Here is a 57671-nt window from a genome sequence, read left to right on the forward strand (position 1 = left end):
CAGGCGGGTCGAAGGTTCTCGTCGACGCTGTCAGCTTCATGCACGAGCAGTCGGAAACGCTGATGGAACTGGATGTGGAACTGGCCGAGCACGCCCACGCTCTGGGCCTCGAGTTTCGCCGCGTCGAGGTGCCGCATGACGACGAAGCGTTCGCCGAAGTGCTCGCCGATCTCACGCTGGGGGCGCTGGGGGCGGAAGTTCCTGCCCTTCCCGGCCGGACCTCGTGCCTCTGTCGGCCCGGCGCCGACCTGTGCTTCAACGGCGAGCCAGCCGGTTGACCTCCTCGTAGCGGAAACACGACGTCGTGTGGTCGTTGACGATGCCGGCTCCCTGCATGTACGCGTAGCAGATCGTCGGTCCGACGAAACGGAAGCCCCGCGCGCGCAGCGCCTTCGACATCAGCTCCGACTCTCGGGTGTAGGCCGGCACTTCGCCCAGCCTGCGCCACCGGTTCCGGACCGTGCGTCCCCCCGTGAACGACCAAATGAAGGCATCGAACGTCCCGAACTCCTCCTGAATCTCCCGGAAGCGAGCCGCGTTCGAGACCGTGGCTTCGATCTTCTGACGGTTGCGAACGATGGATGCGTCACCTTGAAGTCGCTTTATATCATCTTCATTAAACGACGATACGACAACAGGATCAAGCTCACAGAACGCCTGTCGAAACGCTTCTCGCTTGCGGAGGATGACGGCCCAGGAAAGACCCGCCTGAAACGAGTCGAGGACGAGGAATTCGAAGTGGATGCGGTCATCCGACACCGGCACGCCCCATTCCGTGTCGTGGTACGCGATCATGCCCGCCTCGCGGCCCGCCCAGCCGCAGCGTGACCGACCGTCCGGCACCTGGCGGCTCAGCCTTCCGGGGTGGCGGTAAGGTCCTCGATCAGCCGCCCGCCGACGCTGGCGACGCGTCCCCGGATCACGCAGGCGAGCATGTCGGCCGCCTCGCGGAGCATGGACTTCGGCTCCCGCCGGTCCGTCTCGAAGCGCACGACCTCGCCGAGGAAGATCCCCGCGAGATGGGTGGACGAGGAGTCGCCGTCGCCCGAGTCGGACGCGGCATCGTAACCGGCCCCGGGCACGCTCGTCTTCCACGGCTCGTCCGGCTCACGGTTGCCGCGCGTGGCCTGGTCCATCGGTACGAGCGCGAGCAGGCTGCCCTCCATCCCCGGTCCGCCCTTCCGCACGTTGAGCGCGAGCGCGACCGGATCGTCGAACAGATCCATCTCGAGGAAATCCTTCACACTTTCCCTCGGGATGGCACAGCGTCCGATCGCCCGGTCCTCGTGGAAGGTGCCGATGCAGACAGTGCCTTGAGGCGTGAGATGGTGTTCGATCGGACGAACGTCGAGCTGGATGGGCGTGGCGGTGCCGACGAGCACATGTTCGCGGCGACTCTCGGCGTCCGTCGAGGGCGGCAGCATGTCTCCGAAGTAGAGTGTCGTGACGGTCGTCATCCCATCGCCCTCCAATCGCGCGTCACTCATCGGACCCCCCTGTGAAGGGGTACGCATCACCACCCGCAGGGTTCCGTAACGTCGCCGTTCCAGGGCTCGTACGATAGTCTGGTTCGCGCCGCCGGTTCGACCACCCAAGGAAGGAAGAAGGGGAGGAGAATTGACCCTGAGGTTCCTGGACACCATCGAGCCGTGGGACGGTGAGTCGGTCGTCACCGCGTTCGACGTCGCCAGTGGTGCCTGGATCTTCATCGCCATGCACGACACGCGGTTGGGGCCGGCAGCGGGCGGAACCCGCATGACCTCGTACGCGACGCCCACGGACGCGCTCCTGGACGCCGTGCGCCTGGCCGAGGGCATGACGTACAAATGGGCGGGCGTCGGCATGCCGTTCGGTGGCGGCAAGGCGGTCCTCGCAGTCCCCCGCGACCTGGGTACGGAAGCCCGCACCGGCCTCATCGAACGCTACGCCGCGCGGCTCGCCTCGGCGGCGCGCGGAGGCGTTCCTCGCCGGCCATGCCGCTAGCGGCGGGAGGTGATGCGGTCCAGCGGCTTCTTCGTGATGTCGGGGACGAGCGCGTCCGCCGCCGGATAGCCGACGACGAGGAGCAGGAAGGGCCGCTCGTTCGAGGGCCGGTCGAGGATCTCGTTCAGGAAACCCATCGGGCTCGGCGTGTGCGTGAGCGTGGCGAGCCCCGCGTGGTGGAGCGCCGTGATCAGAATGCCCGTCGCGATGCCGACGGACTCCGTCACGTAGTAGTTCTTGAGCTTCTCTTGCCCGCGCAGTTCGTACTTCTCGGCGAAGATGACGATGAGCACGGGCGCGGTCTCGAGAAACGGCTTGTGCTCGTCCGTCCCCAGGTGAGCGAGCGCCTCGAGCCACTCGGGCGGGGCGCGGTGCTCGTAGAAGTCCAGCTCCTCGTGCTCGGCCGCTTCCCGGATGCGGCGCTTCACCGCCGGATCTCGCACCACGACGAAGTGCCAGGGCTGGCGGTTGGCCCCATTGGGAGCCGTGCCCGCCGCCTCGATGCAGGCGTCGATCACCGCCTGGGGGACCGGCTCCGGGGAGTATTCGCGAACGGTTCGCCGACGCCGCATTTCGTCGCGGAATGCCCGGGCGCGCCGCGCCATCTCGACCTCGTCGCGCCGCGTGAAGGTCGAGAGCGGGACCGGACGGTACGAGCCGCCGTCCGTCATCGCGCTAACAGGAAGGTCAGCGAATCCCCACCAGGCCGCGGGTCGCCTCGATCAGCTCCGGGGAGTCGTACCCGACGCCGTCCTTGAACACCCAGCGAACCGCGCGAATCGTGTAAGGGTCGCTCTCCAGGTTGCCGGCCAGCACGACGAGGTCCGCCACCTTCCCCGCCTCGATCGTGCCCACGTCCTCGTGGACGCCGAGGATCTTCGCGCCGTTGGCGCTCACGACCTGGACCGCCTGCGCCGTGGACAGCCCGGCCTCCATCAGGAGCTCGAAGTTCCGCTGGTTCCCGAAACCGGGCAGGGCCCCGCCGTTGCCCGTGGGATCGACCCCGGCAGCGAGCAGCCCGCCCGCGTCGACGAACGCCTTCTCGAAACGCAGCTCGTTCTGGAAGTTGGACGGATCCGGCCCGACCTCCTGGATCCGCCCACGCTCGTCGAGGTACGCCTCTCTCAGATCCGGGGTCATCAGCTCGAGCGTGCGCTCGTCGACCACATCGCGGTCGGGGAAGAACGCCTCGTACACCGCGAGCGTCGCGGTCAGCCCCACGCCGGCCTCCACCATAGCTTCGATCGTCTCCATCGCGACCGCTCCGGTGGGGTCCGAGCCGCCGGCGCGCTGCATGATGTTGCCGGGGCAGCGGTCCGGTTCTTTCTCGGCGACGAAATCGGAGGCCGTGAGCATCCCGTGCTCGAGGTTGTCGATGCCGAGTTCGACCGCCTCCTGGAAGCTGACGGAGCACAGGTGACCGGTAACCCGGAGTCCCAGCCGATGGGCCTCTTCGATCGCGGCCCCGAGTTCGGCGCTCCTGATGGAGGTGTACGCCTTCACCCACGTGGCCCCCTCGCCCGCCCAGTATTCGACGAAGCGGCGCGCCTGCTCGGGAGACGTCATGCGGGCCTGGTGGGGGGCGCCGGACGATCCGGTGATGTACGGCGCGGTGAGGTGGATCCGCGGACCGGGCGAGTCGCCCCGGTCGATCGCGTCCTTGAGGTGAATGTCCGCGAACGGAGTGATGCTCCCGGTGGTCCGGATCGTGGTGACGCCGGACCCCAGGTACAGGCGCGGCGCGCTGTAGCCGAGCTGGACGCGGCGCCCTCCCACGGCGGTATAGAAGAGATGGTCGTGCATGCCGACCATGCCCGGGATCACGGTGTGTCCGCTCAGGTCGTGGCGCTCCGCGCCGGCCGGCACGCTGACGGACGAAGACGGGCCCACGGCGGCGATACGGCCGTCTCGCAGGAGTACCGTCTGACCATCGAGGATCGGACCGCCGGTGCCGTCGACCACGCGCACGTTTTCGAGCGCCACGGTGGCGCCGCGGACCGCCACATAGCCGCGCGTCTCCTCGGACAACTGGCCGTAGCTCTGTGACGCAAGCGGTCCCGCGAGCCCGCCCGCCATCGACGCCGCGGTCAGGGCCGCGAAGATCCTGGACATCGTCATTTCCTCTCTCCCCGGTCTGGCGTCAGCGAATCCCTACCATCCCCTTCACGGAATCGATCAGCTTCTCCGAGTCGTAGCCCACGCCATCCTTGAACACGACGGTGACGTTGCGGATGATCGCGGAGTCCGCCTCGAGGTCGCCCTGGAGCACGACGAGGTCGGCAAGTTTCCCGGGTTCGATCGTCCCCAGCTCGTCCTCGATCCCCATGATGCGGGCGCCGTTCGCGCTCATGATCCGGATGACGGTGGGCGCGTCGAACCCCGCCTCGATCAGGAGTTCGTAGTTGCGCTGGTCGCCGAAGCCGGCGATCGCACCCCCGATCCCGGTCGGGTCCACGCCGGCCGCGAGCACGCCGCCCGCCTCGACGAAGCCGCGCTCGAACGTCATGTGCTTCTGGAGGTGCGCTTCGGTCATGGCCCAGTCGGGGTTGGCCTGGATCGCATCCACTGTCTCCAGGTAGTCCTCGCGAACCTCCGGCGCCATCGCCTCCAGCGTCCGCTCGTCGAGCACGGCCCGGCCCTTCGTCATCGGCTCGATCACTGCCATCGTCGACGTCATCCCCACCCCGGCTTCGACCATGGAGAGGACCAGGGCCCGGGCGATCTCGCCCGACGGGTCCCCCTGCTCTCCGACCATGACCATCGAGTTCGGCGGACACTCGTCGGGGCGCTTGCGCGGGTCGAAGTCCGTCGCGGTCCCGAAACCGTGTTCGATGTTGTCCATTCCGAGATCGACGGCTTCCTGGAAGGTGATCGAGCAGATGTGTCCCGTGACGCGCAGCCCGTGCGCGTGCGCTTCCTCGATGATGGCGGCGAGTTCCGCCCGACGGATCGTCGTGTACGCCTTGATCCAGGAGGCGCCTTCGCCGGCCCAGTAGCGGACGAAGCGGCGCGCTTCCTCGGGCGTCGTCACCTGCGCCATGTCTCCGAGCGCCGGATTCGGTCCGGTCACATAGGGCGCGGTCACGTGCATCCGCGGCCCCGGGGCGAGCCCTCGCTCGATGTTGGACTTGACGTTCAGGTCGGCGTAGGGCGAGACACTGCCCGTGGTCCGGATCGTGGTGACCCCCGCGGCCAGATACAGGCGCGGGGAGGAGACCACGCCCTGGGACATGCGGCCCCCGGCCCCCATGTAGAACATGTGGTTGTGCAACCCGATCATGCCGGGGATCACCGTGTGCCCCGCCAGGTCCCGGACCTCGGCCCCCGCGGGCACATCTACGGCGCCCGCCGGGCCGACCGCGGCGATGCGGTTCCCCTCGATCACGACCGTCTGGTTGGGTCGGGCTCCCGCCCCTGTACCGTCGAGCACGGTGACGCCGGTGAGGGCGACGGTCGGGCCGGTGATCGCCACGAACTGGGTCGTCTCGGGGCCGAGTTCGGCAGCGGACTGGGCCGGCAGCCGGACCGGCGCGAGCAGGACGATGATTGCGACGGGCGTCGCGATGAACTTCCTCATGGGGAGACTCCTCGGGCGAAACCGCACGATCCGATTTCCAAAACCTACCGCGGGGCGCGCTACGGCTCCACCGTGAACACCATCTTCATGCCCGCTTCGAGATGCTCGGCGATGTGGCAGTGCAGCATCCACCGCCCCGGGTTCGAGAGTTCCAGCAGGATGTCGAGCGCGCCGCCGACGGGCACCACCGCCGTATCCTTCCAGGCGAGGTTCTCGTTCTTCACCCCGTTGGCCGCGAGTACGAGAAACCGTTGTCCGTGGATGTGAATCGGGTGCTGCATCTGGTGCAGCGTTTCGCGGCGGCTCCGGATCCGAAGCTTGACGACATCACCGACGCGGAAGGTCCACCGGATCGCCTCGTTCTCGAGCCCCGTCGAGGGTTCGCGAAGCGTCCACGACACGTTCCCGGGCGTCGACATGAGATTCATCATCGGCATCGTCCCCGACCACTCGATCGGGTGGAAGTATGCCGAGTCCACCTGCATCAGACGTTCGACGACGAGGGGGAGGCCGCGCGTCGTCATATCGAGTTCCAGCGTCCTCTCAATCGGACGGTCGAAGAGGGGGCGGTAGGGCGCGATCTCGTCCCGGGCGCGGGCGTTTTCCCGCAATGTCGCGAACGCCTGGCTCAAGTCCCGCGTCACGGGCTCGGAGCCGACGCGGACGACGCCCAGCGTGTCCCGTTCGGGGAAGAAGCTGCCGCCGACGTGATCGATGCCCTGGACCCCGTTCAGGAGCCGGTATTCTCCGCTCTCGGGGAACCGGACGTGCATGATGTAGCGCTCGGCCGGCGCGATGATCATGCTCTCGACCCATTCCTCCCGTTCGAAGTTCCCCACATCCGCGCCGACGAGCTTCATCGGTGCCCCGTCGAAGGAGAGGTTGAAGGTCCTCGTGTTCGAGACGTTCGTGAAGTAGAAACGGATGACCTCGCCGCGCCGCGCCTCCAGCGCATAGTCGGGCTCGCCGTTCACCAGCATCGTGTTCCCGAAGCGACCCATCAGCGCGTGCGTGGCCCGCTCCAGTCCGTAGGGGACGATCCCGTGTTCGCCCAGGAGGAGGTCATCGAGCATCACGATCTCTTCGCGGTGGACGGGACCGTAGTAGTCGGGATCCTCCGAACGGACCATGAGGTTTCCCGCCAGACCCAGGTCCTGCTGCACGTCTTCCCGGTGGTGAGGGTGGTACCAGTAGAGGCCGGGATCCGGGAAGTGGACGGTGTAGCGGAAGGTTTCGCCGGGTGCGACCGGATCCTGCGTGACGCCCGGCACTCCGTCGAAGCGGTTGTCGAGTCGGAGTCCGTGCCAGTGGATCGCGGTCGGCCAGTCGATCCGGTTCGTGAAGTCGATTGTGACCGTGGCGTCCTCGGGGACCCACAGCAGGGGTCCGGGGATCTGTCCGTTGAAGCCGTAGCCGAGGAGTTCTCGACCGCCGATGCGCCGCCGCACGTAAACCGCGTCCAGCGCGAGCGAGTCGCCGTCCTGGAGTTCCACCAGTTCGCGGGGTCGCGCGTCGACGATCTCGCCCTCCCACCCGTCGCCCGGACGCCAGGCCTCCACGGCCGGCCGAAGCTGCATGAGCGACGGCAGCATCATGACGCCGTCGGGCATCGGTACGTCGCTCCATGGGTCGTCGGGGGACATCCCGTGCCCGGCGTGGGCCGCCCCGACCGTATCGCCGGGCAGCGGCACGTCCGGATCGATCCTCGAGGCTCCGAGCGCGAACTCGAGGAAGTCGGCGGGCTGCATCCGGCTCGAGGGTGACTGGGCCCGCAGCACGTACGGTCCGGCCGGCTCGCCGCCCGGCCCGCTCCCTCCGCCTGCCGCCGCCTCCGCCGTGATCAGGATCAGGAACTTGTTGAAGCCGACCCGGCCCACCGCGGTGCGGCCGTTCGCGGGGACTTCCCCAAGTCGTTCGATCGGCGACAGGACCTGTGTGGACGCCCAGACGACATACCGGTCGTACGGGCCGAGGGTGGAGGGCGGCGGCAGGTCCGTCGAGATCACCGCATCGTAGAGGAGCCGCCCGTCCGGGGTTACGGCCATCGAGAACGGACCCGGCGGGCGGCGCAGTTCGACCGTGCCAGCCGCGCCGGGCACCCGTGGGGTCGGGATCAGGGCCATGCAATACAGGTCGGGGCTTGCCGCCGCCCCCTCCGCTTCGTCGGGCACGCACGGCGTCGCTTCCTGCCCCGGCGCCGCCGGGGCCGCCGCTGTCCCCGCCCAGAGCCACAGCGCGCCAGCGACGCCGAGCGACGCCGTCGCAGCCGCGACGGCCCTCAATACAGGGCCCGGGTGCGCCCCCCGTCGACGGCGATGGACACACCCGTCACGTAGCTGGCGCGCTCCGATGCCAGGAAAGCCACGACCGCGGCGAACTCGCGCGGGTCGCCCAGACGGTTCGCGGGGATCACCGCTCTCCACCCCACTTCCACCTCTTCGCGCGAGGCGCCACCGGCCCTCGCGACCGCCTCCGCCAACTCCTCGAGCCGGGCGGTACGCGTGAACCCGGGGAGCACGTTGTTGACCGTCACGCCGAACGCCGCGACTTCGTTGGATAGCGTCTTGGCGAACCCGGTGACCGCGGCCCGCACGCTGTTGGAGAGTATCAACCCGTCCACGGGTTCCCTCACCGCAATGGAGGTGATGTTCAGGATCCGCCCCCACCCGCGTTCCTTCATGCCGGGCAGGACCGCGCGGGTGAGCTCGAGGGCGCTCTCCAGATTGAGGCGGACGGCACGCTGCCAGGCCGCGGCGTCGTGATCCTCGAACTTCCCGGTCGGCGGCCCACCCGCGTTGTTGACCAGGATGTCGACGCGTCCGAACCGTTCCAGCGCGGCGTCCGTGAGCGCGGCCACGCCGCCGGGGTCGGAGAGGTCGGTCGGCACGCTCAACACATCTCCCGGTCCGCAGACGTCCGCGGAGGCGACGGCTTCCGCCAGCGCCTCTTCTCCCCGCGCGCACATCACCAGATGGGCCCCCTCCGCGGCGAGTTCCTCCGCCACGGCCCGTCCCAGACCCTTGGAGGAAGCGGCGACCAGGGCGACACGGCCCGCGAGCCCGAAGTCCATCAGTCGTCCGTGTCGTGGAAGTAGTTGTCCGTCCCGTCGAGCCAGTCCGTCCGGGGGGGACAGAAGATGTCGAGGTCCAGCGTCTTCTCGAGCGCCAGGGCTTTGTGCGGGACGTGCGACGGAATATGGAGGACCTCTCCGGCGCTCACGACAACTTCCTCGCTCCCATCTTCCCCGAGCCAGAAATGCAGCGCCCCTTCCAGGATATACGTGAACTGTTCGTTCTCATGGGAGTGCGTCGGGACGACCGCGCCCTCCTCGAGCAGGACCTGTGCGATCATGGCCCGGTCCCCGGTCACCATGCGCCGTCCCAACTGTCCGGTGACTGGTTCCCACGGCAAGTCGTTCCAGCGGAACAGCCGGGGCTTCGCTTCACTCATGACGAGTCCTCCCTGCGTGGTTGTGTCCCGGACCCAGTGTCCGGACCGGTCGCGAGGTCAACCCCGCGAGTCGCTGTTGAACATCTCCGCCACGGCCTTCCAGTCACCCTCTGCTCCGGCACGATAGACGACCAGATACTTCCCATGCTCCTGAAACGGGGCCCCGTGATCCGGGCGCAGGGTCCGGTTGAAGTGGCCCACCTCGTAGGCGATGTCTCCGGATACTTCCACGTCCAACAGTTCGAGTGTGAGGGCGACAAGTCCGTCCTTCGGCGTCGCGCGCCAGAACTCGCGGATCGCGTCGATGCCTCGCACCGTCTCTCCGCCCGAAGGCATCAGCGTCGCGTCGTGCGCGTAGAAAACGGTCGCCATCTCGTCGAACTCGAGACGGTGGATCCTCGCTGCGCGTTCACTGGACAGCTGCCGGATACTGGCTTCGCTCACAAGCATGGCTCCCGAAGATGGCCGCGAACGGACGATGACTCGGCTAGGGATTCCCGGCAAGCAGCAGGGCGGCGCCCGCACGCAGGTTCCAGTCTCCGCTCATCTCCGTAACTCCGCGCCCGACACCCGCGTCGACCGCGACGGGACCGCGCCGCCATTCGATCGTTGCGCGAACTTCGCCCAGGTCGCCGGCGCCGAGGGGTGAGATCCTTCTGGTACTGGTCCGCCCGCGGGCTCCCATGGAGAACCGCCAGTCCCCGCCCGGAGTCCACCAGGATTCGAATGCGTACGCGAAGACGTCGTTCTGCTCGAACGATTGGAGGGGCGCCTCAAGAATGCCGACCCCGAACCAGCCCGTAGCGCCCCAGCGGGTGGAAATCCAGGAGAAAAGGGCCGCGACCGTCACATCCGTCGTATTGGGGCCGATCCCCTTCGTTTCATCGGAGTTCGGCAGCTTCACGGCGAGGTGCCCCCCGGCCGAGAAGCCTTTCGGTCCGCCGAGGGGCGCGAAGGAGACGGACAGCTCGAAGTCGCCCACGTCGCGGGTCGTTTCGCCTAAGACAGCCGGATCGAGCGCGACCGGCGGCGTTCGATCGCGCGCGTCGATGGCGAGGATCTGCCGGGCAGCCCCCTTCATCTCGAACACAACCCGTGGCCCGATGGCCCAGGCGGCGTGGATCACGGGAGCGGAAGTCAGGTCTCCCGTGAGCCCGCTCAGGGGGAACGCGGCGTTCGCGACGCGCGCCACGCCGATTCCGATCAGCGCATCGCCGGATCGTGCCGTGCCGACGTGCTGCACGAGACCGTCACGCCTCAGCTGGGCCGTCGCCGGAGCGACGCCCGCGACCCCGATCGCCACCGCCAGAAAAAACGAGAGCCCGACACACGCGCGCCGGGCCCTCGGAGGCTTCGATGAAACGGGCCGGCGGCTGTCGGCCGGCCGGCCGACAAGGTTCAGTTGCGGGCCGCCTTCATGATGTCGTCCACATACGCATCCAGCCTGGCCAGGACTTCGATCGTCTCGGCCTGGGTCCCCGCGTGGGCCAGGTCTCGAGCGAAGTCCATCAGCAGGCCGCGCACGCCGGCCGCATCTCCGTCGCCCATCGACGGCGCTTCCACAGGGGCGGCCGCCTCCGCCGCGGGGGCCGCCTTCGGCTTCCTGGCCCGCTTCGGCGCCGCGGGCTTCGCCGGGGCCTGGTCGGCCGCAGCCATCGCCATGCGACGCTTCACCTGAAGTGGGTACTTTGCATGGAACTGTCGGGGAGACAATTGCGCGACGGATGCGTCGATCTTACAGGCGCCTGCGAGCAGCACCGCGTTCTTGACGTCGGGGTTCTCCCCCAGCGTGCGCTTCACGAAGGCCAGAACGTCTTCGCTGGACCCGCTGCCGGACGCCGCGGCCGGCGCGGCCTTGGGCCTGGGGGCAGGTCTCCGCACCGCGGGTGAAGCGCTCCCCAGCCGCCGTTTGACCTGCAGCGGGTATTTTGCGTGGAACTGCCTCGCGTTGAGGTTCGCGATGGCGCCGTCAATCTCCTTCGCCCCCTCAAACAGCGTGGCATTGTTCACGCCAGGGTTCTTCCTGAGCTCCCGTTCTATGAACTGCATCACGGTCTCATTCGGGCTATTCATGCTGTCTCCTTGTGGATAGACTCTCGCTCGGGGACGGAACTGGCCGGCGCGAAGTACGCGGGGATCTCCAGAATAATCTCGCCTTCGAACTGCTACGTCAACTGTCGTGCTCCATAGATGCGTCCGGGACGCCGACAGAGGCGTGGAGCACCCCCTTTGGCTCAGCCGGGGCTCGACATTGGTGCATGCGCCCGCCGAACCGGACACCGTTCCATCGCGCTTCGCTTTTTCGGGCCGCGCCGTGCGCGTAGCTTCACGCTCCATGCAAGAGCGAGTGACGTATGCCCTGATCGTCGTAGTGACCCTGAGCCTTCTGCCGACCTTCGCGCACGCGCAGGGGTCGCGACTGCCGGGCGCGATCGAAGCCGGGCTCATCCTCCGTCAACTCGACGGGGTGAAGAGGGTGCTCGTCGTCGCGGCGCACCCCGATGACGAGGATACCGCCCTCCTGACGACGCTCGCGCGCGGCTGGGGTGCCGAGGCCGCCTATTTCTCGTTCACGCGGGGCGAGGGCGGCCAGAACCTCATCGGCACGGAGCTTGGAGAGGGTCTCGGCATCATCCGCTCCGGCGAACTCCTGGCGGCCCGGTCCATTGACGGGGCGACTCAGTATTTCGGTCGCGCGTTCGACTTCGGCTACTCCAAATCCGCGGAGGAGACCTTCGCCAAATGGCCGCGTGAACGCATCCTGGGCGACCTCCTGTGGGCGATCCGGCGCTTCCGGCCCCATGTACTCGTTACGATGTGGGGCGGAACGGCGCGCGATGGCCACGGGCATCACCAGGTGGCCGGGATCCTGGCACACGAGGCCTTCGACGCGGCGGGCGACGCGACCCGCTTTCCGGAGCAACTGGCGGCGGGCGCCGATCCGTGGGCGCCGCTGAAGCTGTACCGCCGGCCGCTCTTCGACCCGGACGCCGCATCGATCGCGATCGAGACGGGGAATCTGGACCCCCTTCTGGGGCTCACGCACCACCAGGTCGCGATGGACAGCCGCAGCCAGCACCAATCGCAGGACTTCGGGACGGCCCTGCCGCCCGGGCCGCGCGTCACGCGCCTGTCTCTCGTGGCATCGCGCGTGGAGGCCGCGGCGACGGCGCCGTTGCTCGCGGGGGTCGACACGACGCTGGCCGGCCTGGCCGCCGACCTCGGACCGCCCGGGCAAGCGCAGATCCGGCGGTACCGGGAGGCGATCGGGCACGCCGCCGGGGCGCTGGTCGCGACCCGTCCCGAGGCCGCCCTGCCCTCTCTGGCGGAGGCGCTGCGAGGGCTGGAGCAGTTGCGTGACATGGCTCCGGCGGACCCTGGGCTCCAACTGCGCCGCGAACTCGACCGCCGCGCCCGTCTGCTGAATCGAGCGGTCCTCGCCGTGGCGGGGGTGCGCCTCGAGCTGCGGGCACGAGACGATGTCGTCGTGCCGGGGCAGACCGTCCTCGTCGAGGCGCGGGTGTGGAGCGGGGCGGGCACCGCCGTCGAACTCGACCCGCCGGTCATCGAGGGGCCACCCGGCTGGACGGTGGAGGGGCTCGGTCCGGAAGACGAAGCGGAGCCGGACGATCTCGGGCCTTTTTCGCGCTTCTTCCAGCGTGAGGACCCCGTCTCCGACCCGTCAACCGGCGTCCACATCGAGCCGGGCGAACTTGCACTGTGGCGCTACGCCGTGACCGTGCCGGACGACGCCCGGCCGACCTCGCCGTGGTTCCTCGAACTCCCGAGAGATGGTGACCTGTACCGCTGGCCTGATGCGCCAGCGATCCGGACACTTCCCTTCCGTCCCCCGCCACTTCACGGCCGCATCGCCCTGACCCTGTCGGCCGGCGAGCGGCTGCGGGTCGAGATCGAGGACCCGGTGCGATTCCGGGGCGTGGACGGCGTGGCCGGAGAGTTCTGGCGGCCTCTGCTTGTGGCCCCGCGCGTGTCGGTCGCCCCCGCGTCGCCCACGATGATCTGGCCGACCGGGCGGCCGGGCTCGCACGAGATCGCGTTCCGCCTCTCGAACCATGCCCCGGAACCGGTGTCCGGCGACGTCGAACTCGACCTCCCTCCGGGGTGGCGCGCGAGCCCGCCACGGGCGCCGTTCGAGTTGTCCGGCCAGGGAGCTGTTCAGGCGGTCAGCTTCGTGGTCGAGCCGCCGGCCGACGCGCCGGAGGGCGAGTTCTTCGCCCGCCCGCGCTTCCGGACCGATCGGGGCGGAGATGGAACTGAGGCGGTCCAAACGACGGTCATCGACTATCCGCATATCGAACCGAGGCTGGTGACCTCCGATCCGGCGGTGAGGATCGTGCGCTTCCCCGTTCGGGTCGCGGACCGCCGCATAGGGTACGTGATGGGATCGGGCGATGACGGGCCCGAAGCGATCCGCCAGCTCGGGCTCGAAGTCGAACTCATCGAGCCCGGCGACTGGGAGGCCGAACGGCTCGACCGGTTCGACACGATCGTGCTCGGCGTCCGCGCGTACGAGGTGCGCGACGACCTTGTCGCAGGGAACTCCGAACTGCTGGACTGGGTGGAGCGGGGCGGCACCGCGGTCGTGCAGTACAACCGCTACGAGTTCAACCAGGGCGACTACGCGCCGTTTCCGATCGCGATTGGGAGACCCGCTCCGCGCGTGACGAACGAGAACGCGCCCGTGACCCTTCTCGAAGAGACTGCGCCCCTCCTGGTCGAACCCAACCGACTGGGCCCGGCCGACTTCGATGGCTGGATCCAGGAGCGCGGTCTCTATTTCCCCACTGAATGGGACGGCCAGTATCAGACGCTGCTGGAGATGGCCGATCCGGGCGAACCCCCGCAACGCGGCAGTCTGCTCGCCGCTCCATTCGGCCGCGGCCTGTATATCCACACGTCACTGTCATTCTTCCGACAGTTGCGGGCCGGGGTCCCCGGCGCCTTCCGCCTGTGGGCGAACCTGATCTCCCTCGACGGACGCCGCTGGCGGGAAATCACGGCGCCGTGAGCGATCGGGAGGGACCGGGCGGCCGCATCGGCATCTTCCGAAGCTGGCGTGCTCTCTACGTGTCCGTCATCGCCTATACGCTCGCGCTCATCGTCATCCTCTATCTCATCACGCGCCTGCTCGACTACAGCGTCCCGTGAACGCCTTCGACTGGCTGGTCTTCGCAGTCTACTTCGGGGCGGTGGTCGCGTTCGCGTGGCATCAGAGCCGCAAGAACCAGGGTGTCGAGGGGTTCTTCCTGGCCAACCGCCGACTGGGCTGGGGGGCGATCGGACTTTCCGTGATGGCGACGCAGGCGAGCGCCATCACGTACATCGGCACGACCGGACAGGCGTTCGACGACGGCATGGAGTTTGTCCAGTTCTATCTGGGCCAGCCGATCGCCATGGTTATCCTCTGCGTTGTATTCGTCCCCTTCTTCTACCGTTCGAAGGTCTTTACGGCCTACGAATACCTGGAACGGCGCTTCGACGCGAAGACCCGGTCGCTGACCAGTTTCCTGTTCCTCGTGTCCCGCGGACTTGCGGCGGGCATCGTCCTCTATGCGCCGGCGATCGTGCTCTCCGCGATCATGGGATGGGACGAACGCGTGACGATTCTCGTCATGGGACTGATTACCGTCGCCTATACGATCATGGGCGGGATCACCGCCGTCATCTGGACCGATGTCCTGCAGATGATTGTCATGTTGGCGGGCATCGCGATCGCAATCGCCGTGCTGTTCGCGACGTTGCCGGACGGGGTGGGCGTCGGCGACGTGGCGTATATCGGGGGGATCCACGAGATGTGGAGGAGTATCGACCTCTCGTGGGACCCGACGAACCGCTACACGCTATGGTCGGGACTGATCGGCGGACTCTTTCTCGCCCTCGGGTACTTCGGCACGGACCAGAGTCAGGTTCAGCGATATCTCACGGCCCGTTCGCTCCGCGAGAGCCGGCTCTCACTGATCTTCAACGCCTTCGTCAAGGTCCCGATGCAGGTTTTCATCCTCGCCATCGGTGTCCTGCTTTATGTCTTCTATCACTTCGAACGGCCCCCGCTCGTCTTCAATTCGGCCGAGGCCGCTCTGGTGCGGGAGAGTCCCCGCGCAAGCGACTTCTCCGCGCTCGAGGCCGAGCACGGAAGGACACACGAACTTCGCCGGGAGGCCACGCTGGACCTGCTCGCCGCCCGACGCGCGGGCGACGACCCCCGGGGACTGCAGGGCCGGATTGCCGGGTACGATGACGAACTGGAACAATTGCGGGACGCGTCGAAGGCGCTCGTATCCGAAGTTCGCGGGTCGTCATCGAATGACGTGAACTACGTCTTTCCTTCGTACCTGATCGCATATGTGCCCGCCGGAATCCTCGGCCTTCTCATCGCTGTCATCTTCGCGGCTGCCATGTCTTCGCTCGACTCGGAGCTCACGGCCCTCTCGAGTGCGACGGTGATCGACTTCTACAGGCGACACGTCAAACCCGAGGGGACGGACGCTCACTACCTGCTTGTGTCGAGGCTCGCGACGCTCGCCTGGGGTGGCTTCGCCGTCCTGTTCGCACTCTACGCCGGCCAACTCGGCTCACTGGTGGAAGCGGTGAATGAAATCGGGTCGATCTTCTATGGAGCCTTGCTGGGCGTCTTCCTCCTCGCCTTCCTGATGAAGCGCGCAACGGCCGCGGGCGCCTTCTACGGACTGATCTTCTCCATGATCACTGTCCTGATCGTGTCACGGGCCACGGAGATCGCCTGGCTGTGGTACAACGTCGTGGGTACGGCGGCCGTTCTCCTTGTCGGCATGGCGCTCCGCGGGCGGGAGCCGCCGGAATCCGCAGCGGCAGCGGGTTGAGCGCACGTCGTTTCAGCCACGTCCGGGGCGGTACGGTTTTCCCGGAGGGGCGGACGCGGTAGAGTCTCCGGTCGAAAAACGTCGGGCGCGGAGACCGGCGCCCCACAACCCTTATCTGGACGGTACGGATGCTCACGGACGTACAGATCGCCGAAGCCGCAACGCCGCGACCGATCGCCGAGATCGGAGCGGAGATCGGGCTGGAGCTCGAGGAACTCGTGCCCTACGGCCACTACAAGGCCAAGGTCCGCCCGGAATCCATCTTCGAGCGCGAACCGGGCTCGGGCCAACTGGTCCTCGTCACCGGGATCACGCCCACGGCGGCCGGTGAGGGGAAGACGACGGTGTCCGTGGGTCTCGCGGACGGCCTGCGCAGAGTGGGGGCCAATTCGGTCCTCTGCATCCGCGAGCCGAGTCTCGGTCCCGTGTTCGGGGTGAAGGGGGGGGCCGCCGGGGGAGGATACTCGCAGGTGATCCCGATGGCGGACATCAACCTCCACTTCACCGGCGACCTCCACGCGATCACGTCGGCGCACGCACTGCTCTCGGCGGCGCTCGACAACCATCTTCAGCAGGGAAACGCACTGGGGATCGACCCGCGCCAGATCACGTGGCGCCGCGCCGTCGACATGAACGATCGGGCGCTGAGAAACATCGTCGTCGGGCTTGGAGGCCGGATCAACGGGGTTCCGCGCGAGGACGGGTTCATGATCACGGCCGCGTCCGAAGTCATGGCGATCTTCTGCCTCGCCGCCAGCCTCGAGGATCTGGAGGAGCGGCTGAGCAGCATCATCGTCGGGTACGACTACGGCGGCGAGCCGGTGCGGGCGCGCAAGCTGAACGTGGCCGGCGCGATGACGCTCCTCCTGCGCGAGGCGATCGGGCCGAATCTCGTCCAGACGCTCGAGGGGACGCCGGCGTTCGTGCACGGCGGGCCCTTCGCGAACATCGCCCATGGCTGCAACTCGCTCATGGCCACCCGGGCCGGGCTGGCGTTCGGCGATGTCGTCATCACCGAGGCCGGGTTCGGCTCGGACCTCGGCGCCGAGAAGTTCTTCGACATCAAGTGCCGGATCGGAGGCCTGAGTCCCGAGGCCACCGTGCTCGTGGCCACGATCCGGGCGCTCAAGCTGCACGGCGGCGGCGACCGGAGCGCCCTCTCGACGCCCGATGCGGGGGCCGTCCGCGAGGGGCTCGCGAACCTGGGCGCGCACGTGGACAACATCCGCGGCTTCGGCCTCGAACCGGTCGTGGCCATCAACGTGTTCGCGACCGACTCCGAGGCCGAGATCGCGGCCGTGGCGGAGGCATGCGAAGCGCTGGGCGTCCGCTACGCCCGCTCGGAGGGCCACGCGCGGGGCGGAGAGGGCTGCGAGGATCTGGCCCGCGCCGTGCTCTCCGCGCTGGACGCTGGATCGGGCGCGTACCGGCCCAGGTACGACGCTTCGGCCCCGATCGCGGACAAGATCGAGGCCATCGCCAGCAAGGTGTACGGGGCGGACGGCGTCGACTACACGGCCCGGGCCGCGAAGGACATACGCCAACTCGAATCGGCGGGGCTCGGGAACACACCGGTCTGTATCGCGAAGACGCCCAACAGCTTGAGCGACAATCCGGGCCGGCTCGGGCGCCCGACCGGCTTCCGTATCACGGTGCAGGATGTCCGTCCCTCGGCGGGCGCCGGCTTCGTCGTGGCCCGGGCGGGCACGGTGATGACCATGCCGGGACTCCCGCGTGTGCCGGCGGCGGAAGGCATCCGGATCGTCGAGGACGGGAGCGTGGTCGGCCTGTTCTGACGCGATGATCGAAATCGAGTTGTCACTGGGCCGTCACGAAGAGGCGGTGGAGCGCCGGCTTCGGGACTGGGCGTCGGGGGACGCGGTCGCACGTCTCTGGCGGCGAGACACGACACTGTGGTCGTCGGACCCGGACACGCCCGAACTCGGCGACCGGCTCGGCTGGCTCGACCTCCCGGAGACATCCCGCTCTCGGCTCGGCCCGCTCGACGAACTGCGGGCGGGCATCCCGTTCTGGTTCACGGATCTGGTGCTACTCGGGATGGGGGGATCCAGTCTTGCGCCCGAAGTGATCGTGCGCACGATGCCGGGCGAGGGGTTGCCGCTCACGCTCGTCGACACGACGCATCCGGGCGCGATCCGCGACCTCGAGTGGCTGCGGCCGGCGAACTCCGTCTTCGTCGTGGCCAGCAAGTCGGGGACCACGCTGGAGACGCTGTCGCTGTTCCGTCACTTCTGGTCGCGGACCGCCGAAGTGGTCGAAGATCCCGGTGGACACTTCATCGCGATCACGGACCCCGGCTCGCCCCTCGCCGAGCTGGCCGTGGCGCGCGGGTTCCGGGCCGTGTTCGAGGCGCCCTCGGATGTGGGGGGACGCTTCTCCGCTCTCGGCCCGTTCGGTCTCGTGCCGGCGGCGCTCGCGGGGGCCGACATCCCTGCGCTCCTCGATGAGGCGGTGGTCGCAGCGGACGCGTGCAAGGACGACGTGAACCATAACCCGGGCTTCCTGCTCGGGGCGGCTCTGGGGGAACTCGCGCGGGCCGGGCGGGACAAGGTCACCTCCGTCACCAGCCCGGACTGGGACGCGTTTCCCGACTGGGCGGAGCAGCTCATCGCCGAGAGCACGGGGAAAGATGGCCGGGGCATCGTGCCGGTTGTCGCCGAGCCCCCCCGAGGGCCGGACGCGTACGGGGAAGACCGGGTCTTCGTCGGCCTGATCCTGGCCGGCGACGCGGCGCGCGAGGCGGAGCAGTGGGGCGAGGCGGACGAGACGCCGGACCTGCTCGACGCGCTCGAGGAGGCCGGCCACCCGGTCATCCGCATCCGACTGGAGCAGCCGGAAGAACTGGGCGCCCTCTTCTTCGTCTGGGAGGTCGGCGTGGCGATGGCCGGGGCCGTCCTCGGCATCCACCCCTTCAACCAGCCGGATGTGCAGCTGGCGAAGCGTCTCGCGCGACGGGCGATGGCGCGCGAGAGCGCGTCGGACGGAGACGCGGACGGCACGGAGGCCCCCGAGGCGGATGAGATCGACCTCGTGTGGGAGTTGCCGCGGTTCGGCCACGCCCCGCCCCGAACGCCTGTGCCGCTGGACTTGGACGGAATCCGCGAGCGTGTGGAGGGCTTTCTGTCTTCGGTTGCCGCGACGGACTACATGGCCGTGCAGGCGTATCTCCCGGGCGGCGAGGCGGAGGAGGAGCTACTTGCGACGCTGCGCGCGGCACTCGCCCGAGCCACCGGGGCGGCGACCACGCTGGGTTACGGCCCTCGCTTCCTCCATTCGACGGGACAGTTGCACAAGGGCGGCGCGGACAACGGAGTCTTCCTGCAACTCGTCGACGACGCCGGCGAGCACGTTCACGTCCCCGAGACGGAGTTCACCTTCCGCCAGCTGATCCGGGCCCAGGCGCTGGGCGACCTCGCGGCCCTGAGTCAACGCGAGCGCCGGACGCTCCGGGTCCGTTTGGGCGGCCCGGAAGGTCTCGGCCTGCGTCGCCTGATCCAACTCGTCGAAGAGCGCGCGTAGCGAGCCTCACCGGGCGCGGGCGACCGCTCGACTTAGTGTGCCAGGCGCACCTGCAGGCCCACGCCTCCGCCGACCCAGGCCACCGCAGGCGCAAGAAGCCGCGGGCGCTGCGCCTTCAGCGCGCTCGGGGTCTCGACCCCGGCTCCGGATGTCGAAGGTTGATCCGGGCGCGGTCGCAAGAGGCTCCACGCCACGTACCCGGACACGAACGCCAACGCGGTGTTGGCGCCGGCCGAGAACTGGGCCTCCTCCATCGACCGCTTATCCAACGCGTCCACCGCAAAGGCCGCGTGCGCTAAGGCAAAGGCCCCGTTGATTGCGCCAAGCACCGGTCTCGCCCACCCCTCGGGTCTCGCCACGTGAGTGACCAGGGCCGAGCCCACGGACAGCGGGGCGACGTATCGCCAGGCGCGGGACGGGGGCTTCACGATGGTGCAGCACAGACGGTCGGCGTAGTTGGGCTGTATCCTCGCCGCTTCCTCCAGCGTGAGACCCGTCTCCTCCAGCCATTCGGAGAAACGTGCGTCACCCGCAAGTTCCCATGCGTACACGTTGTTGTCCGCGCTCGCGATCTCCCTGACGAGACTCTCCCGTCCGGACCGTTGAAGCAGGTAGGCCACCGCGCACGGCGTCCCGTGTTCGTCGACGAAGACGGGTACCCGGCCGCCGGCATGCGTATGGTTGTGCGGGAACCTCCCCCGTTTCCGGTACTCGCGCAGCCAGTTCAGGGCGGTGTTCCGTCTCTCCCGCTGCGCAGCGCTCAGCGCGCCCGTCGCCCTTCCCCTCAGCGCCCGTTCGACGTCCAGCAGGTGCCCCTGAATCCGTCGAGTCTCCATTTGCCCGGGTTCGGTTCGCGGGAACGTGGCCGCAAGCCGCGGCTGCCCTGTCCCAACCTGTCCCGTGGTGTGGCCGGACGAGTCGGCGCCAGGACCTGGGGAGGCGGCGATGAGCATGAACAGACCCCCGACGGTCGCGGCGGCTCTTGCGGAAACGGACATGGCTGTGACTCCTGCGATAAGGTTCCCGACCCCTTTGATCGGGCCGGGATGGCCGGAAGAACGGCACCGCCGCATGCGCGCACTCAACTGCGGACTTCCGGGGGTGGGCAGCCGGTGACCCAATCCTCGGGTCGTACACGCGGTGGCCGGTGGGCGTTCCGCGCGGTACCGGAGAACTACAGTCGAATACCGATCTGGCTCGCCGCGGGAGGTAGAAGGTCGGCCCGACCCTCGATGTCGAGTAGCGCCTTCTTGTAGCGGAGTCCGCCGGTATAGCCGCCCAGCGAACGGTCCGCCCGCAGAACCCGGTGGCACGGCACGACGACGGGGATGGGGTTCCTCCCCAACGCGTTGCCGACCGCACGCGAGGCTCTGGGGCGACCGACGCGGCGTGCGATCTCCGTATACGTCGTGGTCTCGCCGAAACCGAGTCGAGAGGCCGCCCCCAGCACGGCGCGCTGAAAGTCGGTCAATCCGCCGAGATCGATCGCCAGATCGAAACGCCGGCGGCGGCGGACGAAATATTCCCGCAGCTGTTCTTCGGCGGCGGCCAGCTCGCCGCAGTCACAGACCACGGGAGCGGACCCATAGCGACCCTCCAGCGCGGCGACGAACGCGTCGTCGCTCGGCGCCTGCCACGAGAGCGAGACCAGACCGTCCCGGCTCGCGGCGAGGTGCATGGGTCCGAACGGGGAGTCGAAGCCGCGCCAGCGGATGACGGGCCCCTCCCGGCACGCTCCGGCTGAACGGTCCAGGGCCCGATATTCGGTGGCTCGTCCGCGGCAGCAAGGGCACGTGGCGAGGTGTTCGGCCAACTCCTGCGCGGCGGAGCCATCCGAATCCCCCAGCGTCCAGGCGAGGACATCCTCATCACAATAGGTCGCGCAACTCCCGGTCATGTCAGCCCCTCCTCGCTCCAGACACCGGCCAGATCGCGGCGCAGTCTCTTCATCCCCTGGTATACGTTGGCTCGCGCCCCCTCCGGGGTGGAACCCAGCCGCTCGGCGATCGCCCCATAGTCCCGACCCTCGATCCAGCGAAGCCAGACGGCGTTCCTCTGTTTGGGGGGCAACTGGGCGATGCCCTCCCGGACCCGCGCGGCACCGGCGCCGGAGAGGCGCCCGAACATCGCGTCCGGTGCCGGCAAGCGAGCCGGCTCCAGTTCGCCGGACCGGGCCGAGAGAAGCCCTGACCGCCGTCGCCGGGCGGAAATCACATCGAGCGCCCTTCGGGTGGCCACACGATACAGCCACGCGCGGATGTTCGTCCCTTCTCCGGACTCCGGTTCAGCGCGGAGCGCCGTCACCCACAACTCCTGGACGATATCGCGCGCCTCCTCCTCGTTCCCCAGCATCGCCGTCACGTGCCGCTCGAGTTCGGGGCCGTAGCGTTCGGACCACGAATCCACCGGCACGATGCGATCCGCAAGCGTCGTCATCCACCTCCTCTTTCGCGGGCCAGCCGGGCCGTTGCGCGGGCCGACTCGGTACCTTCCCTACCCCGTGAACGTATCCTCTCGAAGAACGTGAAACGGGGGCACGCGGGACGCTGGCCTCTCGGGGGCTCAATCTGTACCGTGTGGGCCCGAACCCGGGCGTTGGGCCAGGCGAGGCGCCCGGGGGTGGTCATTCCACACTCCACCCAAAACCAACAAACCGAGGCTTTCTTGAACTCAAGATACGATGGATCCGCGCCGACCCGCGCCCTGCCGGCGCTCATGGCGGCGCTCGGTGTGGCGGCCTGTGCAGACGAGGGGGGACGGGAACTCGGAGGCATGGCACGGGACCCGCTCCCGGAAGAGCGGCGCTTCGCCAGCCTGTCGCAACTCACGTTCGAGGGGGAGAACGCCGAAGCGTACTTCTCGTCGGACGGCGAGCGGCTGATCTTCCAGCGGCGCCACGAGGGCGAGTACGAGTGCGACCAGATCTTCACCATCGGCACCGAGGGCGGTGAACGGAATCTCGTGTCGACCGGGCTCGGCCGAACCACCTGCGCGTACTTCTTCCCGGATGATTCGCGGATCCTCTACAGCTCGACCCACCACGCGGGCGGGGAGTGTCCCCCGCCGCCGGACATGCGTCGCGGTTACGTGTGGGCGCTGTACGATTTCGACATCTATACGGCGCGACCCGATGGCTCCGACGTCCAGGTCCTGTTCCGCACGCCGGGTTACGATGCGGAAGCGACGATCGCGCCGGATGGTTCGCGCATCGTGTTTACGTCGACGCGCGACGGGGACCTGGACATCTACTCGATGAACCCGGACGGATCGGACGTGGTCAAGCTGACCGACGAGCCCGGCTACGATGGCGGGCCTTTTTTCTCTCCGGACGGATCGAAGATCGTCTACCGGGCACGATATCCCGAGGACCCGGAGGAACTCGCCGATTATCAGGCGCTGCTGGCCGACAATCTCGTCCGCCCCGGAGTGCTCGACATCTACGTGATGGACGCGGACGGATCGAATCGGCTGCGCCTCACGCACAACGCGGCGGCCAACTTCGCCCCCTTCTTCCACCCGAACGGCGAGCAGGTGATCTTCGCGTCGAACCTGCACGACCCCGACAGCCGCAATTTCGACCTCTTCCTCATCAACCTCGATGGGACGGGACTGGAACAGGTCACGTTCAGCGAGGAGTTCGAGAGCTTCCCCATGTTCACCCCGGACGGCCGGTATCTCGTGTTCGCGTCGAACCGCCACGGATCTCACGAGGGGAACACGAACCTCTTCATCGCCGAATGGATCGACGAATTGCCCGAGTGACGGCTCTCCCCCAAGGGTCGTCTACTCCCTGAGAACGGTCCGGCGCGACGCCGCACGGGCCGGGAAACGGAAGAGATGGGAGCCTCGGGATGTGGTTCGTGAAAGCGGTGAGAGATTCCGGCGGTCAGGGGCAGGCGTGGGGCCGGCGACGGGCACGGGTGGCGGGGTTGGTGTGCGGGGTGACGTTCGCCGCGTCCCCAGCCTCCGCCCAGGAGCCGGAGATTCCGGTCGACTACGACGCGGCGATCGCGCAGAGCGGGATGGACGGCAGTTACGGGTACCTGCGGGCGCTGGACGGATCCGCCACGCTGATTCAGGGCGACACTCGTGAACGCGTCCAGATCACGGTAAACGAACCCGTCCTCGCGGGCGACCGCCTGTTCGCCTCGGGCGAGTCCCGGGTCGAAATCGTGCTCGCGGACCGCAATCTCGTCCGCGTGGGCGACCGGGCGGAATTGCTGTTTCGCGCGCTCGCCAACTCGGGGGATACGAGCGACCCGGCCTCCGTGCTTGAATTGACGCGCGGGACGCTGCAACTCCTCGTGTCCGCGGACCAACTGGGATCGGAGTTCCCCGCCGTCGTCACGCCCAATGCGACGATCCGGCCGCGGGTGGCGGGCTCCTACCTGATTATCGTCGACGACGAGAGACGAAGCGAAGTCGTTGTCCGTGACGGTGTGGCGGAGGTGGCGACCGAGACCGAGGTCGCCGAGGTGCGGCGCGGGGAGAGCCTGTCTGTCGAAGGATCGCGCGGAGATCGTCTCGACTTCGCGGCCGCGCCGAGTCTCGATCGACTCGAGTTGTGGGGTCAGGGCGTGGGCGAGTACGCGCGCGGCGAAACCGCGGCCCATGTGGACTCCGATCTCCACTACGCGGCTTCTTCGCTGAGCGGGCACGGCTCGTGGGTGAACGTGGGCGCCAGCTACGCGTGGCGTCCGCGCGTGTCCAGCGGCTGGGCACCGTATCGGGATGGTCGATGGAGGGACACGCCGAGCGGGCTGTTCTGGGTCTCCTACGAACCGTGGGGCTGGGTCCCTTACCACTACGGAACCTGGGATCAGCACTCGGACTGGGGCTGGATCTGGTTCCCCGGGCACCGTTTCGCGGGGGCGCACGTCTACTGGTACTGGGGTCCGAGTTACGCGGGCTGGATCCCGTCGGGCTACTACTGGCGCCACTACCGCAACCATTACGGGAGCCGCTGGGGTTTCCACTTCGGCGTGTACGGACACATCGGGGGCAGCTTCGGGCGTTACCGGCATTGGACCTTCCTGCCGCACGGACGGCTCGGGCATCGGCGACAGTACTTCTACTCGGAGAGCGGCACCGACCTCGGTCGGCGGCGGCGGGCGCTGGAGCGCGGCGTACTGCTGACGGACACCCGCTCACTCGGGCGGGAGGCCTGGCGGCGCCCCGCCGAAACGCTGGCCGGCTTGCGGCGCGCGGTACAGCGCGACGGGCGTACGACGGGCGATGCGAACGCCTTCATCGACCGGGGCACGCGGTTGCCGCAAGAACTCGAACGGGTCGCGCTGCGGGGACGGGACGGTCGATCCGCTGTGGCACGCCAGCCGGAGGCCGGGACGCGTGCCGGCACGGTGCGGGCGAGCGGCGAGCGTCCGGTCCAGGCGACGATCCGCCGGCTCGAGGGCCGGTCTCCCCGGCTGGAGCGGCCCGGCGTCCAGCGGCCGACCCGCACTGCGGCCGGCCCTGGTGCCCGGCCGGCCGTGCGGCGACCCTCGGCTCGCGATGTGCCGAGCCGGACCACCAGGCGACCGGAGCGGCCGGTCCAACGGCCCACGACACGTCCGACTCGGCGCGGAGTCCAGCGACCGCCCCGCCCCACGGTGCAGACGGCCCCGGTTCCGTCAAGACCAGTCGGCAGGCCAGTGGCGCCGAGGTCGTCGCGGCCGACGGTCCGGCCTGCCTCGGCAAGGCCCGCACCCCGCCCGGCCATGGCAAGGCCCGCGGCTCGACCCACCGCGCGGAGACCCGTGGCCAGGCCGACGGCGACCCGGTCCTCGCGGCCATCGGTGAGGCCAATCAGCGTCCGGCCGACGCGCCCAACTGCCGCTCGCCGGAGCGGCTCGGGACGATCAACCCCCAGAGCAGCGCCGCGGCCGGCGCGGCCGGGCGGAAGCTCGGTGCGCCGCCCCGCCGGCGGCTCCCGGTCCAGGGGCACAGCTCGGGCTCGCGGTCGCTCTGGCGGTCGCTCTGGTCGTTAGCTGACCACCGGAGGGTTCAGGGATCCGGCCACACGTCCGGGTCCCGGGACATCTCGGGCTCCGCTTCGACACCGAGGGCCTCGACCATCCGCACGTAGTAGTTGAAGAAGCCGATGACCTCGGTCGCGGTGAGGATCTGCGGGTCCGTCCACCCCACCGCGCGCAGCGCCTCGATATCGCTCGCGCCGGTCGCCGTGGGCTCACGCGTGACCGAGACGGCGAAGTCCATCAACCGGCGGGTCTTCTCATCGAGCCGCGCGGTCCGGTAGTCGGTCCGGATCGCGCGGGCCAGTTCGTCATTTCCCGTAAGCCGACGGAGATCCTCCCCGTGCGCCTCCGTTCAGTAGAAGCACTCGAGTTCGCGCGACGTCACCGTGGCGAGCATCTCCCGCACGTCCCGGCCCAGCGGCCCGGGTCCGAGCATGAGCGCTTCGTACAAGCGGACCGAGGCGCCGAGGACAGCCGGGTTCAGACTCTGGATTCCGATGACGTTGAAGACGCGCCCGGCGCGACGGATGGCCTTCCCGTACTCCTTCGCGAGGAGGCCGGTCGCCTCATCAGGGGCTACGGTCTCGATATGGGGCATTCTTGTAACCTCCCGTGGGGCCCCGTCGGGCGGCAACGAATCAGCGCAGGAGGAAGCCGGCTCCCCACGGATCTTCTGGGTCGATGACGAATTCGTGCCGTCCCGTGACCCAGGCCCGGCCGCCGACCTCGGGCACGATCGCCGTGTGTGCGCCGACGGCACTGGTGCCGACAATCCTCCCGCTGAAACGGCCACCCAGGATACTCTCGATCGCGATCTCTTCGTCCCCCGCGATCTCGTCGCGGGCGTACAGGATGGCCAGGCGCCCGCTGACGGCCGTCCCGGTCGGACTCCGGTCGAGTTCCCCATCGGCGAAGATGCACACGTGACGGGAGTGACGCTCATGATCTTCGGGCGCGCCGATGAATACGGTCCCGTACAGGAATCCCAGATCGGGGTCGCCCGGATGCCGGATGTCGTCGGCGGCTGACGACGACACCGCGCGGGTGATTCGGCGCCCCGCGTCCACGAGATCCTCGGCACCGGCGGGGGTCAGCGGCAACCCGAGCGCGTCCGCGTCGACGAACGCATAGAAGGCTCCGCCGAAAGCCAGATCATACGAGACCGTCCCCAGCCCCTCGACCTCCACGACGTTGCCGAGCGAAGGAGCGAAGGAGGGGACGTTGACGAAGCGGACTTCGCGGACGCGGTCACCCTCGACGATCGCGCGGGCGCGGACCAGGCCCGCGGGGGTGTCGATCGTAACCGATCGTGAATCTCCCGCCCCGTCGATCCAGCCGGCCTCCACCGCGATCTTGGTCACGCCGATGATTCCGTGACCGCACATGGTCGAGAAGCCTTCGTTGTGCATGAACAGAACCGAAAAATCCGCCTCCGTCGTCACCGGAGGCATCACGAGGCAACCGTACATGTCGGCGTGCCCCCGCGGCTCCCACATCAGAGCCCGGCGGACCTCGTCGTAGTCCGAGCGCGCGGCGCGGCGCCGGGCCAGTACCGTGGCTCCGGGGAGGTCGGGAAAGCCCGCCACGATGACGCGCAGCGGCTCGCCCTCCGTGTGAGCATCGACGGTCTCGATGCGAAGCCAGTGTTCGGGGGGTGTCCATGCCATGTGCTGGATCTTACGCTCCGTCGCCGGTGTCCGCTCCAACCACGGAGGAGACATGAGACCGAGGGCTGTCGTCGCCGAACTGCTGGGCACGTTAGCGCTCACGCTGTCCGTTTCGATCTCCGTCCACAACCCCGGTTTTCCCATCCCGGCACCGGCGATGGCGGGGCTCACCCTCGGAGTCCTCGTCCACCTGCTCGGACCGGTCTCGGGATGCCTGCTCAACCCGGCGATCGCACTCGGCATCGGGTCCTTCTCGCTGCCCTACGTCTGGGGACCGGTGCTCGGGGCCGTGGCCGGCGCCCAGCTGTCGCGCTATGCGTGTGACCCCGAGGCGTAGCGTTCCGCGCCCACGTCGATCATCCGGGGTCACCCTCACCGGCCGGCGGGTCCGGTGCTTCATCCACGGCCAGATCGCGATAGAAGGTGAGCCCGTTCATGTCGAGGTCGTAGAAGGCGAACTCCCGCGTTCCCCACGCCGTGCGCCGCAAGGCGGTCCGCTCGTGGAAGAGGCCCCGGTCCCGGTACTCCTCGAACAGCGCCTCCACGTCGGGGACGACGAAGCGGAGCATGGGCCGCTCGACCCGGGACCATTCCTCGGCGTCGTGCCACTGGAGGTGGAGCTCGATCCCGTCCCGTCTCACCCCGGCGTAGCCGGGATCGCGAGTCGAATCGGCGAAGGCGAGCCGGAAACCGAGCCGTCCCACGTAGAAGCCGATCGCGGCGGCGACATCCCGCGACGGGAGCACGGGCTGCACCGCGGCGAAGCGCGCCGCCGACCGCCCCTCCGCTATCGGTAGTTCTCCATCAGGGCGTCGAGCGCGTCCGCGCCCGGGCACAGTTCCTCGAAGGGCAGACTCCACAACGGCCGGTCGACCGTCCCGAGCACGTCGTGCAGATCCCTCGAGTCCGGGTCCAGGTAGAGGAGACCCGTGGGCACCTCGCCCGCCCCCTGCCGCTCGCGCAGATAGCTGTACACCGCGTCGCGGTCCGTGGGATCGTAGTCGTCCCCCGCCTGCCGGAAGCGGACCACGCTCCCGTCGTGCATGCGAACGTCGCGGATCCCCTCGGTTCCCAGGTCCGCGGTGATCTCGTCCGCCGACGGCACGAAGTCACTCGGGGTCACGAACGCGGCTTCGACCGCCTCCCGGAAGTGTTCCCGCGTGTAGGCGTAGCTCTTCGTCGAGCCCACATGGTCGTTGAACGTCACGCAGGGCGAGATCACGTCGACGAGCGCCAGCCCCGGATGCCGGATCCCCGCCTTGATGATGGGGACGAGCTGATTCTTGTCTCCCGAGAAGCCGCGGGCCACGAAAGTGGCGCCGATCGACAGCGCGAGGAGCACGGGATCGATCGGAGGCTGTTCGTTCGGGACGCCGCGCTTGGATTTAGATCCCATGTCGGCCGAGGCCGAGAACTGGCCCTTCGTCAGGCCATACACCCCGTTGTTCTCGATGACGTAGAGGAGGTTGAGATTGCGTCGCACACCGTGGCAAAGCTGCCCGAGCCCGATCGAGAGCGAGTCCCCGTCGCCGGAAACGCCGATATACACGAGGTCCCGGTTCGCCGCGTTCGCCCCGCTTGCCACCGACGGCATCCGCCCGTGTACGCTGTTGAAGCCGTGCGACTCGGACATGAAATAGGCGGTCGTCTTCGACGAGCAGCCGATCCCGCTCATCTTGGCCGCCCCGTGCGTCGGGATCGCGAGTTCCCACGCCGCCTCGGTCAGCGCGGCCGTGACCGAATCGTGGCCGCACCCCGCGCACAGCGTGGACATGACGCCCTCGTAGTCACGGCGCGTGAGGCCGAGTTCGTTCTTCTCCAGACTGGGATGGAAGACCCGCGGCTTGGCGATGTACGTCATGCGCCCACTCCTTCCACAGACTCGGCCCCGAGGCCGAGGCGATCTCTCACGCCCTCCGTGACCTGGTGCGCGCTCAGCGGGAGCCCGCCATATCGAAGCAGCGAGGCGAGCCGGTCCTTCGAAGCCGATGTCTCCAGCGTGAGTAGTGACTTCAACTGCGCGTCCCGGTTCTGTTCTATGACGATGTTGAGATCGTGCGCCTCGACGAAACGGCCGACCTCGGGCGCGAAGGGGAAGCCCCGGATCCGCATGTAGTCGAAGCGAAGCCCCTGCTCCTCGAACTCATCCATGGCCTCGCGCACCGCTCCGTCGCAGGCGCCGACGGTGATGAGCCCGTACCGCGCGCCCGGTCGCGACCGGATTTCCGGGGAAGGAACGGCTTCAGCCGCGTTCTCGATCTTCGTCGCGATGCGGTCGATGACCTCGAGGTATTCCTCTTCATCTTCCGTGTACTTCCCGTACTTGGTGTGGCCCGATCCTCTCGTGAAATAGGCCCCCTTCGGATGCTCGCCCGGAATCGTCCGGTACGGGATCCCGTCACCATCGACGTCGAGGTAACGGTAGAAGGTGTCGATCTCCTCCAGCGCTTCCGCGTCGAGCACCTTTCCGCGATCGGGCCGATACGCGTCATCCCACCGGAACCGGGGCACGACCCAGTCGTTCATCCCGATATCCAGGTCGGAAAGCACGAACACCGGCGTCTGGAAGCGTTCGGCCAGATCGAAGGACTGCACGCCGAACTCGAAGCACTCCGCCGGGTCCTTCGGATAGAGGCAGATGTGCTTCGTATCCCCGTGCGACGCATAGGCGCACAGGAGGATGTCGCCCTGCTGCGTTCGGGTCGGCATCCCCGTTGACGGGCCCACGCGCTCGATGTCGAAGAACACGCACGGGATCTCGGCATAGTAGGCGAGCCCGATAAACTCCGTCATCAGCGAGATGCCCGCTCCGCTCGTCGACGTGAAGGCCCGTGCCCCTGCCCAACCGGCCCCGATCGTGATCCCGGCCGCCGCGAGTTCGTCCTCCGCCTGGAGGATCGCCGCCTTGCTTCGGCCGGAGTCCTCCTCGACGCGCAGATGCCGGCAGTACGCCGTGAAAGCGTCGACCAGCGAAGTAGAGGGAGTGATCGGATACCAGGCCGCGACCGTCGCGCCGGCGTAGACGCAGCCCAGCGCCGCCGCCGAGTTGCCGTCGATCAGGATCGATTCGCGCGTCGCGTCCATCGCCTCGAGCCGGACCGGCAGCGGACAGTCGAAATTCTCGACCGCGTAGTCGTAGCCGAGGCGGATCGCCTTGAAGTTGGCCTCCAGCAGGTGCCGCTTCCTCTCGCCGAACGTCTCCTCGAGGAGTCCCCGGATCACGCCCATATCGAGGTCGAGCAGCGCGGCGAGCGCCCCCGTGTAGGCGATGTTCTTCATGAGGATGCGCGTGCGGCCGCCATCGAAGTGCTTCACGCACATCTCGGCCAGCGGGACGCCGAGGAAAGTCACGTCATCCCGATTCAGCGTATCCGCCATCGGCCAGCTCGAGTCGTACAGCAGCCAGCCTCCGGAAACGAGTTCCTCGATATCGCGCGCGTACGTCTCCGGATTCATCGCGACCATCAGGTCGAAGTCCGGCGGGCGCGCCACGTGCCCGGTGCGGTTCACGCGGATCTCGTACCAGGTGGGAAGTCCCTGAATGTTCGAGGGGAAGACGTTTTTCCCCGACACGGGCACACCCATCCGGAAGATCAACTGCATGATGAGGCCGTTGGCACTGGCGGAACCGGTGCCGTTTACCGTCGCGATCTTGAGCGCGAAATCGTTCACACGCCTGGCCATCATGCCGCCCGTTCGCCGCTCAGGGAGCCGGCGGGACGAGGCCGCCCGGCGACATCTCCTCGATCCCCAGCCCCGAGTAGGGGTGGTCGTCGTCCTGTCCCGCGTAGGGCTTGAGCAGATCGAACGTCCGCATGTCCCACGCCGCGGTCGGACAGCGCTCCGCGCACAACCCGCAATGAATGCACAGGTCCTCGTCCTTCACCATGACGCGAGACGTCTGAGGCAGGGCCTCGGAAACGTAAAGATCCTGCCCCGTGTTCTCGGCCGGCGCGATGAGCCGGGTCCGGAGTTCGGCTTCTTCACCGTTGTGGGTGATCGTCAGACAGTTCAGAGGACAGATGTCGATGCAGGCGTCGCATTCGATGCACAGGCTCCCCGTGAAGTGGGTCTGGAGATCGCAGTTGAGGCAGCGCTCGACCTCGGTCAGCGTCTGCTCGAGGTCGAAGCCCTCCTCGACCTCCGTCTCGATGCTCTTGAGCCGCTCCTCGAGGCGGACGTGACGCATCTTCCGCCGCGCCGCGTACTCGTAGTCGTTCGAGTAGCTCCACTCGTGGAGTCCCATCTTGGCACTGACGAGGTTCATCCGGTCGGGGGGCCGCCGCTCGAGATCCTCGCCGTGGCAGTAGGCGTGGATGGAGATGGCCGCCTGGTGGCCGTGCTCCGCCGCCCAGATGATGTTCTCGGGGCCCCATGCCGCGTCGCCGCCGAAGAACACGCCCTCCCGCGTCGACATGAACGTCTTCCGGTCGACGACCGCCTCGCGCCACTTGTTGAACTCGATCCCCGCGTCGTCCTCGATCCAGGTGAGGGCGGTCTCCTGTCCGATGGCGAGGATCACCGCGTCGGCCGGGAAGAACGCTTCGTCGAGCTTGGTCGCCACGAGGCGTCCGGCGTCGTTCTCGTGCCATTCGACGATGTCGAAGTTCATCCCCTTCAGGACGCCGTCCTCGACCACGAACTCCGTGGGCGAATGGTTCTCGACGATGTCGACCAGCTCTTCCTCGGCATCCTCGAGTTCCCACTGTGACGCCTTGAAGTACGGCTTCGACTTGCGGGCCATGACCTTGACGTTGGTGCCGCCGATGCGCTTCGACGTGCGGCAGCAGTCCATGGCCGTGTTCCCGACGCCGATGACGAGCACTTTCTCTTCGATCGAGTTCGTGTGCCCGAAGGCGACGGATTCGAGCCAGTCGATGCCGATATGGATGTGATCTGTGTCGTACCGCCCCGGCAGATGAAGTTCCTTGCCCCGCGGGGCGCCCGAGCCGACGAAGATCGCGTCGTACCCCTGATCGAGGAGCCACTTCATGCTCTTGACGGGCGCGTTGTACCGGATGTCGACGCCCATGTCGAGGATGTAGTCGATCTCCTCCCATAGCACCTCCGGAGGAAGGCGGAACTGCGGGATGTTTGTCCACATGAGCCCGCCGGGCCGGTCGTTTTTCTCGAAGATCGTGACCTCGTAGCCCAGCGGCATGAGGTCGCGGGCGACCGTCAGTGAAGCGGGGCCCGCGCCCACGCAGGCGATCTTCTTCCCGTTCTTGCGCTCGGGGATGGTCGGGAAGCGCGGGGTGACGTCGCCCCGGAGGTCCGCGGCGACACGCTTCAGGCGGCAGATCGCCACCGGCTTGTCTTCGACGCGTGTGCGGCGGCAGGCGGGCTCGCAGGGGCGGTCGCACGTCCGGCCGAGGATGCCCGGGAAGACATTCGACTCCCAGTTGACCATATAGGCGTCGTCGTACCGTTCCTGCGCGATGAGTCGGATATAACCCGGTACGTTCGTATGGGCCGGGCAGGCCCACTGGCAATCCACGACTTTGTGGTAGTAGTCGGGATGTCCGACGTTTGTTGGCTCCACCGTCTCTCCTCGGGCCGACCCCGCCCGCCAGGCCCCACGGCTCCCCGTCCCGCAAGTCACTTGGTGAGATGAACCGCCCGCAATCCTATGGGACGAGACGACCTGTCGCCAGTTTCCCCGGCGCCGCTCCGCCGCGTTGCTGCAACGCCCCGGGGGCGCGAAAGTTGCACCGATGAGAAAACGACCCCGCCTGTCCCTCTCGGAAGGAGAGATCCTTCGGGCCCTCGGAGGCCTCGAGGCGGCACTCGCCGATCACCATGATCGCTACCCGGGAGTCCCGGAATCGCGGCAGCCCGTCCACACGGTCTCGGGTGGCGCACACCTGTTCCGCCGTGACACGGCCGCGAAGCTCGGGAGAATCGCCCGGGAGTACCTCGACCGGTACGCCGCAGATCCGACCGGCCTTGGCGAGGCGCTCGGCGGCGCCGTGCCGAACGGGATTGCGGAGGCGGTGCATGCGCGCGTGCACGCCAAGCTCGAGCGGGAGCCGGTCGAGAGCTTCCTGATCGACTTCGAGGATGGCTTCGGAGCCCGCGCCGATGAGGACGAAGACGCGGCGGCGGTGGCCGCGGCGGAAGAGACGGCAGCGGGGGTTGTGGCCGGGAGCCTTCCGCCCGCGCTCGGAATCCGCCTCAAACCGCTCTCGGACATCACGGGCGGGCGCGCACTCCGCACCCTCGATCTCTATCTGACCGCGCTCGTCGCGTCCGACGGCCCGCTGCCGGAGGGGTTTTCCGTCCTCCTTCCCAAGATCGTGAGGCCTGAACAGGTAGAGGTGCTCGCGCGCACGCTCGATCGGCTGGAGCAGGGGCTGGGACTGGCCAGGGACGCCGTCGCGATCGACCTCATGATCGAGACGCCGCAGTCGCTGATCGGACCCGGCGGACGGATCGTGGCATCCGATCTTGTCGACGCAGCCGGCGGACGCTGCCGCACCGTGCACCTCGGAGCCTATGACCTCACTGGCGCCGCGGGGGTCGCGGCGGAGGAACAGACGCTGGATCACCCGCTTCTGGAAACGGCGCGACAGATCCTCAAGCTCTCCCTTGCGCAGACCGGCGTGCAACTGTCCGATGGCGCCACGAACGTGCTGCCCGTCGAACCCCACCGCGGACAGGCTGCGCTCTCGGCGTTCGAGCGGGACGAGAACCGGGCCGTCGTACGGGGCGCCTGGCGGCGGCACTACTTCGATGTCCGGCGTTCGTTGAGCCAGGGCTACTACCAGAGCTGGGACCTGCACCCGGCGCAGCTTGTGTCCCGCTACGCCGCCGTCTTCTCCTTCTTCCTCGAGGGACTGGATGCGGCGGCACGGCGGCTCGAGCGGTTCGTGGCCGGCGCGGGACAGGCCATCCTCACCGGATCCGTGTTCGATGACGAGGCGTCGGGACAGGGTCTCCTGAACTTCTTCCTGCGCGGGCTCGCGAGCGGCGCCCTGACGCCCGAAGAGGCAGCGAGATCCGGACTCTCCGGCGAGGAACTCGAGACCCGCACCTTCCGGGCGATCCTTGAACGGCGCGGGGCCTGATCCTCCGGTGACGGTTATCCGGCCCGGTCTGTTTGTGTCGCGCGTAGCCCCTTCCAGGTGGTGTAGCACAGGGCGACCAGCACCAGCGCGAAGGGAAGTCCGGCGGCGGTGATGGCCGCCTGTGCGGCCACGAGGCCGCCGCCGAGCAGCAGTGCGACGGTGACCAGCCCCTCGAAGACGCACCAGAACACGCGCTGGGCGACCGGCGCGTCCAGCTTGCCGCCGGCGGTGATGGTGTCGATAACCAGCGATCCGGAGTCGGAGGAGGTGACGAAGAACACCACGATGAGCACGAGACCGATGACCGACGTGACGCTCGCAAGCGGCAGCGTCTCCAGCAGCGCGAACAGGGCGATCTCCGGTTGCTGCGCCTGCACGGCCGCGATCACGTCGAGATGACCGCGGTCGACGTACTGCGAAACTGCAGTCCCGCCGAAGGCGTTCATCCAGATTGCGATAGTCAGCGTCGGGATGATCAGCATGCAGGCGATCAGTTCGCGCACCGTCCGGCCGCGCGAGACTCGGGCGATGAACAAGCCGACGAAAGGGGACCACGAGATCCACCAGGCCCAGTAGAAGATCGTCCAGCCGTGCATGAAGTGGAGGTCCTCGCGGCCCACCCAGTTGCTGAGCGGTCCGATCGCTGCAAGATAATGACCGAGGCTGGTCACGGTGCGGGTGGCGATGTCGAGCGTCGGGCCGACCATCAGCACGAACGCCAGCAGAAGTAGGGCGAGCCACAGGTTGGCTTCGCTCAGCCGCTTGACCCCCTTCTCCATCCCGCTGACAACCGACGTCAGCGCCATGCCGGTGATGCCGGCGATCAGCAGGACCTGAATAGTGTCGGTCGTCGGCGTGCCCCACAGGTGGGCCAGCCCCCCCGCCAACTGTTGAGCGCCCAGGCCGAGCGACGTGGCCAGCCCGAAGATCGTGGCGAAGACGGCGAGAATGTCTATGCCGTGGCCGAACCGGCCCCACACCGCGTCCCCCAGGAGCGGATAGAACGCCGACCGGAGCGTCATCGGCAGGCCAAGGTTGTACGACGCGAAGGCGATCGACAGCGCCGCCACCGCGTAGATGGCCCACCCATGGATGCCCCAGTGGTAGATGGCGCCGGCCATGCCGAGGCGCGCTGCCGCCGTGTCGGCCGCCTCGAGCCCGAGCGGCGGTTGCAGAAAATGCTCCACCGGCTCCGACACCCCAAAGAACATCAGGCCGATGCCCACCCCGGCGGCGAACAGCATCGCGAACCAGGTCGATCGAGAATAGTCCGGCCGGGCATCCGCGCCGCCCAGGCGAACGCGGCCAAGCGGCGTCGCCATGAGGAGCAGGCAGAAGAGTACGAAGAAGTTGCCCGCGCCCATGAACACCCAGTCGAACGTCGACATGAGCCACGCGCGCAGCGCCCCGAAGGCGGCCGTCGCCTCGGCCTGGAATACCAGTACCCCGGCGACGAACGCGATGATGCCGAGGCTGGAGACGACGAAGACCGGATTGTGGATGTCGAGGCCGAGAACGCGGACGTTGTCCTGACCCAGCTTGTAGTCGGTCTTCGGAATCTCAGTCATAGGGTTTCGTCAGTGGGCCGTCGCCGCCTCGTACGATGTTCCGGCTCAAAAAGAAGGCCAGCTTTGGGACCGACAGTGCATCCGCGGTCCGCACCTTCTCGATGGGGTCAGCCTGAGAGCCGCACGCTCCGCACGCGCACGCCACCATCGTCGGTCGCGAGCGTCCACGCGATCAGCAATTCGTCGGCGAGGCGCACCATGCGGGGGAACCCGCTCGAGCGTTCACCGGCGGTCTCGGAGACGAGCACCGACGCCTCCATGGACCCGTCCGGCCATACGCGACGGGCGAGAACGCGCGGGGCATCGTCGGACGCTTCCAGCCACACGGCCACCGCCGAGCCGTCGTCCAGGCGCTCGATGTCCACCCGGCCCAATGGCAGGCCCTCGTCGATCCGGATGCGCGGGCCGAAGGTCGCGCCGCCGTCGTCCGAGAACGCGACGTGCACCCGGGGCGCGCCGCCGACCCCCGTGTACCACGCCGAGGCGAGCGCCTGCTCGTTTCCGCTCAGCTGCGGTCCGTTCACCGGGCAGCCCGGCATCGTCCAGCCGTCGGTCGACAGCGGCGCGGGGTCGGTCCACTGCTCCCCCGCCCCGCGAACGACCGAGATGTCGCGGACTTCTGATTCGCTCCGGTCGCGGTAGGCGGCGACCAGGCCTTCGTTCACGCGGGCCAGAGCGGTCTGGCAGCACTCGCACGTCCGGTCGTCGAGCAGAACTTCGGGCCCCAGATGGCCATCGGGTGCAAGTGTGCGAAAGCGGACGGACATGGCACCGCGCGCGCCGCTCTCGGGATCCGGGAGCATCGCGCGGCCGTCGAGCCACGTGAGCCCCGCCCCGTCCCGCCAGGGCACCATCGACACGAAACCGTGTTCCGTCGGAGACGCATCGTCATGCGCGCGCACGGGCTCACTCCATGTAGCCCCCCCGTCCGGGGACAGCGCGAGCATCACGTGATAGGCGTATGGCGCCTCGGCGACCTTCTCCAGCCAGTGAACGGCGATCGTACCGTCCGGCATCTCGACCGATGAGGGGAAGTCCGCCCAGTTGACGAACAGCTGATCCGTGGCTCGCACCGTGCGCGGGGCCGACCACCCGTCCCCGTCGCGGACCGCCAGGCGCAGCGCGCTGGCCTCCCCTTCCGGCTCGATCCAGGTCAGCACGGCGCGACCCTCCGCGCCCGGAGAGAGATAGGGCTCCCCGCTACCGGGCGGCCGTTCGAACTCGACCTCTCCCGGCGTCAGCGACGTGCGTCGCTCCACGTCGGCGGCGCACCCGCACAGAACGGCGGCCAGGACGAAAGGCAGGAACTTCGTGCGATCAGTCTTCATCTCTTCTCCACAGCTGTTGGCGGGTATGATACGCGTCCAGCCGTGCCATGAGAACTCGGACACTAGCCGACAGCTTCGACCCGAATCGCGAGGATGTCGATGTCGTGGTACCGGTGGTGACGTATCGACGACGCGTAGTGGCGTAGAAGCCGAAGCGGCGTCTCGGCCTCGACGGGTACGCTGGCGGCCGCCTCGCTGAGCATGGCCAGCTGATCCTCGAGGTTCGTCTCATCCGTCGTCGCGATGAACTCCAGATCCGCCGCGTCGCCGTCGCTGCGCGCGATGAGCAGCAGGCTCCGCTCTACCTCCGGCGGCTCTTCACCGTCCCCGCGAACGAGGATCTGTACCGTCTCTTCACCCACCGCGCGCAGGCGCAGTTCCATCTCTTCACCCCATCCCTTGCGGGCGGCGAACTTCGACAGGAAGGCGTCGACCTCCGGCCACGTCTCGGCGGTCAGCCGGGTCTTCAAACGGGAACGGCATGACGAGGATGTAGCCGGCCCCGATGCGCCCCAGTCTTCGCGCCTGGATCGCCGTGGTGAGCCCGCTGATCACAAGCGCCGCGCACACAGCCCAGGACAGGAGAGGATGGCGTACTGAAGCCCGAGGCCGGCGGAGAGCGCGAGCGGGGGCCGCTCGTGAGGCTCGTAGCGTACGTCCTGTCGGGTGGTGCCCGCGCCGGAGCCCGACATCAGCCCCGTGCTTTGGCGGCGTCTACCCGGGGGCGCCATCGCTCGGGGTGAGCCTCGAGCCGTTCCACGGCTTCGCGGAGAACCTCCAGCGCCTGATCGATCGTGTGGAGGTGCGTGCGGAACGCGAGCGCCGCCATCCGCACCACGAAAGTCCCGTCGATGGTCGTCGACGAGAGAAAGACACGCCCATCCCGGTGCGTCTCTTCGACGAGCGCCCGGTTGAACGCGTTCGCGTCACCCGACTCGGGGACCCAGCGGTACGTGACCACCGTGAGCTGGGGCTCCGGACCCACCTCGAACCCGAGCGCTTCGATTTCGCGGTGGAAATACCGGGCGAGTTCGAGCTTCTCCTCCAGACAGGCCCGAAACGGAGCCTCGCCATACAGGAGGAGCGGCAACCAGACCCGGAGCCCGCGAAAGTGCTTCGTGAGTTCGGGCGAGACGGCGGCGGGCGAGCGACCTCCCCACTCGGACTCGACCGTGTCCTGCAGGTAGCTGGCGTAGTAGGCGTGCGCGTCCTGCAGGGCTTCGCCGTCGCGGATCAGGACCGCGCCGGTACCGTAGGGGAGGAACATTCCCTTGTGGGGATCGAGGACCAGCGAATCCGCACGCTCCATGCCGGCGAGCAGCGGCCGGCACGCCTCGACGAGGGCGAAGAAGCCCCCGTAGGCGGCGTCGACGTGAAACCAGAGACCCTCCCGCTCGCACACCTCCGCGATGGGGCCGAGCGGATCGACCGCGCCGGTATCCGCGGTGCCCGCCGATCCGAGTACGAGCCACGGCCGGAGTCCCCGGGCGCGGTCCGCCGCGACGAGTTCGGCGAGGGAGTCCGGGCACAGCCGGAAGTGGCGGTCACGCGCGACTTCGCGCCGGACGGCTTCCCCCATGCCGGCGACCCGGATCGCCTTGTGCAGGCAATGGTGCGTGTGCGCGGAAGCGTAGACGACGGCGCGCTCGTAGTCCCGCGCTCGGAGCCCGGCCGCTTCTCGCGCCGTGACGACCGCGATCAAGCTGGCGATCGAGCCGCCCGAGGCGAGGTTGCCGTCGGAACTCTCCGGGAACCCGACGAGCGACGCCATCCAGTCGAGGATCAGATCCTCCATCTCGACGGATCCAGGTCCCGCGAACCGGACACCGGCGTACTCGTTCGTCACCGCGGCCAGATAATCGCCGAGCGACGACGCGTAGATCCCGCCACCCGGCACGTAGCCGAGATGTCCGCCGTGCGACGGCAGAAGCCCCGGCCGCACGACCGATTCGTCGACCCGCTCGATGAGCGCCTCGATCGGCAGCGTATCGGCCCCGATCCGCAGCCTCCGCAGGCCCGCGGCAGCCGACTTGTCGTGGTTGTAGGCGGGGCGGTCCGGAAGCTCGTTCAGGAGCCGTTGGGCATAGGCATGCGCGGACTCCATGAGCCGGTCGCGCTCGCCCGTATCCGGTTCGAGCGGCCGCGCTGCCTCCTCCAGTTCGAGAATCCGGGACCGCTGCCGACTTGAGATCGAGCGCATGATGCGATCCTATCTTCTCCCACCGGGTGACGCGAGCTTGCGGAGCCCTCGGCCGACGAACGCAGGAACCGTAACGGAGGATCCGCGTTGCACCCGTGGCGCAGAAATAGCTGGTTCGCTCTGGCGCTCGCCCTGGCGCTCGCCTCGAGCGCACAGGCGCAGTCGCGGCCGGACAGGGCGGAAGCCTATCTCCGGTCTTTCCACGACTTGCGGCGCTTCAACGGCGCGGCCCTCATCGTGGACGAAGGAGCGATCCTGTTCGAGGGCGCGTTCGGCCACGCCGACTTTGCGGGCGGGATCGCCAATTCCGAGGCCACGCGGTTCCGCATCGCCTCGCTGACCAAGCAGTTCACGGCCGCGCTGATCCTGAGACTCGAGGAGGAAGGCCTTCTGCTGGTCGACGACCCCGTCGGTCGCTACATCGAGGAGTATCCGGCCGAGAACGCCGACCGGATCACCCTCCACCATCTGCTCACCCATACGTCGGGACTCCCCAGCTACACGAACATCCCGGGATTCATGGAGTCGAGCGCGGCGACGCCGCTCTCGCCCGGCGAGATCCTCGCGCTGACGTGGAATGAACCGCTCTCCTTCGAACCGGGCACGGATTTCGAGTATTCGAACTCGGGGTACGTACTGCTCGGCTGGATCGCGGAGCGCGTCAGCGGGATGAGCTACCCCGAGGCGCTGCGGACGTATGTCCTCGAGCCGCGCGAACTGACCAACACAGATTACGACCACGGGCCGGTGCCGCGGGAAGACCATGCCGGCGGCTACACGCGCGACCTCACCGGCTACCGGCCGGCGCGCCCGATCGACCCGTCTGTCCCCTACCCCGCCGGAATGCTGTATTCGACAGTCGGCGACCTCGCGCGCTGGGGCAGCGCCCTGTCTCACGCGCACGCGGGGGACGCGTCGGGGGCCCTGTTTCGGGACTCGACTACGCTGGCCCGGATGATCGCGCCCGACCTCGAGTCCTACGCGTACGGGATCGGCGTACGCACGCGGGACATCGGATACGACGAGGACGTCCGTCTGATCGAGCACTCGGGCGGCATCTTCGGTTTTTCCTCGTTTCTCCGCGTCTTCCCCGACCACCGGCGGCTCATCGCCCTCCTCGACAACACCTCGTCCAATCTGGGACCCATCGTGGAGGGCCTGACGAACGTCCTGTGGGGCGTCGAGGCTGTCCCCCCGAAGCCCTCCATCGCGGAGCGGCTGCTGCCGATCATCGAGTCGGGCGGGGTCGAGGCGGCGATGTCCCGATACGACAACTGGCGGCGCACGCGACCCGACGAATACGACTACTCTCCCCGACAACTCATGCTGCTGGCCGACCATTTTCGGGAGGAGGACCCGGCCACATCGATCATGATCCTGGAGGCCTACGTGGCATCAACGCCCGAGGCGCCCATGATCCGCTTCGCCCTGTCCGAGCTTCACGAGCAGGCTGGAGATGTCGAAGCGGCGGCGGCCCACATCGAGGCGGCCCTCACATACGCGCCCGGCGTACCTCGGCTTCTGACCCGACTGACCGATCTGGGTGTCGAGCCCGATCCGGTGCTTCTGCCTCCCATCATCCCCGTAGAGCCGGAGGCGCTGGCCGTACTCGCCGGCGAGTACCGCATCGACCCCGCCACTACGCTGACGGTCACGCTCGAGGAGGGCGTGCTCATGGTCGGCCGCACGGGCGAGGAGGCCTTCCGGCTGCTTCCCCAGTCTCCTGCCGCATTCCTCCTGCACGGCTCGGCGGTGCAACTCGTGTTCGAAGTCCAGGAGGGCGTCGCGCACGCCGTATCGATCGTGGAGGCCGGCCAGCGTCTCACCTTCCCGAGAATCGGCAGCTGAGCTCGCCGCGCGGCCTCGACATGTACGACTTCGCCGTCGTCGGACTCGGAGCCATCGGGAGCGCCACCGCGGCCGAACTCGTGCGGCGGGGATACTCGGTCCTCGGGCTCGACCGCTATCGTCCTCCGCACACGCTGGGGTCGGCGCACAGCGATACGCGGATGATCCGCGAGGCCTGGTACGAGGGGTCTCTCTACATGCCGCTCGTACAGGAGGCCTACCGGCGCTGGGCGCGCCTGGAGGTGTCTTCGGGAAGGACGCTGGTGCGGACGACGGGCGGCCTCATGATGGGGCCGAGAGATGGCCGCGTCTTCGCCGGGAGGCCGCTCGCAGAGGTCGTCCGGGACGATAGCGACTGCATCTCGCTTTCGGCGGAGGACGTCGCCGACCGTTTTCCGTGGCTGCGGCCGGACCCGGGAACGATCACGATCTACGAGCCGAGGGCCGGGATCCTCGGGCTGGAAGCCTGTCTCGAAGCGTCGCTGGACGCGGCGGCGGACGCGGACCTCCATTTCGATGAACCGGTGGCCGAATGGTCGGCCTCGGCCTCCGGCGTTCGGATCCGCACGGACCGAAGGGAGTACCGGGCGCGCCGCCTCGCGATCGCCGCAGGCGCCTGGACACCGCAGCTGGTGCCGGGACTCGGGCTCCCGCTCGAGGTGGAGCGCACGGTGCAGTACTGGTTCGAGCCCGGGGGAGTCCATGCCGACGCACTCGCCGCCGGCCCGGCCTGGGTGTGGGAACTCGAACGCGGAGGGACCTGGTACGGCTTCCCGCCCACGGCGCGCGGCCTCAAGTCCGGGATGCACTTTCAGGCCGGACGCCGGACCGATGTCGACCGGGTCGACCGCGCGGTCGGGGCCTCCGAGACGGCGGCGCTGCGGCGAATCATCGAGCGATACGCGCCGGACGCGGCTGGCTCGCTGGCCCACGCGTCCGTCTGCCTCTACACGAATACGCCCGACGAAGATTTCATCCTGGACCGGCATCCCGAACATCCGGACGTCGTGCTGTTCGCGGGGGGCTCCGGACACGCGTTCAAGTTCATGCCCGTACTCGGGGCCCTCATGGCGGACCTCCTGACCGACGAACCGCCATCCCATGATCTGTCCCCGTTTTCGATCGGCCGCTTCCGGGCTCCTATACGCCGGGCAGGTCGGGAATCAACGGGCCGCTGAGATCCACCTCCACGGTATTCCCGCAGAGCGTGCCCGACGCGCTCCCGGTTTGCGCGAATTCGCCGAAATCCACCTGCAACGCGACCGAGACAGAGATGTCGCAGGTCCCGCTTCGATCCTCGAGTTCGTACTCGAGGGTGCCGACCATGCTCACATCCAGATCGAACAGGATGGTGAGGTCCCCGGGCGTCGAAAGAAGGTAGGTGCCCGTCTGCCGGAGGCTGGGGGCTCCGTTGAGCGTGAAGGTCAATCCGCGGACGGTCTCCACGCAGTCCCTCGGCACGATCGTGATGTTGGCAAGGAAACTGATCGAGTCTTCGGTCTGCGAGGGCAGCAGGGTGCCTCCCCCGGTCACTTCACCACCCCCTGAGCAGGCGGACGTGATGGAACCGGTGAAGGACAGCGCGTCCGTCTGGACCGCCACCAGCCCAGCTCTGTTGACGACGGCCTCGAGGAGCGCCTCGCTCTCCTCCAGCGTCAGCCCGTCCTCCTCCGGTTCCGTCGTACTGTCCCCGCAGGCCAGGAGGCCGGCTATCGTCAGGGGGCCCACCGCACGAAGCACAACCGCTCGCAGCGTCATCGTCATCACCATCCCCTCCCTTGGTCGATCTACCCATCCGCCCCGAATCGCCGGGCTCGGTCCCACGTAACCTACTACTCCCCCGCCAACCTCCCGATCCGCAGGAAGAGGGCCGGCACGACGACCATGTTGAGGGTGGTGGACGTGAGCAGCCCTCCGAGGACGACGACCGCGAGCGGCGCCTGGATCTCCTTCCCCGGCTCGCCGATGCCGAGCGCCAGGGGGATCAGCGCGAGACCCGCCGTGAGCGCCGTCATGAGGATCGGGCTCAGCCGCTCCAGCGAGCCGCGCCTGATGCTCGGGCCCAGCGCGTGGCCGGCCGCAAGAAGGTCCTGATAGCGGCTCACCAGGAGGATCCCGTTGCGGACGGCGATGCCGAACAGCGTGATGAAGCCGACCAGCGTCGCGATGTTCACCGTGCCGCCGATGATCAGGACGGCGAGCACGCCTCCCGCCAGCGCCAGAGGCAGGTTCACCATGAGGAGCGCGGCGATCCGCGCGCTTCCGAAGGCGCGAAACATGATCATGAAGATGGCGGCGATCGAGAACAGCGACAGAATCGCGATCCGCCTGGTCGCCTCGCGGCCGCTCTCGAACTGACCTCCGTACTGGACATAGTAGCCCGGCGGCAGGTCGACCTCCGTCGCGACCCGCGCCTGAAGCTCCTCCGCGGCCCCACCCACATCACGCTCCGCGACATTGGCGCTGATCACGATTTTCCGCTGGACGTTCTCGCGGCTGATCGTGTTGGGGCCGCGCGCCGGCACGATCGAAGCCAGCTGTGAGAGCGGCACGGTAGCACCCGACGGAGTCGTCATCAGCGTCCCGCCGATCGCCCGGGGGTCGGTCCGGTGCTCGTCGGCGTAGCGGACGACCAGGTCGAATGCGCGATCACCTTCCCGGATGAGCGACACCTCCTCGCCCTGAAAAGCGACATCCACGGCCGCCGCCATGGCGCCGGGGGTCACCCCGTGGCGGGCCATCGCCCTGCGGTCGGCCCGCACCTGGAGCTGGGGGATCTCGGCCTGCCGTTCGACCGCGATGTCGACAAGGCCGTCGACGTCCTGCGCGACCGTCTCGATCTCGCCGGCGAGATCGCGCAGCCTCAGGAGGTCGGGCCCGAACAGGTTGACCGCGATAGCGGCCCGCGTCCCCGAGAGCATGTGGTCGATGCGGTGCCCGATCGGCTGGCCCACGGTGACGTTGGTCCCGGGGAGCCCCGCGAGATCCGCCCGTAGCGCGGCCATCACCTCGGCGAGTTTGTGTCCTGACAGGTCGAGTCGCGCGTCGATCTCGGAGGCGTTGGCGCCCTGCGCGTGCTCGTCGAGATCGGCCCGCCCGGTGCGCCGCGACGTGGCGACAACCGCCGGATGCGCCAGCAGTTGGCGCTCCACTCGAGCACCAATCGCATCGGACTCGGCCAGCGAGGTGCCCGGCAGGCTCACGACGGACAGCGTGAGCGTGCCCTCCTGGAACTCGGGAAGGAACTCCCGCCCGAGCGCCGGGACCAGGGCCAGCGTACCCGCCAGCAGGACCGTCGCGCCCGCCAGCACGGCCCCCGAGCGCCGAAGCGTCCAGTCCAGGACGCGCCCGTAGATCCGCTCGATTCCGCGCAGGAGCCACGGCTCGCGTGCCCGGGCGAGCGCCCGATCCCCCGGCAGGAGCATGTGGCAGAGCGCCGGTGTGACGGTGACCGCCACCAGGAGCGACGCGAGAATGCTGACGATGTAGGCCAGCCCGAGCGGCCGCAGCATTCGCCCCTCGACGCCGGACAGGAAGAAGAGCGGGACGAAGACGATGGAGATGATGAGGGTCGCGTTGAGGATCGGATCCCGAATCTCGCGGGCCGCGTCGCGGATGAGCGCGAGCGGTGGGCGGCGGCGGTCCGGCGGGTGGCCTCGGTCGTCCCGCAGGCGGCGGTGCACGTTCTCGACGACGATGATCGCATCGTCGACGAGCGCACCGATCGCGATGGCCATGCCGCCCAGGGTCATGGTGTTGATCGTACCCCCGAGCAGGCGCAGCACGATGACGGAGAGGGCCAGGGAGAGCGGGATCGCGAGCACCGAGATCGCCGTCGTCCGCAGGTTCCACAGGAACAGCAGAAGGACCACGACGACGAGGAACGCACCGTCGCGGAGCGCCGTCAGCACATTCTCCACGGCAAGCGCGATGAAGTCGGCCTGTCGGAAAACGGCCCTCTCGAACGAGACGCCCGCTGGAAGTTCCGTTTCGATCGCGTCGAGTTCGGCGTCGATCCGCTCCGTGAGTTCCAGCGTGTTGGCACCGGGCTGTTTCTGAATCGAGAGGATGACGGCGGGCTCCGCGTTCACGGACGCCGTGCCGAGACGGACCTTCGGACCGACGCGGACATCGGCGATGTCTTCGATGAGGACCGGGATTCCGTCTCTCACCGCTACGACGGTGAGGCCGATCTCCTCCAGGTTTCGAGCGCGCCCGATGCCGCGTATGAGGATCTCCCGGCCACCGGAGCGGTAGACGCCGCCCGAGGCGTTCCGGTTCGAGCCTGTCGCGGCGGCAAGCACCTGATCGAGCCCCACTCGGTAGGCCCGCAGCCGCTCCGGATGGACCAGCACCTGGTACTGGCGAACCTGTCCGCCGATCGAGACGACCTGCGAGACCCCCGGGACTGAGAGCAACCTCCGCCGCACCGTCCAGTCGGCCACGGTTCGCGCTTCCATGATCTGAGCAGCCGGCGCGCTCATGCCGACGAGGAGGATCTCGCCCATGATCGAACTCACCGGGGCAAGCACTGGAGCGCTCACGTCCTCCGGCAACTGGCCGGTGGCGAGTTGCAGCCGTTCGCTCACGATCTGCCGCGCACGAAGGATGTCCGTGCCCCAGTCGAAGTCGACCCACACGATGCTGATCCCCTGGGCCGAGCTCGAGCGCACCCGGCGCACGCCCGCCGCCCCGTTCACCGCCGTCTCGATGGGGAAGGTGACGAGGTTCTCGACCTCTTCCGGGGCCAGTCCGTGAGCGTCCGTGAGCACTGTGACGGTGGGCGCCGTGAGGTCGGGAAAGACGTCTACGGGGAGGGTGGCCGCCACCCAGCCGCCGCCCGCCAGAAGTACGACGGCCGTGCCCACGGCCAGGAATCGGTTCTCCAGCGAGGCGAGGACCAGCCGGTCGAGGATTCCCGCTCTCCCGTCGCTCGCCTTCATCGCGACGGCCTCAGTGCGGGTGCCCGTGGTCTGAGATCTCGGCCTCGCCGAGCGACGCCAGCCTCACCTGGTACGCGCCCGCGGCAACCACCTGTTCACCGTTCACGACGCCGGACAGGACGATCGTCCACGACCCGTCCGCGGGTCCGGGCTGCACGATCCGGCGCTGGAACGCCTCCCCACCGAGCTTCACGTAGACGACGGAGAGCCCGTCCTCGTCCAGGATCGCCTCCGTCGGTACGGCCACGCCCGTCACCGGCTCCCCGAGGAGGAGGCGGCCTTCCGCCAGCATACCCACCTTGAGGACGGCGCCGGGGTTCGAGACGGCGAAGCGGACGGGCAGCGTGCGGCTCTCCGGATCGATGATGCTCCCGACCGAGACAACCCGGTCGGCGGTGTGCGCGTGAGATGTCCCTTCAACAGTGAACCACGCACCCCGGACCTCGCTCGCCGCTTCGGCCTGTCGCGCCGGAACCCGGGCCACGAACCACAGCGTGTCCGGATTCACGACGGTGAACGCGTGGGTCCCGACCTCGACGTGCTGCCCCGGAGCCACGTAGCGGTCGGAGATCACCCCCCCGATCGGACTCCTGAGCCGATAGATGTGCGGATCCGGGTCTTCAGCATTCGTGCTCGGCCGCACGCCGCCAACGGCCTCGAAGGCGGCCAGCGCGACGCCGAGTTCGTGCCGCGCGTCCTCGAGGCGGCGCTCCGCGATGGCGCCGACCGCGAACAGGCGTTCCGCTCTGGCGGCCTCCCGTTCGGCCTCCACCACATCGGCGCGCATGCGGGCATACGAATCGTCCAGGCTGGTGGGCGCGATGAGGGCGAGCGTCTCCCCAGCCCGCACCTCGTCTCCGGGCGCATGCGACGGCCCTCGCACCAGAACGAGTCCCTCGACCGGCGTCGAGATGTGCGCCAGACCTCGCGCCGGAGCCACGACCTCCCCGGCGGCGGGGATCGATCGCGGGATCCGACGTTCCATGGCCACCGCAACCTCGAACGGCATCGACCATTGCTGTTCCTTCGAGAGAGCGATGAGCCCCGGCGGAGGCTGCTCCACGTCGTGAGGCAGCACGTCCTCGCTCGCAAACGCCTGGAGCTGCCCAACCGGAATCGCGTACTCGGTGCCCCGGGCCACGAGAGTGAGATCGGCGCGCCAGGTCCCGGCCGCCGAAAGGTTCGGAGTCGGATCGAATACACCCGGTCTCGAGGGCGCCTCGAACACGATCTCCTCGCGAGCGCCGCCCGGACCGCGGAGCAGCAACGTGAGACGGCCTTCGGTGACCGGCTGCCAGCCCTCGAGCCATGTGAGGTGGATGTCCCACGGGTCGCTCGCGATGCCCTGGACATGCGGTGGATACTCGACGAAGAGCTCGATCGCATCTGTCCAGTGCGTCACCACCCCGCCGCCGGCGTGGCTATGGTCGGCCACGACCGCCCCGTCCGCCGCAGGTCCCCCGCACGCGGCTACAGTGAGGAAAGCAGCAAGAACGATGGTCGCGGTGCCGCGGGCTCCGCCGCTCATCCTTCCGACCCCGGTGCGCGTCCCATGGCACGGAGTAGATCGTAGTAGGCGATCCAGGCTCGCGACCGGAGCGAGACCGCGGCGATACGCGCGTCCCTGAAGGCGTCCGCCGCGTCCAGCGCCTCCACCAGCGTCATCTCGCCCTCCGCGTAGGCTGCGCGCGCCGCGAGCAGGAGGGCTTCGGCGTCCGCCAGCAGCTCATCCCCCACCTCCTCCAGGCGAGAGCGGGCGGACTCGTACGAATCGGAGGCCGCCATCACGTCGATTTCGGCCTGGCGCCGGTGCAGGTCCCGCCGCTGTGCCGCGGCCGATTCCCGTGCCGCCGCACCGTCTCTTCCCGCCCTCCCGCGGTCGAAGAGCGGAAGCGGGAGGTCGACCCCGAATGTGGCGCCGGAGAACCCGTCCGCCTGTTCCTTGTACCCGAGGTTCAACGTCGGCTGAGGCGCCCAGGCGGCACTTGCCATCGAGAGCGCGGCCGCGGCCGCATCGACCTCGCGCGCGGCTGCTTCGAGGTCCGGCCTCCCGGCCAGCGCCTCTACCGCGACCCGACGGTCGATCGGCGGGGGAACCCCCGCGAGCCCTTCGGACGGTGCTGCCTCGAGCGTCTCGGCCTCGGGGTCGATCAGCGCGGCCAGTGTTCGACGGGCGGCACGGACGCGGAGGCGGATGTCGGCCAGGTCCTGGTCGACCCGGACTCGTTCGATCCTCAGCCGTCGGGTTTCGTAGGGCGAGATGTCCCCGACCTCCAGACGACGCTCCGCAGCCTCGGCCACCGTGCGGATGACGTCCGCGGCCTGCGCCGCGGCCCCTTCCACCTCCTCGGCGAGCCAGGCCTGCGCGTACGCCTCGCGAACCTCGAAGGCCAGACGGATCGAATCGGCGCGGAACCGAGCCGCGGCCGCGTCGACCGTGTGGACGGCGAGCCGCCCGCGGGCGGCCGTGCGCCCCGGCCATTCGATCCGCTGGGCCAGTCCCGCCGTCGTCTCCCAGTAGTCTTCTACCCCGCGGCCGAGCGTCTCCCGGCTCATCCGAAGCGTCGGGTTGGCGTACGCCCGATCCTGACGCGCCCGGCCCGCGATCCCGGCGGATTCGGACCGTGCGATCCGGAGCGAAAGACTGTTCCGGCCGAAGGACTCGAGGGCCTCGGCGAGCGTAACCCGCCGGACGGCGTCCTGGCCGACCGCCAGGGTCGGCGTGGCGAACGCGCCGCCGCATACGAGCAGCGCTAACGTCCGGGTGACCCGCATGACACCTCCTGGAAAGCGAAGACCCGCCCTGTTCCGGCGCCCCGCTGAATGTGCACCTTTTTGCCCCGGCGACCAGCCACGGGCAGCCGCGAAACCCCTGCGGGAAGCAATCCGTACTGTTCGCCGAGGCGCAGAACCGCCAATTTGACGGTTCACGTCGTACGCCGGAGGAGGACGAGAATGAGAAAGATCGCGGTTGTCGTCGCGCTGGTCGTGATTCGGAAGCTTCTGAAGAAGCTCTGATCCAGGCATCGCCCGGCCCTGTCGCGCGTCGCGCCGGTGCCGGCGGTCCGACCCGCTAGTCCGGTGAGGGCCCGATCCTGCCCGGCCTCATCGCCGTAAGGAAACGGATCGGCTTCAGCGCCTCCCGGTCGTATGAGTAGTAGATGAAGAACGGGGTTCCCCGCATCTTCTTCCGCTCCACCAGTCCCCAGAACCGCGAGTCCAGACTTGAGTCGCGGTTGTCGCCCAGCATGAAATACCGCTCCCCGGGAATGACGATCGGCCCCCACGTGTCGCGCGTGGGCTCGTACTCCCCCCGCGTCGGATCCGGCACGAGGTGCGCCGTCTGCCACACCATCCGCGCATCCGTCGAGTCCGGGCTTCGGGGATCCCGGCGTACATAGGGTTCGTCGAGCGCGACGCCGTTCCGGTACAGAGTCCCGCCGTCCATCCGGAGTGTGTCGCCCGGCAGGCCCAGGGTGCGCTTGACGATGTCCAGCCCCGGGGAATGATCCGCCCGGAACACGATGATGTCGCCGTGCTCGGGTTCGGCGTACCCCGGAACGCGGAAGTTCGTCAAAGGAATCGGGGAGCCCAGCGATACTCTGTTCACGAGCAGGAAATCGCCCACCTGCAAAGTGTCTTCCATCGATCCCGATGTGATGACGAACGTGGCCAGCAGGAATGTCCGGAACACAACGAAGATGACCGCCGCGAAGATCAGCGTACGGAGCCAGTCGAGAAACCACGCGGAACTGAACCGCGGAGGAGGAGGCGGACGCTCCTTCTTCTTCTTCTCTTTCCGACCTCGTGCCATGTATTCCGGACGCTCGTTGCAGGAGCCGCCGGCGCGACGGGCGCCGGTCATAGTATTCGTTGCGGGGGACGCTACTCTGCGGCCCGGCCGTCCCTGGCGCAAACCGGCTACATGAGACCATCGGCGTACACAAGGAGCCGCCAGAGATCGCCGCCGCGCACGGCGCGCCCAATGTCGATCCGAAACAGCCCCTCCATGATCGACAAGCCGACGCCCACGCTTGATCGCCAGCCTTCCGTGCCGAAAGCGTCCCGGGGACCCGCCCACGCGGCGTCCCAGAAGGTGCTCACCCGGAGGGTGCTGCCGCCCAGATCGTAGGCGGGGCCGAGGCGGAAACCACGGCCGAGTTCGACCCGCCCGAACCAGAAGGTCTCACCGGCCGCCGCTCCGGGGTCGAAAGCCCGGAGCGTGTGTGTCCCGCCGAGGTGAAAGTGCCGCTGCGGCGGTGGTTCCCCGAACACCCGTCCGGTCCCGCCTTCCAGCGCCACGCCCCACAGGCCGGCAGGGATCTGAAGCGCCGCTGAGATGGCCGCCCGCCCGTAGTAGTCGAAGTCCCCGGCGGCCACCTCGCCCCACAGCGCGCCGCTCAGCACGGGGACGCCTGGATCGACGGAGCTGAACGCCCGGAATCGGCCCGACACGCCGACGATGTCGCCGCGCGCGGCCACGAGGTTGTCCGGGAACGTCGCATCGCCGAAGAGGTTGGGGAGCGAAGCATCGCTCTGCTTGGGCGCGTTCTGATGACGCTCCGCGAACAGTGCGGCCTCGAGCCGCGTGCGGGCGCCTTGCCGGCTGGCGGAGAGCTCGAACCCGGTCTCCCGGAAGTACAGGCCTTCGTCGTACCCCAGGAGCAGGCTGTTGACCGAGTTGCCGAACGAAAGCGGACGACCCCAGTCCCCGAGGTCGGTCAGGCGCCGGTACGCGGTGACGCCGAAGCTGCCTTTCGCCGTCTGGCGGCTCCACCCGACCTCGACGCCCGGCTCCCACTCCGGGATCCCGACCCTCGGCGTGACCGCGAACTCTGAAGCGGCGCCCGTCGGCCACGTGAGCCGGGCGCTTAGCGACAGCCCCTCGACCCGATTGTAGCGCAGCCGACGGAGCCCGGGAGCGAGGTCGAGACGGGGACGAAGGGCTCCGGACGCGGGGATGCGCAGCGACGACAGGCGATCCTTGAGTTCGTCCAGTTCCCATTCCTCAAACGCGTCGACGCTTGCGGAAAAGAGCGGGTCCGGTAGTTCCGGCGCCTCGAGGAGCTGGTCCAGGGGCGGGACAATCGTCACCACCGGACGCACGTCGAGGGGCAGAGAGTCCGTCTCGGCCGTCAGGGGATCGTCGCGCCAACGCGCTGCCCCCGCGAGCGTGTCGCCCTGGACGACGGCGACCTCCTCCTCCTCGCCCTCGACCCATCGGGTCCAGCCGGGCGGGAGGTCGTCTCCCGGATCGAGCGTCTGTTCCTGATCGACGAGATAGTCCTCGAACGTCCACTCAAAGCGGACAGGCATGGACCAGGCCCCCGCAATGGTGGCCGTGGCGTCGAACGCCATGCGGTTCGGCAGCCACCAGCGCAGTTCCTGGAGCCCGTAGTCGATCGTGATGAAATCGACGGTGGCGCGGATCGGCTTCAAGAAGCCGGGGACATCGTCCCCATTGACGGCAACCCGGTCGAAGTCATACTCGATCGCGGGGCGGTAGGCGGCCCGCGTCAGGACAGCCTCGTCGGCGTCGAACCAGAAGGAGCCCGCGATCCGGTCGAAACGCGCCTCCCGCGGCTCGACGACCGCCTCGATGAGGGTGACCGTGCGGCCGGATTCCGGGAAGCGAATTCGCAGTGTGTCGCCCGAGCGGTAGCGGTAGTGGTAGTACGCCGTATCGGCCAGCGGATGGAGCGCCCAGTCGGAACCGATCGCCACATGTTCGCTGGCCGGATCGACGATATCGAAGTCGAGGTCGAATCCGTCGTCCTCGCCCAGATCGTCCTGGAATTCGACGCCCAGCCCGGCGATCGGTACGCCGCGGCGCAGGCCCAGCCAGCGGACGATGTGCTCGCCTTCGGCCGACCACCGCAGGCGGGCCGCGCGCTCCTGGTGGAACATCGCGCGTTCCCGGCGCAGGAGGCGGCCGCCGAGCCCGGCGTAGATGCGCTCCCGGAAGGTCGCCTCGAAGCTGGTCAGGCCCTCGGCTCTGGCTTTGCGCTGCGCCCGCGCGCGCTCGATCAGTCCGGCCACGCCGTCGTCCGCGTACGCGTCTGCGGGCGCCGTTCGCGAACCGGCGCGGACCCGGTCCGGCGGCGGATCCTGACTGGCGCTCACGCCCCCCGGGGCGATCGAGGCGAGACACGCCGCGGCCGGCAAACAGGCGCGAACGGCGCGAAGCACTGGGTTCATGGTGTCCCGCTTTCGAAGTTCCGGGCCGCCGGCCGATGGCGGAACTCCGCCGCGCGAGCGCGACACATCCCGCCAGGGGCTGCTACGTCTATCTTCCGGGAGACGTTTCAATCATCCTCTGCGTCACCGGGCGGCAGATGGGGATCTACTCCGAACACATCTTCCCGCGCCTCATGGAGAGCGGACTCAAGGGCGACGCTCACCGCCGCTATCGGCGCCGCACGCTCGCGCGCGCACACGGCGAGGTGCTGGAGGTAGGCTTCGGCACCGCACTCAACCTGGAATGCTACCCGGAGTCGGTGCGACGGGTCACCGGACTGGACTCTGCGGACGTACTCGAGCGCCGCGTGCGGGCCCGCATCGCCGAGGCCCCCTTCCCCGTCGAGCGCCTCACGCACGATGCGGCCGATCGGCTGCCCTTCCCTGATGGGCACTTCGACACTGTGGCGAGCACGTGGACCCTGTGTTCGATCGAGCGGCTTCAGGCGGCGCTGGGCGAGATGAGACGTGTGCTCAAGCCCGCCGGCGAACTCCTCTTTCTGGAGCACGGGCGGAACGGCCGCCGGTGGGTGGCCCGCGTGCAGGACGCCATCAACCCTGTCCAGAATCTCGTCGCCTGCGGCTGCAACCTGAATCGGAAGATCGACGAGGAGATTGAAGGCGCCGGGTTCCGGATCACCGAACTCGACCGCTTCGTCATGCCGGGGGTGCCGCGGGCGCTGGGGTCCGTCTACCTCGGTTCCGCTCGAAGCGCGCCCCGGATCCGGCCGTGAGCGGCCTCAGGTCTTTCGGGCCCTTCGCGCCAGGGAAGCACCGGCCAGACCCGCGACCCCCGGGCCGAGCAGGAAGAGCAGCGCCAGCGCCCAATGGCCGGACGGCGGATCGGTCACCGACACCCAGAGTCCGATGACCCCGAGCAGGGCGAGACCCCAGCCGGGAACCAGTCCCCACAGGAGCGGTCGGGCGCCGCCGTGCCACCGCGTGAGGACGTAGCCGACAAACAGGTAAAAGAGACCGCCGACGGCGACGAGACCGGGTCCCGGCCCGATCGGCAGGTCCCGGAACACGAGAGCCAGTCCGACGACGCCGGCCAGGAGACACACGATGACCGACACGAGAACCTTCAGAGCACCTTTCATGGCGTGCGAAGATGCGGTGGGATGTCTCGATTCTCAAACCTCGCGGGTCGTCGTGGCCCTCGTCGCGATCGTTGGCCTGGCAGTCGGACCCCGGGGAGTGGAGGCCCAGGTCGCCGACCTCGACGACCTGGCCTGGATCGCCGGCCATTGGGCCGGGAACGCCTTCGGAGGGCAGATCGAGGAGGGGTGGTTCGGCCCCGCCGGCCGATCGATGTCGGGTTCGTTCCGACTGGTCCAGGACGACCTCGCCGTGATGTACGAACTTCTGCTCCTCGAGCAGGACGAGGACGGGGAAATCTACTATCGCTTCAAGCACGTCTCGCGCGGCTGGGAGCCCTGGGAGGAGACGCGGCTCGAATACCGGCTGACCGCGGTCGAAGGACGGAAGGCGACCTTCCGGAGCACGGAGGACGAACCGGCGGCGAACGCGCCCTGGTGGTTCACCTACGAGAGTCCGACACCGGACGAGTTGTTCGTCTCGATCTACGGGAGCGGAGGGGGAGACCCCATCGTCCTGTCGATGTCGCGCCGTTGAGGCCGTATTTTCCGAGACGACTGGAACGTTACCCTTGGGGGATGATCATCCCGGGAGAGACTCGAAATGACGGCCTATACGTGTGACGCATGCGGTATGAGCATCGGCACGATGACGTGTGGACAGTGCGGCGCCGAGTTGGCGCACGGAACGCTGGTCAAGGAGGACGGCGGTACCGTCGACGTGTCGAAGTGCCCCGAGGGCCACGGCATGGTCAAGTCGCCGATGTGCTGCGGCAAGGACATGGCCTGCCCGGCCTAGCAGTCCGTCATCATTCCGTCATCATTTGAAGTCGAGACGAGGATGGGCCATCATTGGAGGTGAATCCCGGACCTCGACCAGCGGGGGCAGCGTGAGTGTATTGCGGTTACGGAGTAAGGTTGGCCTGCTCGCGGCGCTGACCCTCGCCGCGGGAGCGGCATCGTCGGGGTCGGTCGCGGCGCAGGAAGAACAGAGACAGGAACGGGAACGGCGGACCGCGGAACTCGTCGGAAATGTGGCGAGCGCCTCGACCGGACTGCCCATTCAACACGCCGTCGTGCAGTTCAGGGGGTCGGGCGCCGGCGCGCTCACGGACACCGAGGGCAACTTCGGGATCCCCGAGACGTGGGCGGGAGAAGACACGCTCGAGGTCCGGCTGGAAGGCTATGAGCCCAGCTTCACCGTCCTCGATCTCGTGCCCGACCAGACGACGAGCGTCACGCTGATCCTGTCCCGCACCGTCGTCCGCGTCGCGGATCTCACGGTCCAGGTGCGGCAGACCCGTCGGGCCCGGAATCTCACCGGCTTTGTCGAGCGCCTGGAGAAGGGCTTCGGGACCTTCTTCACCCCCCGGGACATCATCAACCGGAGCCCGCGCCTTCCCAGCGATCTGCTGCGCGGCTTGCCCAACGTCAGCATAGGCCGGATCGAGTACGGGCGGGCGACCATCTATCTCGGGGACGGAGCGCGACTGGGGTGTGAACCGGCGCTCTATCTCGACGGGATGTATCAGGCGGGGATGCAGTTCGACGATCTTCCGAGGGAAGATCTCGGCGCAGTCGAGGTCTACAGGCGCGAAGTGGAAACCCCGATGGAGTTCATGCGCACGGGGTCGACGTGCGGGGCGATCGTGGTGTGGACGCCGGACGGTCCCGGCTTCCTGGACTGGGCCGGCGAACTTCCCGACCCGTTCGAGTAGCGCGACCCACGACGAGCCGGTACAGTCAGTCGCGTTCGCCCGCGGGCTCCCCGTTCAGGGTCAGCGCCCATTCGAGTTCCATGTCCTTCCGGAGCGAATGGTAGACCGAGCAGTATTTTTCGAACGAGAGCATGACGGCCCGTCGCGCCTTCGCCTCGTCCACTTCCCCGAAAACATGAAACTCGAACTGCAGACCCTTCACGTAGCGTGGCTGGGTATCGGCCCGGCGGGACCGGGTCGTCACCGAGAGTCCGGTGAGCTTCTGGCGACCCTTCTGGAGGATGAGGACGACATCGATCGCGGCGCAGGCGGCGACGGATTCGACCAATAACCTGACCGGGCTCGGGGCAACGCCCTGATCTCCGTCAATTCGTGTTTGGAAGCCGGCGTGTTCGGCGGTGAACTCGAGGCCGCCATCCCACCGGACCTGGGTTTCATCCAAACTCATATATGTCTCCATGGCTGCATTCGGACGCCATCAACATAGCGTCGGACCGCTGAAACCGCCCACGAGTTCGGGGCGTACGGGCTCTTCAGGAGGTGCCACATGTTCGAGTTTCTCGGGACGTTTCTCGGGACGTTTCTCTGGCTCGCCGTTACGGGCGTCACAACCATCGGCGGCTACGTGATGATGAAGAAGTTCGTCCGCGAGCGGCTGCGCTTCGTCGACGGCGTGCAGCGGCGGGGTGTTCCGCTCCTGGCTGGCCTCGCGGCCGGGGCGGTGGCACTGCCGATCGCCGCCCTTCCGATCTTCACTACGTTCACCGCAGTCCTGTTCGGGATCGGGATCGGCACCGGGGTCGCGGCGGGGCGGCGAGAGATCAAGCGCCTCCCGAGTCCCTGATCGCGGGCGGCGGATCCACGAATCGGCGCAACTCGACGTCGATCGTGTAGACCTCTCCGTTGGCCGGCGACGACACGTAGGCGCGCGCGCCGTCGTCGGAGAACGTGATGTCGCCCGGCTCGCCGGGAAGGGTGATTCCGGCGATCCGCCGCCCGGAGGTCAGCCCGAGCACGGCGATCGTGCGACTTGTCCGGTGCGAAACCCAGGCCTCCGACCGGTCGGGATGAAACGCGATGCTTACCGGTTCGATGCCGCCGCTCGGGAAGCGGATCATCTCGCGCGGACTGCGGAAGTTGCCGATCACGCTGATCGTGTTCTCCCCGCTGTTCGCGACCCACAGCCGCCCCCCCGGAGCGACCGCGACGCCGGCCGGCCGCCGGCCCGCCGGGACACGCGTCGAGATGACCGTCACCCGGTCGATCACCATCACGTCGTCCGACCCGGCGTTTGCCGTGAACACATGGTCGCCATCGTCGCTCACCGCGATGTCGGCCGGGTCGCTGCCGCCCGTCTTCCAGAGCATTCTGACTTCGCCGGTGTGGGCGTCCAGCTCCACGACTCCGTTCTCTGCCTCGCTCGTCACCCAGAGGCGATCGCCGCCCTCCCCCACCGCGATCGCCCCCAACTGGCGATAGTCCGCCGGCTGGAAGACCGCATGCACCTGCCGTTCTTCGAGATCGATGACGGTCACGCCGCGGCGTCGGAGCGGCGTGTTGCCCGCCCGGTCTTCCGTCCCCGGCTCCCAGCCATAGCTCGTGACGTACGCGAACCGGCCATCGGGGCTCAGCGCCACGTCCCGGGCGTCGGGGCCGGTGGGCAGGATCGCGACGACGCGATTCCGGACTGCGTCCACGAGTAGCGCCTCCGGGGGGCTCCCCCCGGACACCAGCAACGCGATCAACCGGGAGGCCGGCGGACCGCCTCCATCGGCGGAAATCCTCTGAGCGGCAAGGTCGACGCAGAGCGCGAGCGCGAGACCCTGGGTGGCGGATGCCGCCAGCACGAGTTTTGAGATCGTCCGCACCGTTTCTGCCTTTTCGCGCGGCGGGCACGACCTCTGCCCGGATGGGAGTCTGGAAAAACAACGAGTGAGAGTGTACATACCCGGTCGCAGCATCCAGGTGCCCGGCCGGGCTCGTCTCGATCCCCTGGCGGAAGACTATGATGACGCTATCTGCCGACTCTCGCCACCTGACCGCGGTGCTCGCGGACCTGGTGTCCACGAACTCCGTGAATCCGACTCTCGTCCCGGGGGCGCCGGGCGAGACCACGATCGCCCGGGTGGCAACCCATCATATGCTCAACGCGGGTCTCCTGGTGGAGCGGTACGAACCGGAGGCGGGTCGGCCCAGCGTGGTGGGACGCCTCCGCGGGACCGGGGACGGCCCGACTCTGATGCTCAACGCGCACTACGACACAGTGGGCGTTGAGGGCATGCAGACCCCGTTCACCGCCAGGGTCGAGGACGGCCGGATGTACGGGCGTGGCGCCTACGACATGAAGGGAGCTCTCGCCGCGTGCGTCGAGGCGACGCGACTGCTCCATACCTCGGGGGTTCGGCTCTCGGGAGATGTACTCGTCGCGGCAGTCGCCGACGAAGAGTACGCGAGCCTCGGGACGGCGGACCTCGTGGCCCGGCGCCAGCGAGGAGAACTGGACTTCGACGCGGCGATCGTCACCGAACCGACGTCGCTCGACCTGTGCGTCGCCCACCGCGGCTTCACCTGGATCGAGATCACGACCAAGGGGCGCGCCGCGCACGGGAGCCG

53 protein-coding genes (2 of these 53 cut by a window edge) are annotated in these 57671 nt (G+C 68.3%); 19 read left to right on the top strand and 34 right to left on the bottom strand.

Features of this window, described 5'->3' with window-relative positions; genetic code table 11:
• Positions 1-278: the 3' end of a ferrochelatase gene (gene hemH, locus ACN9M6_RS06925; protein WP_419162176.1), read on the top strand. It extends 787 nt beyond the left edge of the window; only the last 278 of its 1065 coding nucleotides appear in the window; its start codon lies off the left edge, out of view; its stop codon occupies positions 276-278.
• Here the strand turns inward: hemH and ACN9M6_RS06930 are convergent.
• Positions 256-843 carry a DNA-3-methyladenine glycosylase I gene (locus tag ACN9M6_RS06930; RefSeq protein ID WP_419162177.1) on the bottom strand — a complete coding sequence of 196 codons (588 nt, stop codon included), beginning with the start codon at positions 841-843 and terminating at the stop codon, positions 256-258. The genes hemH and ACN9M6_RS06930 overlap by 23 nt on opposite strands.
• An 8-nt stretch (positions 844-851) precedes the next feature.
• On the bottom strand, positions 852-1457 hold the full coding sequence (locus ACN9M6_RS06935; RefSeq protein WP_419162178.1) for a hypothetical protein: 606 nt from the start codon (positions 1455-1457) through the stop codon (positions 852-854).
• A gap of 160 nt (positions 1458-1617) precedes the next feature.
• Between ACN9M6_RS06935 and ACN9M6_RS06940 the strand changes: the two genes are divergently transcribed.
• A complete protein-coding gene (locus tag ACN9M6_RS06940) occupies positions 1618-1983 on the top strand; it encodes a Glu/Leu/Phe/Val dehydrogenase dimerization domain-containing protein (RefSeq protein WP_419162179.1) in 366 nt (121 codons plus the stop codon).
• Here the strand turns inward: ACN9M6_RS06940 and ACN9M6_RS06945 are convergent.
• From ACN9M6_RS06945 to ACN9M6_RS06985, 9 genes are all read right to left on the bottom strand, one after another.
• A complete protein-coding gene (locus tag ACN9M6_RS06945) occupies positions 1980-2654 on the bottom strand; it encodes a nitroreductase family protein (RefSeq protein WP_419162180.1) in 675 nt (224 codons plus the stop codon). The two genes, ACN9M6_RS06940 and ACN9M6_RS06945, sit on opposite strands and share 4 nt — an antisense overlap.
• Before the next feature lie 16 nt (positions 2655-2670).
• Positions 2671-4101, bottom strand: a complete 1431-nt coding sequence (locus tag ACN9M6_RS06950; RefSeq protein WP_419162181.1) for an amidohydrolase family protein — start codon at positions 4099-4101, stop codon at positions 2671-2673.
• A 22-nt stretch (positions 4102-4123) separates the two neighbouring features.
• Positions 4124-5560 (bottom strand): amidohydrolase family protein, encoded by a 1437-nt coding sequence (locus ACN9M6_RS06955; protein WP_419162182.1) that lies wholly within the window; start codon positions 5558-5560, stop codon positions 4124-4126.
• Positions 5561-5619: 59 nt separating this feature from the next.
• Positions 5620-7842, bottom strand: a complete 2223-nt coding sequence (locus ACN9M6_RS06960) for a multicopper oxidase family protein (protein WP_419162183.1) — start codon at positions 7840-7842, stop codon at positions 5620-5622.
• Positions 7839-8630, bottom strand: a complete 792-nt coding sequence (locus ACN9M6_RS06965; RefSeq protein WP_419162184.1) for an SDR family oxidoreductase — start codon at positions 8628-8630, stop codon at positions 7839-7841. Before ACN9M6_RS06965 ends, ACN9M6_RS06960 begins: the two co-directional genes overlap by 4 nt.
• A complete protein-coding gene (locus ACN9M6_RS06970; RefSeq protein WP_419162185.1) occupies positions 8630-9010 on the bottom strand; it encodes a cupin domain-containing protein in 381 nt (126 codons plus the stop codon). The genes ACN9M6_RS06965 and ACN9M6_RS06970 overlap by 1 nt, the downstream gene beginning before the upstream one ends.
• Before the next feature lie 57 nt (positions 9011-9067).
• Positions 9068-9454, bottom strand: coding sequence for a YybH family protein (locus tag ACN9M6_RS06975; RefSeq protein WP_419162186.1), 387 nt, complete (start codon positions 9452-9454; stop codon positions 9068-9070).
• 43 nt (positions 9455-9497) lie between these two features.
• On the bottom strand, positions 9498-10313 hold the full coding sequence (locus ACN9M6_RS06980; protein ID WP_419162187.1) for a hypothetical protein: 816 nt from the start codon (positions 10311-10313) through the stop codon (positions 9498-9500).
• A gap of 95 nt (positions 10314-10408) precedes the next feature.
• Positions 10409-11083, bottom strand: a complete 675-nt coding sequence (locus ACN9M6_RS06985) for a hypothetical protein (protein WP_419162188.1) — start codon at positions 11081-11083, stop codon at positions 10409-10411.
• A 262-nt stretch (positions 11084-11345) separates the two neighbouring features.
• Between ACN9M6_RS06985 and ACN9M6_RS06990 the strand changes: the two genes are divergently transcribed.
• The 5 genes from ACN9M6_RS06990 (at position 11346) to ACN9M6_RS07010 (ending at position 19410) form a co-directional block, all read left to right on the top strand.
• Positions 11346-14039 carry a PIG-L family deacetylase gene (locus ACN9M6_RS06990; RefSeq protein WP_419162189.1) on the top strand — a complete coding sequence of 898 codons (2694 nt, stop codon included), beginning with the start codon at positions 11346-11348 and terminating at the stop codon, positions 14037-14039.
• A complete protein-coding gene (locus ACN9M6_RS06995) occupies positions 14036-14179 on the top strand; it encodes a hypothetical protein (RefSeq protein ID WP_419162190.1) in 144 nt (47 codons plus the stop codon). Before ACN9M6_RS06990 ends, ACN9M6_RS06995 begins: the two co-directional genes overlap by 4 nt.
• Entirely contained in the window at positions 14176-15870 is a 1695-nt protein-coding gene (locus tag ACN9M6_RS07000; protein ID WP_419162191.1) for a sodium:solute symporter, read from the top strand. Before ACN9M6_RS06995 ends, ACN9M6_RS07000 begins: the two co-directional genes overlap by 4 nt.
• 128 nt (positions 15871-15998) lie before the next feature.
• A complete protein-coding gene (locus tag ACN9M6_RS07005; RefSeq protein WP_419162192.1) occupies positions 15999-17666 on the top strand; it encodes a formate--tetrahydrofolate ligase in 1668 nt (555 codons plus the stop codon).
• 4 nt (positions 17667-17670) lie between these two features.
• Positions 17671-19410 carry a hypothetical protein gene (locus tag ACN9M6_RS07010; protein WP_419162193.1) on the top strand — a complete coding sequence of 580 codons (1740 nt, stop codon included), beginning with the start codon at positions 17671-17673 and terminating at the stop codon, positions 19408-19410.
• Positions 19411-19442: 32 nt separating this feature from the next.
• On the opposite strand, the gene ACN9M6_RS07015 is transcribed toward ACN9M6_RS07010, so the two are convergent.
• The 3 genes from ACN9M6_RS07015 to ACN9M6_RS07025 all read right to left on the bottom strand — a co-directional run bounded on the left by ACN9M6_RS07015 (position 19443) and on the right by ACN9M6_RS07025 (position 21846).
• A complete protein-coding gene (locus ACN9M6_RS07015; RefSeq protein WP_419162194.1) occupies positions 19443-20246 on the bottom strand; it encodes a hypothetical protein in 804 nt (267 codons plus the stop codon).
• A gap of 338 nt (positions 20247-20584) precedes the next feature.
• Positions 20585-21307, bottom strand: coding sequence for a methylated-DNA--[protein]-cysteine S-methyltransferase (locus ACN9M6_RS07020; RefSeq protein WP_419162195.1), 723 nt, complete (start codon positions 21305-21307; stop codon positions 20585-20587).
• Positions 21304-21846, bottom strand: a complete 543-nt coding sequence (locus ACN9M6_RS07025; RefSeq protein WP_419162196.1) for an RNA polymerase sigma factor — start codon at positions 21844-21846, stop codon at positions 21304-21306. The genes ACN9M6_RS07020 and ACN9M6_RS07025 overlap by 4 nt, the downstream gene beginning before the upstream one ends.
• Before the next feature lie 228 nt (positions 21847-22074).
• Here ACN9M6_RS07025 and ACN9M6_RS07030 point away from each other — a divergent pair, with 228 nt between their 5' ends.
• Entirely contained in the window at positions 22075-23172 is a 1098-nt protein-coding gene (locus tag ACN9M6_RS07030) for a TolB family protein (RefSeq protein WP_419162197.1), read from the top strand.
• 98 nt (positions 23173-23270) lie between these two features.
• Positions 23271-25397 carry a DUF6600 domain-containing protein gene (locus tag ACN9M6_RS07035; RefSeq protein ID WP_419162198.1) on the top strand — a complete coding sequence of 709 codons (2127 nt, stop codon included), beginning with the start codon at positions 23271-23273 and terminating at the stop codon, positions 25395-25397.
• A 16-nt stretch (positions 25398-25413) separates the two neighbouring features.
• Here ACN9M6_RS07035 and ACN9M6_RS07040 read toward each other — a convergent pair whose 3' ends face one another.
• The 3 genes from ACN9M6_RS07040 to ACN9M6_RS07050 all read right to left on the bottom strand — a co-directional run bounded on the left by ACN9M6_RS07040 (position 25414) and on the right by ACN9M6_RS07050 (position 27052).
• Positions 25414-25626 carry a hypothetical protein gene (locus ACN9M6_RS07040; protein WP_419162199.1) on the bottom strand — a complete coding sequence of 71 codons (213 nt, stop codon included), beginning with the start codon at positions 25624-25626 and terminating at the stop codon, positions 25414-25416.
• A 111-nt stretch (positions 25627-25737) separates the two neighbouring features.
• Positions 25738-25983, bottom strand: a complete 246-nt coding sequence (locus tag ACN9M6_RS07045) for a hypothetical protein (protein ID WP_419162200.1) — start codon at positions 25981-25983, stop codon at positions 25738-25740.
• Positions 25984-26023: 40 nt separating this feature from the next.
• Positions 26024-27052: a proline racemase family protein gene (locus ACN9M6_RS07050; RefSeq protein WP_419162201.1), complete on the bottom strand. Its 1029-nt coding sequence runs from the start codon at positions 27050-27052 to the stop codon at positions 26024-26026.
• Positions 27053-27104: 52 nt separating this feature from the next.
• Here ACN9M6_RS07050 and ACN9M6_RS07055 point away from each other — a divergent pair, with 52 nt between their 5' ends.
• Positions 27105-27389: a hypothetical protein gene (locus ACN9M6_RS07055; protein WP_419162202.1), complete on the top strand. Its 285-nt coding sequence runs from the start codon at positions 27105-27107 to the stop codon at positions 27387-27389.
• A gap of 19 nt (positions 27390-27408) precedes the next feature.
• Here the strand turns inward: ACN9M6_RS07055 and ACN9M6_RS07060 are convergent, their stop codons facing one another.
• From ACN9M6_RS07060 to ACN9M6_RS07075, 4 genes are read right to left on the bottom strand one after another with little or no spacing between them, the layout of a single operon-like run.
• Positions 27409-27798, bottom strand: coding sequence for a VOC family protein (locus ACN9M6_RS07060; protein WP_419162203.1), 390 nt, complete (start codon positions 27796-27798; stop codon positions 27409-27411).
• A 41-nt stretch (positions 27799-27839) separates the two neighbouring features.
• Positions 27840-28913, bottom strand: coding sequence for a 2-oxoacid:ferredoxin oxidoreductase subunit beta (locus ACN9M6_RS07065; protein WP_419162204.1), 1074 nt, complete (start codon positions 28911-28913; stop codon positions 27840-27842).
• A complete protein-coding gene (locus ACN9M6_RS07070; RefSeq protein ID WP_419162205.1) occupies positions 28910-30739 on the bottom strand; it encodes a 2-oxoacid:acceptor oxidoreductase subunit alpha in 1830 nt (609 codons plus the stop codon). The genes ACN9M6_RS07065 and ACN9M6_RS07070 overlap by 4 nt, the downstream gene beginning before the upstream one ends.
• Positions 30740-30755: 16 nt before the next feature.
• Positions 30756-32594 carry an FAD-dependent oxidoreductase gene (locus ACN9M6_RS07075; RefSeq protein WP_419162206.1) on the bottom strand — a complete coding sequence of 613 codons (1839 nt, stop codon included), beginning with the start codon at positions 32592-32594 and terminating at the stop codon, positions 30756-30758.
• Positions 32595-32766: 172 nt separating this feature from the next.
• On the opposite strand from ACN9M6_RS07075, the gene ACN9M6_RS07080 reads away from it, so the two are divergent.
• Complete coding sequence (locus ACN9M6_RS07080; protein ID WP_419162207.1) at positions 32767-34119, top strand: DUF6986 family protein; 1353 nt, start codon at positions 32767-32769, stop codon at positions 34117-34119.
• A gap of 14 nt (positions 34120-34133) precedes the next feature.
• Here the strand turns inward: ACN9M6_RS07080 and ACN9M6_RS07085 are convergent, their stop codons facing one another.
• From ACN9M6_RS07085 to ACN9M6_RS07100, 4 genes are all read right to left on the bottom strand, one after another.
• Entirely contained in the window at positions 34134-35687 is a 1554-nt protein-coding gene (locus tag ACN9M6_RS07085) for a BCCT family transporter (protein ID WP_419162208.1), read from the bottom strand.
• Between the two features lie 107 nt (positions 35688-35794).
• On the bottom strand, positions 35795-37015 hold the full coding sequence (locus ACN9M6_RS07090) for a sialidase family protein (protein WP_419162209.1): 1221 nt from the start codon (positions 37013-37015) through the stop codon (positions 35795-35797).
• A 62-nt stretch (positions 37016-37077) separates the two neighbouring features.
• Positions 37078-37485, bottom strand: coding sequence for a hypothetical protein (locus tag ACN9M6_RS07095; protein WP_419162210.1), 408 nt, complete (start codon positions 37483-37485; stop codon positions 37078-37080).
• Positions 37486-37706: 221 nt separating this feature from the next.
• Positions 37707-39215: a pyridoxal phosphate-dependent decarboxylase family protein gene (locus tag ACN9M6_RS07100; RefSeq protein WP_419162211.1), complete on the bottom strand. Its 1509-nt coding sequence runs from the start codon at positions 39213-39215 to the stop codon at positions 37707-37709.
• An 87-nt stretch (positions 39216-39302) separates the two neighbouring features.
• Here ACN9M6_RS07100 and ACN9M6_RS07105 point away from each other — a divergent pair, with 87 nt between their 5' ends.
• A complete protein-coding gene (locus tag ACN9M6_RS07105) occupies positions 39303-41063 on the top strand; it encodes a serine hydrolase domain-containing protein (protein ID WP_419162212.1) in 1761 nt (586 codons plus the stop codon).
• Between the two features lie 20 nt (positions 41064-41083).
• Positions 41084-42241, top strand: coding sequence for an N-methyl-L-tryptophan oxidase (solA, locus tag ACN9M6_RS07110; protein ID WP_419162213.1), 1158 nt, complete (start codon positions 41084-41086; stop codon positions 42239-42241).
• Here solA and ACN9M6_RS07115 read toward each other — a convergent pair.
• The 6 genes from ACN9M6_RS07115 to ACN9M6_RS07140 form a co-directional block, all read right to left on the bottom strand.
• On the bottom strand, positions 42204-42827 hold the full coding sequence (locus ACN9M6_RS07115) for a hypothetical protein (RefSeq protein WP_419162214.1): 624 nt from the start codon (positions 42825-42827) through the stop codon (positions 42204-42206). The genes solA and ACN9M6_RS07115 overlap by 38 nt on opposite strands.
• 68 nt (positions 42828-42895) lie before the next feature.
• Complete coding sequence (locus ACN9M6_RS07120; protein ID WP_419162215.1) at positions 42896-46006, bottom strand: efflux RND transporter permease subunit; 3111 nt, start codon at positions 46004-46006, stop codon at positions 42896-42898.
• Positions 46007-46016: 10 nt separating this feature from the next.
• Complete coding sequence (locus tag ACN9M6_RS07125; protein WP_419162216.1) at positions 46017-47534, bottom strand: efflux RND transporter periplasmic adaptor subunit; 1518 nt, start codon at positions 47532-47534, stop codon at positions 46017-46019.
• Positions 47531-48781 (bottom strand): TolC family protein, encoded by a 1251-nt coding sequence (locus ACN9M6_RS07130; protein WP_419162217.1) that lies wholly within the window; start codon positions 48779-48781, stop codon positions 47531-47533. The genes ACN9M6_RS07125 and ACN9M6_RS07130 overlap by 4 nt, the downstream gene beginning before the upstream one ends.
• 298 nt (positions 48782-49079) lie before the next feature.
• Positions 49080-49820: a signal peptidase I gene (gene lepB / locus ACN9M6_RS07135; protein WP_419162218.1), complete on the bottom strand. Its 741-nt coding sequence runs from the start codon at positions 49818-49820 to the stop codon at positions 49080-49082.
• Between the two features lie 107 nt (positions 49821-49927).
• Positions 49928-52204 (bottom strand): hypothetical protein, encoded by a 2277-nt coding sequence (locus ACN9M6_RS07140; RefSeq protein WP_419162219.1) that lies wholly within the window; start codon positions 52202-52204, stop codon positions 49928-49930.
• A 35-nt stretch (positions 52205-52239) separates the two neighbouring features.
• Between ACN9M6_RS07140 and ACN9M6_RS07145 the strand changes: the two genes are divergently transcribed.
• A complete protein-coding gene (locus tag ACN9M6_RS07145; protein ID WP_419162220.1) occupies positions 52240-52977 on the top strand; it encodes a class I SAM-dependent methyltransferase in 738 nt (245 codons plus the stop codon).
• 6 nt (positions 52978-52983) lie between these two features.
• Here ACN9M6_RS07145 and ACN9M6_RS07150 read toward each other — a convergent pair whose 3' ends face one another.
• On the bottom strand, positions 52984-53319 hold the full coding sequence (locus ACN9M6_RS07150) for a hypothetical protein (protein ID WP_419162221.1): 336 nt from the start codon (positions 53317-53319) through the stop codon (positions 52984-52986).
• Here ACN9M6_RS07150 and ACN9M6_RS07155 point away from each other — a divergent pair.
• The 3 genes from ACN9M6_RS07155 (at position 53309) to ACN9M6_RS07165 (ending at position 55058) form a co-directional block, all read left to right on the top strand.
• On the top strand, positions 53309-53878 hold the full coding sequence (locus tag ACN9M6_RS07155) for a DUF6265 family protein (protein ID WP_419162222.1): 570 nt from the start codon (positions 53309-53311) through the stop codon (positions 53876-53878). The genes ACN9M6_RS07150 and ACN9M6_RS07155 overlap by 11 nt on opposite strands.
• 66 nt (positions 53879-53944) lie before the next feature.
• Positions 53945-54139 (top strand): hypothetical protein, encoded by a 195-nt coding sequence (locus ACN9M6_RS07160; protein WP_419162223.1) that lies wholly within the window; start codon positions 53945-53947, stop codon positions 54137-54139.
• Between the two features lie 91 nt (positions 54140-54230).
• The gene (locus ACN9M6_RS07165; RefSeq protein WP_419162224.1) at positions 54231-55058 is read left to right on the top strand and encodes a carboxypeptidase-like regulatory domain-containing protein; all 828 of its coding nucleotides are present in this window, start codon (positions 54231-54233) and stop codon (positions 55056-55058) included.
• Between the two features lie 25 nt (positions 55059-55083).
• On the opposite strand, the gene ACN9M6_RS07170 is transcribed toward ACN9M6_RS07165, so the two are convergent.
• A complete protein-coding gene (locus ACN9M6_RS07170; protein WP_419162225.1) occupies positions 55084-55506 on the bottom strand; it encodes an OsmC family protein in 423 nt (140 codons plus the stop codon).
• Between the two features lie 99 nt (positions 55507-55605).
• Between ACN9M6_RS07170 and ACN9M6_RS07175 the strand changes: the two genes are divergently transcribed.
• On the top strand, positions 55606-55902 hold the full coding sequence (locus ACN9M6_RS07175) for a hypothetical protein (protein ID WP_419162226.1): 297 nt from the start codon (positions 55606-55608) through the stop codon (positions 55900-55902).
• Here ACN9M6_RS07175 and ACN9M6_RS07180 read toward each other — a convergent pair.
• A complete protein-coding gene (locus tag ACN9M6_RS07180) occupies positions 55880-56926 on the bottom strand; it encodes a hypothetical protein (protein WP_419162227.1) in 1047 nt (348 codons plus the stop codon). The two genes, ACN9M6_RS07175 and ACN9M6_RS07180, sit on opposite strands and share 23 nt — an antisense overlap.
• A gap of 137 nt (positions 56927-57063) precedes the next feature.
• On the opposite strand from ACN9M6_RS07180, the gene ACN9M6_RS07185 reads away from it, so the two are divergent.
• On the top strand, positions 57064-57671 hold the 5' portion of the coding sequence (locus ACN9M6_RS07185) for a M20/M25/M40 family metallo-hydrolase (RefSeq protein WP_419162228.1). It continues 571 nt past the right edge of the window; 608 of the gene's 1179 nt are visible here — the first part of the coding sequence; the start codon lies at positions 57064-57066; its stop codon lies off the right edge, out of view.

This window comes from Candidatus Palauibacter sp., from assembly GCF_965197445.1.
Taxonomy (GTDB): domain Bacteria; phylum Gemmatimonadota; class Gemmatimonadetes; order Palauibacterales; family Palauibacteraceae; genus Palauibacter.

Bases quoted from the DNA above. Each gene is read 5' to 3' on its own strand.
- ACN9M6_RS06935 (WP_419162178.1), bottom strand. From the start codon at position 1,457: ATGACGACCGTCACGACACTCTACTTCGGAGACATGCTGCCGCCCTCG.
- ACN9M6_RS06945 (WP_419162180.1), bottom strand. From the start codon at position 2,654: ATGACGGACGGCGGCTCGTACCGTCCGGTCCCGCTCTCGACCTTCACG.
- ACN9M6_RS06950 (WP_419162181.1), bottom strand. From the start codon at position 4,101: ATGACGATGTCCAGGATCTTCGCGGCCCTGACCGCGGCGTCGATGGCG.
- ACN9M6_RS06955 (WP_419162182.1), bottom strand. From the start codon at position 5,560: ATGAGGAAGTTCATCGCGACGCCCGTCGCAATCATCGTCCTGCTCGCG.
- ACN9M6_RS06965 (WP_419162184.1), bottom strand. From the start codon at position 8,630: ATGGACTTCGGGCTCGCGGGCCGTGTCGCCCTGGTCGCCGCTTCCTCC.
- ACN9M6_RS06970 (WP_419162185.1), bottom strand. From the start codon at position 9,010: ATGAGTGAAGCGAAGCCCCGGCTGTTCCGCTGGAACGACTTGCCGTGG.
- ACN9M6_RS06985 (WP_419162188.1), bottom strand. From the start codon at position 11,083: ATGAATAGCCCGAATGAGACCGTGATGCAGTTCATAGAACGGGAGCTC.
- ACN9M6_RS06990 (WP_419162189.1), top strand. From the start codon at position 11,346: ATGCAAGAGCGAGTGACGTATGCCCTGATCGTCGTAGTGACCCTGAGC.
- ACN9M6_RS07005 (WP_419162192.1), top strand. From the start codon at position 15,999: ATGCTCACGGACGTACAGATCGCCGAAGCCGCAACGCCGCGACCGATC.
- ACN9M6_RS07010 (WP_419162193.1), top strand. From the start codon at position 17,671: ATGATCGAAATCGAGTTGTCACTGGGCCGTCACGAAGAGGCGGTGGAG.
- ACN9M6_RS07015 (WP_419162194.1), bottom strand. From the start codon at position 20,246: ATGGAGACTCGACGGATTCAGGGGCACCTGCTGGACGTCGAACGGGCG.
- ACN9M6_RS07020 (WP_419162195.1), bottom strand. From the start codon at position 21,307: ATGACCGGGAGTTGCGCGACCTATTGTGATGAGGATGTCCTCGCCTGG.
- ACN9M6_RS07025 (WP_419162196.1), bottom strand. From the start codon at position 21,846: ATGACGACGCTTGCGGATCGCATCGTGCCGGTGGATTCGTGGTCCGAA.
- ACN9M6_RS07040 (WP_419162199.1), bottom strand. From the start codon at position 25,626: ATGGACTTCGCCGTCTCGGTCACGCGTGAGCCCACGGCGACCGGCGCG.
- ACN9M6_RS07045 (WP_419162200.1), bottom strand. From the start codon at position 25,983: ATGCCCCATATCGAGACCGTAGCCCCTGATGAGGCGACCGGCCTCCTC.
- ACN9M6_RS07050 (WP_419162201.1), bottom strand. From the start codon at position 27,052: ATGGCATGGACACCCCCCGAACACTGGCTTCGCATCGAGACCGTCGAT.
- ACN9M6_RS07055 (WP_419162202.1), top strand. From the start codon at position 27,105: ATGAGACCGAGGGCTGTCGTCGCCGAACTGCTGGGCACGTTAGCGCTC.
- ACN9M6_RS07065 (WP_419162204.1), bottom strand. From the start codon at position 28,913: ATGACGTACATCGCCAAGCCGCGGGTCTTCCATCCCAGTCTGGAGAAG.
- ACN9M6_RS07070 (WP_419162205.1), bottom strand. From the start codon at position 30,739: ATGATGGCCAGGCGTGTGAACGATTTCGCGCTCAAGATCGCGACGGTA.
- ACN9M6_RS07080 (WP_419162207.1), top strand. From the start codon at position 32,767: ATGAGAAAACGACCCCGCCTGTCCCTCTCGGAAGGAGAGATCCTTCGG.
- ACN9M6_RS07085 (WP_419162208.1), bottom strand. From the start codon at position 35,687: ATGACTGAGATTCCGAAGACCGACTACAAGCTGGGTCAGGACAACGTC.
- ACN9M6_RS07090 (WP_419162209.1), bottom strand. From the start codon at position 37,015: ATGAAGACTGATCGCACGAAGTTCCTGCCTTTCGTCCTGGCCGCCGTT.
- ACN9M6_RS07100 (WP_419162211.1), bottom strand. From the start codon at position 39,215: ATGCGCTCGATCTCAAGTCGGCAGCGGTCCCGGATTCTCGAACTGGAG.
- solA (WP_419162213.1), top strand. From the start codon at position 41,084: ATGTACGACTTCGCCGTCGTCGGACTCGGAGCCATCGGGAGCGCCACC.
- ACN9M6_RS07115 (WP_419162214.1), bottom strand. From the start codon at position 42,827: ATGACGATGACGCTGCGAGCGGTTGTGCTTCGTGCGGTGGGCCCCCTG.
- ACN9M6_RS07120 (WP_419162215.1), bottom strand. From the start codon at position 46,006: ATGAAGGCGAGCGACGGGAGAGCGGGAATCCTCGACCGGCTGGTCCTC.
- ACN9M6_RS07125 (WP_419162216.1), bottom strand. From the start codon at position 47,534: ATGAGCGGCGGAGCCCGCGGCACCGCGACCATCGTTCTTGCTGCTTTC.
- ACN9M6_RS07130 (WP_419162217.1), bottom strand. From the start codon at position 48,781: ATGCGGGTCACCCGGACGTTAGCGCTGCTCGTATGCGGCGGCGCGTTC.
- lepB (WP_419162218.1), bottom strand. From the start codon at position 49,820: ATGGCACGAGGTCGGAAAGAGAAGAAGAAGAAGGAGCGTCCGCCTCCT.
- ACN9M6_RS07140 (WP_419162219.1), bottom strand. From the start codon at position 52,204: ATGAACCCAGTGCTTCGCGCCGTTCGCGCCTGTTTGCCGGCCGCGGCG.
- ACN9M6_RS07145 (WP_419162220.1), top strand. From the start codon at position 52,240: ATGGCGGAACTCCGCCGCGCGAGCGCGACACATCCCGCCAGGGGCTGC.
- ACN9M6_RS07155 (WP_419162222.1), top strand. From the start codon at position 53,309: ATGACCGACACGAGAACCTTCAGAGCACCTTTCATGGCGTGCGAAGAT.
- ACN9M6_RS07160 (WP_419162223.1), top strand. From the start codon at position 53,945: ATGACGGCCTATACGTGTGACGCATGCGGTATGAGCATCGGCACGATG.
- ACN9M6_RS07170 (WP_419162225.1), bottom strand. From the start codon at position 55,506: ATGAGTTTGGATGAAACCCAGGTCCGGTGGGATGGCGGCCTCGAGTTC.
- ACN9M6_RS07175 (WP_419162226.1), top strand. From the start codon at position 55,606: ATGTTCGAGTTTCTCGGGACGTTTCTCGGGACGTTTCTCTGGCTCGCC.